Origin of the sequence: Streptomyces sp. HUAS 15-9, assembly GCF_025642155.1 — a bacterium.
Lineage (GTDB): Bacteria > Actinomycetota > Actinomycetes > Streptomycetales > Streptomycetaceae > Streptomyces.
The window spans coordinates 731773-788342 of the sequence record NZ_CP106798.1 but is presented as its reverse complement, the minus strand read 5'-3'; the positions used below and the strand labels follow the sequence as shown (position 1 = coordinate 788342).

Below are 56570 nucleotides of genomic sequence, written 5' to 3'. Positions count from 1 at the left end.
GGGCGCGGCGTCTGTCACCGGGCACTTCGTGCGACGTCACGCCAACACCGGATATGCATGCTGGTAGATGGATGCACCTGGCGGAAGGGGTGGCGCGCCCTGGCGTTTCATGCTCGATTTTCGAAAATCAAGCACGGATTCGGGGTGTCGATGGCGAAGTACGGGTTGGACTGGACCTGCCGTACGCCCTCGATCCGCCGGACCACGCCGTGGACGAAGCTCAGCGCAGGTCGGGGGCTAGGACGAGCATCGTCGTGTCGTCCCGGATGGTGCCGCAGTGCCGTACGAGATCCGACCAGACCAGGTCGGTCAGCGCGGCCGAGCGGTCGTGGGCCAGCTCCGCGAGCCGCTCGGGCAGCGGATAGAAGTCGCCGGAGTCGTCCCGTGCCTCCCACACTCCGTCGGACGCCAGGAACAGCCGGTCGCCCGGTGCGAGCGCCACCGTGACCTCCTTGGGCGGATCGACACCGACGAGGCCGAGCCCCAGAGGAGTGCCCGACTCGACGCCGACCTCGCGGACCCGCCCGTCGTGCAGCAGCAGCGGAGGCGGATGCCCGCAGGCCACGATCCGTACCGAGCGGGCGTCGCCGGAGAACTCCAGCAGCATCGCGGTGGCGAACAGCTCGGTGTGCCGCACCCCCGCCGAGTCCACCGTCAGTCTGCGGTCCATGCGGGCCGCCACCGACTCCAGGTCGGGCTGGTCGAGCACCGCCTCCCGGAAGGCGCCGAGCAGTGACACCACCGTCGCCACGGCCGACAGCCCGTGGCCCTGCACATCGCCCATCACCGCCCGGACACCGTACCGCCCGTCACGCACGTCGAAGAAGTCCCCGCCGACCAGCGTCCCGTGCTGGGCGGCCCGGTACAGCCCCGTGCACCTGATCCTCCCGACCCGCTCCGGAAGCGGCGGCGCGACGGCACGCTGCACCACCTCGGCGACCGTCCGCTCCGTGACCAGCTGGGCGTCCCGGTGACTTCGCACATAGGACACGAACACACTCAGTACGGCGACGAAGCTGATGGTGAGCAGATCGGCGTCGCCCGGCCGGTTCAGATGGGTGGCCGGTATGTGCAGCACCACGATGACCATGGCCCCGAGCAGCGCGGTGGCCAGCGGACCGTACGACAGGACGGCCAGCGGCGGGATCGCGCCCAGCAGGAACCCCAGGTCGAGGTAGTCGTGACTGCTGACAGTGATCACGACGACGGCCACGAGCAGGACGACGGGCAGCACCCGCACCCACCGCGGCGGCGGAGCGCCCCGCAGCCAGCTGCGCTCGTCCCGGTACTGGCGCGACCAGCGCCCGCCCACCGTCCTCACAAGCCCAAGTTACGCCCCCACCCGGTCCCGGGCCCGCCCGCGAGAAAGCGATGGACGCATGCGTACGCGCCCGCTTACCGTGTGGCACCACGCCCGACGACCGGACGGAAGGAGGCGAGTGCCATGAGCTCCACGACCATCCAGCGCTCCCTTCCCGTCACCCGGGTGTGCCACATCTGACCTGACCGGGAGCGCTCCACGCCCTGTGCGTCCCGGAGGAATCCATGACCCGTCCGGTCATCCGCGCGCTCGACGAGAGCACCGCCCATGTCTTCGACACCATGCCCGACCCGCTGCGCACGCGTGAGGCGTACCGGTCGGCCCGGCACCGCCCCGACTGGAAGCGCGTCGCCCTGCGCGACGGCACGGTGGTGGCGCGGGGCGCCTGGTGGGGCGGCCCCGACGACCCCGAGCCGCTCACCGTCGACTTCTTCGACGTGACCGAGGGCGAGGAGGACGCGGGGGCCGAGCTGCTGCGTACCGCGCCCTGGCGGGTCGACGGCCTGGAGCTGAACCTGCCGAGCGGCCGGCGCGCCGATCCCCTGCTGCGTGCCGCCGCCGAGACGCGCTTCACCGCCGCGCGGAAGGCGGGATACGAGCTCCTCGCGGAGCGCTTCGTGTACCGGTGGACACCGGAGTGCGGCCTCCCCGAGCGGCCCGGCCGGCTGGTCTTCGGCCCGGAGCCCGACGACATGGTGTTCTTCGACGCGCTGCGCCGCATCCACTCCGTCACTCTGGACGCCCACGCCCGCAGGGCCGTCGAGGAAGGGGGAGTGGACCGGGCCGCCCGGCAGGAGCTCGACTTCTTCCGGCGGTGCCCCTCACCGCGCCAGTGGTGGCAGGTCGCCCGCACGCCTCAGGGAGAACCGGTCGGCATCCATGTCCCCGCGCACAATCCTTCGGGGCCGTGCGTCGGTTTCATCGGCGTCCTGCCGGAACAACGCGGTCACGGCTACGCCTACGACCTCCTCGCGGAGTGCTCCCACTTCCTGGTCGAGCGGGGAGCCGAGTGCATCGCCGCCGCCACCGACCAGACCAACTTCCCGATGTCCGCGCATTTCACCAGGGCCGGGTACCCGGTCGTCCGGGAGCTCGCCACGTTCCGGTCGGCTTCGAGATCCTGATCGACGACATGGACTTCGCCTGGCTGTCGGGGAGGTTCGCCCCCGGCCCCACAAACGGACGCGGCCTAGGTGGTCCCGCCGTTGAGGCGGGCCTCGGCTGTCGCGAGTATCTCGGTGACCCGCAGGCCGAACGTCGCGTCGCAGGAGTGCGGGCGGCCCGTGCGGGCGGCCGTGAGGAGGGCGTCGGCGGCTCGGGTGAGGGCCGGGACCGCGCCTTCCGAGCTGCGCGGCAGAAGGGTCGCTCCCGCCTCGCCCCGGAGTTCGACCGCCGCCCCGGCCGCCGCGGGCGGGGAGGTGAGGCTCAGGGTCAGGGTGCTCGACGTGCCGGTGACATGGTCGAGGACGAGATGGACGGTGTCCCCGGGACCGTTGGCCGCGGCCGTCACCTCGCGGACGTCGCCGAGGACCGGCAGGAGCACGGACAGCGCGTGCGGGCCCACGTCCCACAGCGCGCCCTTCGCGTGGCGCCAGGGCGAGGCGGCGAACGGGCTGTCGCTGGTGAACACCGCGCCGAGCCATTCCGCCCGGGCGGTGAACCAGCCCGCGACGGCGGCCTGTTCGTCGATCCAGGTCTGCGGCTCCCGCTGGAACCGTGTGGTGAAGAAGACCACGGAGGCGACACCGGCCCGCTCGGCCGCCTCGACCACCGCCCGCCCGTCGGCGACCTCCAGGGCGAGCGGTTTGTCCAGCAGCAGATGACAGCGCGCCCGGGCCGCGCGCACCGCCAGGTCCGCCTGCACGGTCGGCGGCAGCGCCACGGCCACCGCGTCCACCTCGTCGAGCAGGGCGTCCACGTCGTCGTACGCACGCGTGCCGTACTGCTCGGCCAACGCCGAGGCGGCCTCGGGACGGCGGCCCCACACCCCGGCGAAGTCCAGTTCACCGTGCCCGCTCAGCGCGGGGGCGTACGCCGCCTGCGCCCACGGTCCGGTCCCGAGCAGCCCCACGCGCATGCGGTGGCCCCTTCCTGATGTCGTCGCCGGTGCCGTCAAGGGGCCGTTGTCCTGCCGCCGTTGACGTACGACCGTACCGGTTCGGTGTCCTGCGCGAGCCACTGCGCGATGGAGCGGGCGATCGGCTGACCGGTGTCCATCTCCACGAAGCCGAACTGGCCGGACTGGTTGCACTCCAGGAACCACCAGATCCCGTCGGCGTCCTCCGCGAAGTCGAAGGCCCCGTAGGCGATCTCGGCCCGCTTCATATAGGTGCGGACGGCCTCCGCGGTACGTGGGGGCACGTCCACGGGGACCCAGGGGGAGGCGGACGGGGCGAAGCGCACGTCCACGTCGTCGGGGTCGGCGTCCGGGGCCACCGGCTTACGGGCTGCGAGCAGCCGGTCGCCGACGACGGTGAGCCGTATGTCGGCGCGCTTCGTGACCCGTCGCTGCAGCAGGGTCGGCCCGAAGGCGACGGCCGAGAAGTCGGTGTCCGGCGCTACCCGGCTGGTCGGCACCGCCCGGGGCGGCTCCTGCGGATGCGCGCCGGAGACAGGCTTGACCACCAGGTCCGGGAAGCGCTCCGCGAACTCCCGGGCCGCCTGCGGAAAGGTCGTGATCAGGGTCGCGGGCACCGGCAGTCCGCTGCGCTGGGCCAGCTTCAGCTGCCAGGGCTTGTGCCGGGCCCGGCGGGCGGCGTCGGGGTGGTTCATCCAGCGGGCGTCGGTGGAGCGCAGCATGCCGTACAGCGCCTGGGAGGACTCCTCGGTCAGCCAGGCGGTCGGATGCGCGGCCCGGGCGGCCGCGACCCCCGGCCTGCGCACCCAGATGGAGCGCAGACCGTTCATGCTCACCAGCCGGCCCGCGATGGACAGGTGTCCACGGCTGACGCCCTGCACATACTCGCCCGAGAGGGCGACCCGGCTGGTGAGATCGGCGGGATCGAGTCGGACCACGGGCACACCGGCCTCGTTGAGCCGGAGGACCACCATGTCCGCCGTCACGTCCTCGTCGGAAGTCAGGATGAGCACGGTCATCGTGGGGATCCGCGGTCAGTCGTCGAAGTGCGTCTTGGAACCGGCCGTGGAGGTCGTGGTCCCCAGCGCTCTTAGCGTTGCGTGATCGGTGGCAGCGATCCGGCCATCGGGGAACACGTTCAACTGCAGTCCGGAGTCGTACGCGTACGGAGCGGTGACTTCCAACTGCACTGCGGGGCGCGCGTAGTTGAGCGTGAACGGTTGCATGGTCTCTCCCTGTTTTAAAGCTTCCATGCACTTATACGAATCGAACGCCTGGTTGGTTTCCTTACTCTGAGTAATCTCAGTCCGATTTAAGGTCCCATTAAGAAATCAACGGAACGTTGTTTCGTTGGATGGCTGAGATAGCATGCCCGCATGGCACATGACGCCCAGGACGACGAGGCCCGCCGACGGCTGTCCGCCCTGGGGGACCATCCCGTCGACGACGGTGCTCCGGCACACCGGCTCGCCCGGGACGCGGCACTGCTCGGACGACTGCTGAGGGCCGCCGACGCCCCGGTGCCGGAGGTGACGGCGGACGACGTCGGCGCGGCGCTGAGCCTCTTCGACGATCTGCGCCACCAACTGGACCGGCTGGAGAGCCAGGTGGTCATGGAGGCGCGGCGCCGCGGCATGGACTGGCGGCAGATCGCCGGATACCAGGGCCTGAACTCCTCCCAGGCCGCCTCGCAGCGCCATCAGCGGCTGACGACCCGGCTCGAAGAGATCCGCCAGGGCGTCAGGTAGAAAGACGGATGTGGAAATGACGGACCAGCCCGATGAGCTGTTCGCGGCTGTCGACTCACTGCTCGCCGCCGTCGACGGCGGCACCGTGCTTCCCGCTCCCGCGGAGCGGGTGCGGCTGCGCGAGACGGCCGGGCTGACACAGGCCGCCGTGGCCCAGGCGCTCGGGGTACGGGTGCCGAGCGTCCAGGCCTGGGAGGCGGGCCGCGCCGAACCCAGGGGCGAACGCCTACAGGCCTACCGCAGACTCCTCGACGGCCTGGCCCACCGCTATCCGGCCGCGCCGCCCCCTGCCTCGGCGACAGGCACGGATCCCGGACTCCCGCACACGCACGGAACGCAGTCACGCGACGCGGACGACGCCGGAGAGGTGGCCGTCGGGCATCAGGCGCCCGGGGGCGCTGAGCAGCCGTCCGCCGGGCGGAGCGCGGCCGGTGGCGCGAGCGCAGGGCAGCGGCCCGCCGGGGACGATGCCGAAGCGGGCCCGTCCGGCGGCGAGTCGGCCGACGGGCAGTCGACCGGCGGGCAGTCGGCCGACGGTGAGCCGGTCCGTGGGCGGTTGGCTGACGGGCAGTCGGCCGGCGCGCGCCCGGCGTCGGGAGCGGCTGGGCGCGGACCGGCTTCGGTATCGCGTCGTCCGGCCGCGAGGAAGGGGGCGGCCGAAGTCCCCAGGAATGCCCCTCGGAGTGTCTCCCGGAACGCCCCCAGGTCCGCCCCCGCCGACGCCGCCGACCCCCGCTTCGTGCACGGCCCCCTTGCCGTGGTCGACGTGGCCGAAGGTGAGGTCAACGCGTACTGCGTCGGCGGGCTGGTCCTGGACGTGCCCGCGAAGTCGCTCCCGGCGCTGGTGGAGTGGACGCTGGCCGAGGCGATGCTCGGGCAGCCGCGGCTGCATCGCTCGGGCAAGGACGCGGACCCCCTCGTCGTACTGACCGCGGCGGCCTGCGAGCGCTACGGGCTGCCCGCCGAACTGAGCGACGAGGAGCGCCTGGCGGGCCGTATCCCGGAGTCCCACAAGGTGGTACGGCAGCTGAAGAAGGCCGACTGGCAGCTCACCAAGCGCGGATTCGGACCCTGGGCCCGTATCTACCGGCCCGCACAGGGCGGCCGGCGCAACTGCGTCCAGCTCTGCCTCCCCTCCTGGCACGCCCTGGACGCCCGGCACTGGGGCGACGCCGCCGAACTGCCGCCCGTCGAACTCGCCCGTGTTCTCGGCACGTACGCCGCCCGGGTCCTCACCCCGCGCGGCTCCACCGCCGTCACCGGCCTGGAGCTGATGACCGCGCTGCACCCACCCACCCGCGCGGTGAAGGACGACCACGACCAGTGGGTGTCCGCCCCGAACCCGGGCGCGCTGACCCAGGTGGTGGACTGCGCCCCGTGCGAGGCCCCCGACGGCCATCCGCTCCTCGACCGTCTGCCGCGCTTCCACCAGCGCACCCCGGCCGAGATGCTGCGCGAGGAGGCCTACGACTGGGCCCGGCCGCTGACCGACGAGGAGTGCATGCGGCCGTACCTCGTCGGGATCGACGTCAACATGGCCTTCGCGGCGGCCGCCAACCGTACCGTCGTCGGCCTCGGCGCGCCGGTCCACGCGCACAACCCCGCCTTCGACCCGTCGCTGCCCGGCTCCTGGCTGGTCGACCTCTCCCACATCCGGCTCGACCCGCGCCTGCCCAGCCCGTTCACCCCGGACGGCGACGCGCCGCTCGGCCCGGCCTGGTACGCGACGCCGACGGTGGCGTACGCGCGGGAACTCGGCTACGAGGTCGACCCGTTGGAGGCGTACGTACGTCCCGAGCACGGCCCGTACCTGGACGCCTGGTACACCCGTCTGCGGGACGCGTACGTCGCGACCATGGCCGACCTCGGCGTGACCACCGGCATGACGCCCGAGGAGTTCCTGGCCGCGATGGACGGCCACAAGGACCGGGATCCGCAGCTGGCCCTGGTGCTGGCGGCGATCAAGGCCACGGTCAAGGGCGGCATCGGCAAGCTGCGTGAGCGGGCCCGCACCGGATGGCGTCCGGGGGAGCGCTGGCCGGCGCTGGAACGGCCCACGTGGCGCCCGGACATCCGTGCCGCCGTCATCTCCAAGGCCCGGATCAACATGCACCGCAAGATGCTCACCACCGCCCGGACGACCGGGCAGTACCCGGTGGCGGTGCTGTCCGACTGCGCGGTGTACGCCTCCGACGGGCCCGGACCGCTCGACTTCCTGCCCTACAAGGACGGCAGGCCCGTGCCCGGTGGCTTCCGGATCGGGGTGAGCCCGGGCATGGTCAAGCATGAAGGCACCCAGAGCGTGCTGTGGGCGGAGGGGCTGCGCGAGGAGCACGGCGACCACCTCAATCTGGCCCGCTACATCAAGTCCGGCCGGATCCAGCTCCCGGACGCGGGGGAGTAGTGGGCCGGCGGTCCCCTCGGTCCGGTCAGGCCGCGGCGGCCCGTCGGGCGACGGCGAGGGCCTGTTCCGCGTATCCCCGGCCGAACAGCACCGCGTGCACCAGTAGCGGGAACAGCTGGTGCACGCCGATGCGCTCCTCCCAGCCCCCGGCCAGGGGTGCGGCCTGCCGGTAGCCCTCCAGGACGCGGTCCAGGTGGGGGCAGCCGAAGAGGTGGAGCATCGCCAGGTCGGTCTCGCGGTGTCCGCCGTGCGCGGCCGGGTCGATGAGCCAGACATGACCGTCGGCTCCCCACAGCACATTGCCGTTCCACAGGTCGCCGTGCAGCCGGGCGGGCGGCTCGGCGGGTCCGGCGAGCTCCGGCAACCGCTCGCAGACGCGCTCGACGACGGTGGCCTCACCCGGGCGGATCGTGCCCTTGTCGACGGCGTCGCGCAGATACGGCAGCACGCGGTGGTCGGCGTACCAGCGCGGCCAGTCGGTGCCGGGGACGTTGCGCATGGGGGCGAGGCCGATGTACGCCGCCACGGGGCCGTCGGGCGGCGGGGCCCCGAACGCCGGTGCCCCGGCGGTGTGCAGGGCGGCCAGCTCATGGCCGAAACGCAGCGCCGCCTCGGCGCCGGGCCGTGTGTCCGGGACGCGGTCGATCACCATCCACCGCTCGTCGTGACCGAGCACCTGCGCCACGCGGACCGCCCCGGCGGCGGCCAGCCAGCGCAGCCCGGCCACCTCGGCCCGTACGGCGCCCGGGCCGTGATCGCCGCGCTTGGCGATCACGGCCCGGCCGTCATCGAGCATCACCTCGGCAAGGTTCGCCGACAACGCCCGCACACTGGTGACCGGACGACCGGTGAGCCGGGACACCGCGGTGCCCGACCCCTCGCCCGTTGTTCCGTCGCGCTCGACCACGGCCACCAGCGTACGGTCCGGGGGGTCAGCTGCCCCAGGTCCCCTGGTTCGGGGCGCAGTTCCAGCCCGTGCCCTTCAGGGTGAACTTCACCTTGTAGGAGTGGGTGTTGAGCAGGTGCGTCGGCACCTTGATGCCGAGGCTGGCCTTCTTCTTCAGCGTCACGGTGTACACCGACACGACCTTGGTCGTGTTCTTGGTGATCTTGCCGCCCGTGGGCTTGGCCTTGCCGAAGCGGATGTTCTTCACGTCGGTGACCGTGAAGGTGACCTTCGAGAAGCTCTTGGTCGTGCTCTTGTTCTTGAGCCCGAAGTACAGGCCGCCGTTGGTGACCCAGCCGTGCGAGTCGACGTAGAAGCGGCTCGGGTAGACGAGGTCGATCGGGCAGCCGGAACTCGTCGCCGAGGGCTGCGCGGACGCGGCTCCCGCGAGGCCGAGCTGAGCGGCGGTGACGATTCCGGCCGTGGCCAGGATCGTGGCGGACGTGCGCATGCGATTCACTGTGGTGTTTCCTCCCCCTGTGGCCCGGATGGGCCCGGACGGAACAATCTCATCTCCGGCATTCCGAAGACGACTGAATTACACGGCACTTCGACGGTTACTACGACTGTTTTTCGCCAAACCCTGTCAGTGACCCCCTGTGTCGACCCGGTGCGGCCGGCGTACGCCGACCGGGTTGCCGGAGGGCAGCACCCCGGAGTCCCAGACGGTCCGGGCCAGCGGTTCGAGGAGGGCGGCGAGGCGCTCGGTGCGGTCCGCGCCCAGAGCGGCCCACGGTCGCTCGGCGACGGCGTCGGTCTGTGCCTCGACGGCCGCGCGCCCGGCCGCGCCGGCCGGGGTCAGGGCCCCGTCCTCCCCGAGCCACCCGCGTGCGCGCAGCGCACTCTCGGCGGCCTGCCATGCCGAGGCCTCCCACTTGCGGGTGTCCCGCAGTATCTCCCGGTCCCCTTCACGGGCGGCCGCCTTCAGCACCATCGCCTCGACCGGTCCGAGCCCCTGACCGACCAGAACCGCGAAGTGCCCGTCGCCCCGGTGTTCCCGGAGCGTGGTCAGGGCCTGCCAGAGCCGTACATGCGATGGCTCGGGACGGTCCAGGGCCTGGTTGGCGGCGGCGAGCACGCGGCCCGCCGTGTCCGCGGCGGCGGCCGCCTCCCAGGCCAGATCGGCGGCCTCGGCCATCTCCGGCGAGCCCACGACGTCCGCGCCGAACAGCCGGGTCATCGCGACGTCCATCGCCCACTGCCGTGCCGCGAGGGCGTCGGCCGGGCCGGCGTATGCCCATGCGTCGGGCAGCGCCCGCGCCACGCGGTCGGGATGGAAGACATAGAAGGATCCGGTCACGACGGAGGCGGGCACCGCACCCAGCGGCGCCGCGCGCAGCGCGAAGTACCCCATCCAGAAGCCGCGCATCCCGAGCCCGTCCGCGGCCTCACGCGCCTCCGGAGCGAAGTAGACGAGGTCGTGCACCGGCTCGTACCGCTCCCACATCGCCCGCGACATCCCGTCGCCCATGGCTTCCTCCCCGTTCTTCGGCCCGTACTGTTCGGTCCGCACGATCATGACTTGTGCCCGGAACAGGGTGCGTCATGACCGCGGCCGCAACAAGTCCCGGCCCGGATGCCCGCGTTCGGCCTCCCTCACTGCGGTCTCCCGGGTGTCATTGACATCAGGAGTCAGTCCTCTACCGTAGAGCTCTGGTCGGTATGTCGCACAGCATTCGGTATTTCGAACAATAGTCAGTGGGGCGGGGACCGGGACTCCCCGCCCCACGTCATCGACATGCGGAGGACTTCGTGATCCCACCTCTTGGCAGACGGACCTTCCTCACCGCCGCCGGTACGGCCGCGGCCCTGAGTCTGACGGGCGGCCCCGTGGCCCAGGCGGCACCACACCCCGCCGCCGCGCGCCCGGTGAACGCCCCACGGGTGCGGCCCTTCCCTCTCGGCGCGGCCTCCCTGCCGACCGGGCCGTTCAAGGACAACCAGAGCCGCAACACCGCCTGTCTGCGCATGGGCGGGTGGGGTGGCCTCAGCCGGAATCCGGACGCGCGCCGGAGCCGTGGCCGAACGCGTCGGCATGGATCCGTCGGCCGTGATGCCGGTGGTGGACGGCCGCGGTGCGGTGGAGGGCGATGAGGGCCGCGTCGTCGTCGAGGCGTCCGCCGCAGTGGCTCAGCAGGTCGCGCCGGATGTGGTGCATGAGGGCCTCCGGGCTGGCCTCGGTCCACTGTGCGACGCGCTCCGCGAGCGGGTAGAAGCGGCCGTCCGCGTCGCGGGCCTCGATGACGCCGTCGGTGTACAGCAGCAGGGTGTCGCCGGGCTCGAAGGAGAACACGTCCAGCGTGTAGTCCCCGGGCTTCGACGTGTGGACCCCCAACGGGGGTGCCGGATGCAGGCTCGGGACGGAGACCGCGTGACCGGGGCTGAGCAGTAGCGGCGGAGGGTGTCCGCAACTGGTCATCCGGGTGACCGCGTCGTCCTCGGGGATCTCCACCAGCAGGGCGGTGGCGAATCGCTCGCCGGCCTCCTCGGGCGGTTCGAAGTCGGCCGTGTAGCGGGTCACGCTCTGCTCCAGCGTGACGGCGAGGTCCGGCAGGGTCATGTGCCGGTGGGCGCCCTCGCGGAAGGCACCGAGCAGCAGCGCGGCCTCACCGATGGCGGACAGACCCTTGCCGCGCACATCCCCGATCAGCACGCGGACGGTGTTGTCGACCCGGGTGGTCGCATACAGGTCCCCGCCGATCTGGGCCTCGTCCTCGGCGGCCAGGTACAGCGAGGCGATCCGCAGATGGCCGATCTGTTCCGGCAGCGGCCACATCAGCACGTGCTGGGCGGCCTCGGCCACCGACCGGACCTGGGCCAGCTGGGCACGGTGCCGGTCGCGGATCGCGCAGTAGAGCACGATGAGCGCCGAGAGTACGGCCAGGGTGATGATCTGCACGATGTGGTTCGTGCTGGCCAGCCCGCCGTGGAAGACGGCGATGAGGGTCTGGGCCGCGACCGCGAGCGCCCCCACCAGCGCGGTCGCCCAGGGCCCGGCGAAGGACGGGGTCAGTGCCGGTGCGATGACCAGTGTGGGTCCCAGATGGACGTCCTCGGGTGAGCGGATGTCCACCACGGTGATGACCACGATGAGCGCGATCGGAAGCAGCAGCAGCGCGTGACTCGATTGCCAGGACTGCCGCAGACCCGTCAGGCTCTGCCGCGCACCCACCACTCCAGCGTGCCCCACGCCCGGTGGACTGGCCATCTCATGGCCGCCGCCCGCCTGCCGCCAAGGACCTGGTCGCCTGCTTCCTCGCCCGGATGGACGCCGTCGGCGTGCTCCGGTGCCCGCACGCTGACGGAATGGGGTGGACAGCTACGCACCGGCCGGAGGCCCCATGAGCGATGCGCACGACCCCGGCTCGTCTCCCGGTCAAGGCCCGGAAGGCACCCCGCCGGCCCCGGGCGGTGCGGGGCCGGCCCAGGGATCCGCGGCCGGCCGGGTGGCCCGCAAGGTCGCCTCGGCCGTGCTCATCGTGCTCACCTGCATCCTGGTCCCCGTCGCCCTGCTGACGACCTGGGTGCACGACATCGTGCTCGACAACGACCGGTACGTCTCCACCGTCGCCCCCCTCGCCTCCGAACCGGCCGTCCAGGACGCGGCGGTGCAGCGGATCACCGAGGCCGTGGCCGTGCATGTGAACGGGCAGCAGGTCGCCGCGGACGTCGCCACCTGGCTGGAGTCCCAGGGACTGCCGCCCCGCGCCGCCGACGCCCTGAAGGGCCTGGGGCCGCAGCTGAACTCCGCGGTCGACCAGGCCGTGTCCAAGGTGGCCACCCGGGTGGTGCAGAGCGACGTCTTCGCCAAGGTGTGGACGGACGCCAACAGGGCCGCCCACAACGCCGTCGTGCACGCGCTCACCGGCAAGGGGCGCGGCTCGGTCGGCGTCTCCGGCGGCACCGTCACCCTCGACGTGGGCGAGGCCGTCGAACAGGTCAAGAAGCAGCTGGTCGACGCGGGACTCTCCCCGGCGAAGTACATCCCCGCGGTCAACGAGCAGCTGGTGCTCTTCCACTCCGACGAGCTCGCCAAGGCCCGCAAGGCAGCCCGGCTGCTGGACGCGCTCGGCAACTGGCTTCCCGTCATCGTCGTACTCATCGGCGTCGGCGGAGTGCTGCTGGCCCGCGGGCGACGGCGGGCCCTGGCCCGCACCGCACTGGGAGCGGCCTTCGCCTGTCTGGTCGTGGCCATCGCGCTGGTCGTCGCCCGCGACTACTACCTGGACCACCTCCCGCCCGAGGTGCAGTCGAAGGCGGCGGCCTCCGCGGTCTTCGACACGCTCGTGCGCTTTCTGCGCGTCAGCCTGCGCACGGCGATCGTCCTGGGCGTCGTCATCGCGCTCGGCACCTACCTCATCGGCCCGGGACGGCTGCCCGTCCTCGTCCGCAGCAGGTCCGAGAGCACCGCTGACGCCACGGCCCGGTGGGCGGCCGACCGCAACATCCGTACGGGCCGGGCGGGGGAGTGGGCGCAGTCGTACCGCCGGGCGATCACACTCGCCGCGCTGCTGATCGTGGCGCTGGTCTTCGCCCTGTGGAACCATCCGACGGTTCTGACGGTCCTGCTCCTGGTGCTCGTGCTGCTCGCCGTGCTGGCGCTGCTGGCCCTGCTGGCCGCGAGCGGCCGGGTGGAGGCCGAGGGGCAGCCGGCGGCACCGGGCCCACCGGGACAAGGTCCACCAGGCCGGGAAAGAACCTGATCAAAAGCCCGATCAGCGGGGATCCTTGCGCGGCGCGAAGGACTGTTCCGTCCAGATCGTCTTGCCGTCGTCCGCGTACCGCGTGCCCCACGCGTGGGCCAGCTGCGAGGCGATGAACAGACCCCGTCCGCCCTCGTCGACCGTGCGGGCGTGCCGCAGATGCGGCGCCGCGGCACCGCCGTCGCGGACCTCGCACGTCAGGCTGCGGTCATGGATCAGCCGCAGCTCCAGGGGCGGATCCCCGTACCGGATGGCGTTCGTGACCAGTTCGCTGACGATGAGCTCGGTGTTGAAGGCGGTCTCGTCGTCCACCCTCCAGGCGGTGAGCTGCGCGCGGACGCGGCGCCTGGCCTCGGCCACCGCGGCGGGATCGGCGTCCAGGTACCAGGAGGCGACACGGTCGGCGGGCAGGGCGCGGACCCGCGCGACGATCACCGCGGCATCACCGGCCCCGAGGCCCGACGGGAGCGCGTACACGACCGCGTCGCACAGCTCCTGCAGCGGGCGGTCGAGGTACTCGGGCGACGAGCGCAGGGGTCCCGGGGAGTCCGCGAGGTACGAGGTCAGCAGGGGGTCACTGGCGAAGACCAGGATGCTTCCCTCCGGTGCCTCGAACTCGACGGACGTGAACGGCGCGTCCGCGTCCGTGCCCAGCCGGGGTCCGGACGGCGGGTCCGGGATGCCGACGGTGCCGTCGGGCCGTACCAGGAGCGGAGCCAGCCGGCCCGCTCCCGCGATCTCAAAGGTGCCGGTCAGGGGATTGTGGATCGCGTACACACAGTCCGCGGCGAGGGTCTCGCGGCGCAGCGGATCGCCCAACGGCAGATTCGCGCGCTCCGCGGCCAGCTGGGTCGTCGTGTCGTGCAGCCGGGCCAGGAGCTCGTCGGGGGCGATGTCGAACGCGGACAGCGAGCGGATGACCGTGCGCAACTGGCCCATGGTCGCGGCCGCGTTGAGGCCGTGCCCGGACACGCTTCCCACCACGAGCGCGGTCCGGGCACCGGACAGGGCGATGGTGTCGTACCAGGCCCCGGGATCGGCACCGGTGACGGACAGATAGGCGGTCTCCAGGGACGTGTGGCTCTCCGGTGTACGGGGCAGCAACTGACGCTGGATCGTCGCCGCGACGGTGTGCTCCCGGACGAAGCGCCGGGCGTTGTCGACGCACAGGGCCGTGTGGGCGGCCAGCTCGACCGCGAGTCGTCTGTCGCCCTCGTCGAAGGGGGGTGTCTGCCCCGCGCGGTAGAGGCTCACCAGGCCCACGACCGTGTCGCGCAGCGTGAGCGGCACCACCAGCAGGGTATGGGCCCGCGACGCGTGGACGGCCTCGGCGCGCGCGGGGTCGACGTCGAACCACGGGGCGTCGGGCTCCAGGGAGACCACCCGCGGGCGCAGGTCGGCCAGCGCCTGGGAGAAGGGGGTGGGGGCCGGCAGCCGGCGTACGTCACCCACCGGGTGCGCCTTCGGCGGGTGCGCACTCGTGGCGCGGAACGCGGTGCGCATCAGCGGCGTGCCCCGGGGCAGCGGGGCGAGCGGCGGATCGTCGCCGCGGATGACGGCGTCCACCACTTCGACGACGGCGGCGTCGGCGAACGCAGGCACCAGGGCTCCGACGAGTTCCTCACCGGTCACCGCCGCGTCCAGCGTGCGCCCCACCGACCGGCGCACCGCGTCGAGGACCTCGGAGCGGGCCCGGTTCCGCTCGCGTTCGGTGACGTCGACCGCGGTGACGGCCAGGCCGAGCACCGCGCCGGACGTGCTCTCCAGCCGCAGTATGGTGATCTCGAAGTGGCCCACCCGCGGCGAAGTCCCCTTGAAGCGCGCCCGTACGACACGGTCCCGCATCGGGATCCCGGTGTCCAGGACGCCGAGCGCGGCGGCCTCGAGTTCCTCCTGGTCGTCGACGATGTCGTACACCTCGTGGAGCGGGCGCCCGGCCACCTGGTCCATGGGGACGTCCCGCATGACCGGTGTGGCGGTGTTGACGCGTACGACGTGCAGCTCCGTGTCCAGCAGATGGAGCCCGACCGGTGACTGCGTGAACAGCGCCTCCACCATCGAGGCAGCCCTCTCGTCCACCTCCCGGCCGCGACGGCTGAACGCCACAGGAACCACCTCCGGGGCTCTCGCGCATCTCCCAGCGTGCCCCGTGCCGGAAGCCGCCGCATGCGGGGCCGGAAGGCGCTGGTCGGGCGCCGTGCGCGGCCCGGTGCGCCGCCCTGCCGCGGTACCCCGCGGCCCGTCGTTTCACCTCTGCCGGGTGAGGCCGGGCGGCGCGTCACGGCGGAGGATCGCCAGGAAGCCAGAGTTCGCCTGCGCCACACTCCACCCGCGGGGAGAGCAGCTCATGCGGTACGAGATCCGCATCGACGGACACCTGTCCAAGACGCTCGTCGAAGCCTTTCCCGAGCTCGACCATGTCGTCGTGTCGGATCAGACGCTGCTGTTCGGCCCGGTCGTGGACGAGGCGCACCTCTACGGGCTGCTGGCCAGATGCCAGTCGCTGGGGCTGCACGTCCTGGAGATGCGCCAGCTGCCGGAGTGAGCGGACGGGGCCCGTACCCGGTCCGCGCCGATCAGGAGTGAGGAGGAGCCATGACCGCACCGTCGCATTCGGGTCCTGGTCCCGGACCGGAACAGGACCCCTACGGCACGGCCTTCGGGTCGCAGGGGGATCCCCTGGAGGTGATGGCCGCCCTGGGCGCCTCCTGGGGCTGGGCGCTGGCCTCGGCGCTCGTCACCCTGATTCCGGGCATCGTGATCCTGGTGTGGCCGCATGGGACGCTGCATGTCGTGGCGGTCGTCATCGGCCTGTATCTGCTGGTGAGCGGTGTGCTCAGATTCGTCGCGGCATTCGCCCGGGAGGCTCAGGGCGAGCGGTTCGCACGGGTCCTGCTCGCGACGCTGTTCGTCGTGGCCGGTGTGCTGTGTCTGCGTCACCCCCTGCAGACCATCGCCGCGCTGTCCCTGATCGTCGGTGTCGCCTGGCTCGTGTCCGGCATGCTCACCCTCTACACCGCCGTCGCCGTCAGGGACCTGCCGCACCGGGGCGTCCTCGCGGGCGTGGGTGCGCTGGGTGTCGTCGCGGGGATCGTGGTCCTCGCGCTGCCGACCGAGTCCGCGGTCGTCCTGACCCGGCTGCTGGGGCTGTGGCTGGTCCTGCTCGGACTGGCGGATCTGGTGATGGCGTTCGCCCTGCGGGCCGCCATCCGCAGGGCGGAGAAGGACACGGTGTGAGCCCCGGACCGCCGATCACCCTCCTCGGGTGAGGCGCACGGCCGGCGCGGCGGACACGCTGAGGTGGGCACGGACCGCCACCAGGGGGTCCACCCCGAACGGAGGAGGAGACAAGTGGCTGTACACACGTACCTCGCCTACGACTATCCGCTCCTGAGCGCGTTCTGGACGATGCTCTGGTTCTTCGTGTGGGTCATGTGGTTCATCCTGCTCTTCAAGGTCATCCTCGACATCTTCCGCGACGACTCGCTCGGCGGCTGGGGCAAGGCGGGCTGGCTGGCCTTCGTCATCGTCCTCCCCTTCCTCGGCGTCTTCGTCTACGTCATCGCGCGGGGCAGGAGCATGAGCAGCCGCGAACTCGCTTCCGCGCGTGCGCAGAAGGAGCAGTTCGACACCTACATCCGGCAGACCGCCGGCGGCACCTCCGAGCCGAGCAGCGTCGACCAGCTCGCCAAGCTGTCCGAGATCCGCGCGAGGGGCGACATCACGGAGGAGGAGTTCCAGCGGGCGAAGGCGAAGGTCCTGAGCTGACCGCCGCACGCCGTACACCGACCACCGCCGTACACCGACCACCGCCGTACACCGACCACCGCCGTACGACGACCGGCGTCGGACGACGATCACAGCCGTACGACGGTCACAGCCCGACGACGATCACAGCCGGACCAGACGAAACGAGGCGGAGCGATGACCACCACCCCCCGCACGCAGACCGGAACGAAGCAGGCATGGGCCGCGGGTCTGATGATGTTCGCCGCCGTCATGCTGATGATCACCGGAGTGCTCGGCATCTGCCGCGGCATCATGGCGATCCTCAAGGACGACGTCTTCCTCGTCACGCCCAGCTATGTCTTCCGGTACGACATGACCGGCTGGGGCTGGATCCATCTCTTCCTCGGCGCGATCGCCGTCGTGATCGGCCTCGGGCTGTTCCAGGCGACCTTCTGGGCACGGATGGGTGGCATCGCCATCGCCGCGCTGATCGTCATCGCGAACTTCCTGTCCCTGCCGTACTACCCCGTCTGGTCGATCCTGATGATCGCCATCTCGGGGTTCATCATCTGGGCCCTGTGCGTGGCGAAGACCGAGGAGCCCGCCTGAACGCCGAGTGCGCCTACGCAAGCAGGGTGGGGGTCCCGAACCGGACGGTGACCCCGGGGGAGTGGAGCACACTGACCGGAGGGTCTGTCAGGGGCGGCAGCCCGGCGGCCGTGACCAGGTCGTCGTCGAGGTCGAGCAGCCGGGCCCGGTGCAGTGGCCACGGTGCGTGCTCGTTGGGCAGGTGCAGCGTGCGGCCGTGCCATGACACATGCAGACCCCACCGTGCGGTCAGGAACCGTTCCAGCGGCGTGGGTTCGGCGATCGGTTCGCCGACCCGCACGACGGCCCGGCTCGCCCCGCCCCGGCCTCCCGCGCGCCCGCGGCGGCAGCTGTAGGTGATCACGTCTCCCTTGCGGCGCAGGCGCATGGTGGACCACACGTACGGCAGCCGGACGCCGAGCCGGCCCACCAGCACCGGTATGAGCCGGGCCGCGTCCAGCGACCGGAAGACGACACCGCGCCGGCCGTGCTCGTCCACCGAGTACAGGCGTACGTTCGTCTCGCAGAACGTGCCCAGGTACGGCAGGCCCGGCCCCGGTCCCAGGCCCACGCCGCGCATCAGGAAGGGGACCAGGCCGACGTAGGTGACCCCGTCCAGAGTGTCGGGACGGGTGCCCGGCGGCAGCAGACCCGCCACCCGCTCCGGCTCCACCGCCCAGTGCAGGAAGGCCAGTTCGTGCCAGCCCTGGACGAGCGTCGGCCGCCGCACCGGCCGCGGAGTGGACAGGGTGATCGGCTCGGTCTCCATGACGAAGCGTTCTAGCACGAAGACCGAGCCGGTCCGTCAGTGGTCCGGCGACTGGAGCATGGCCAGGGTCAGCACATGGCCTCCGATGCCCCAGCCTCCGTCGGTCACCTCCTCCACCAGGACCAGGGTGGTGGCGCGGGCACGCTCACCGTAGATCTCGACGCAGAGCTCGGTGGCGCGGGTGACGATCAGCTCCTTCTGCTTGTCGTCGAGGCTTCCCGCGGGGACCTTGAAGTTCGCGAACGGCATGGTGGGGTCTCTCCTTGTGTGGTGATGCTGTCGGTCGGGTTGGTGCCGTCGTCGGTCAGACGATGCCGCCGTTGGCGCGTACGACCTGGCCGTTGACCCAGTGGCCGGCCGGCGACGCGAGGAAGGCCACCCCCTCGGCGATGTCCGAGGGGGTGCCGAGCCGTTCCAGCGGGGGCTGGGCGGCCAGCCGGGCGACGGTCTCCTCGTCCTTGCCCTCCAGGAAGAGGTCGGTGGCGGTGGGACCGGGGGCGACGGCGTTGACGGTGACGTCCCGGCCGCGCAGCTCCCGCGCGAGGACCATGGTCAGCGCCTCGACCGCGCCCTTGCTCGCGCCGTACGGGCCGTACCCGGGGAAGGCCAGGCCCACCACGGAGGTGGAGAAGGTGATGAACGCCCCGCCGGCGCGCAGCGTACGGGCGGCCTGCTGGGCGACCACGAACGTGCCGCGGATGTTGGTGCGGTGCATCGCGTCGAGCTCGGCCGGATCCAGCTCGGCGACCGGGGCCAGATACATCCGGCCGGCCGCGTGGACGACCACGTCGACCCCGCCGAACTCGGACCCGGCGGTGGCGAACAGCGCGGCCACCCGCTCCTCGTCGGGGCGGCCCCCGGCCTCGGCTCCCCACACTTGACGGTCCGCGCGCTCTGCCGTTCGGGCGTCTCCCGGTGGCGAGGCTCTCGGAGAGGAGGCTTGCTGGTGGCGGGGACCGCCGGAACCTCCGGAGAGGAAGCGAGCCGCGCATGCAGGACATCGGGCCGGGAGAGCAGGCACTGCAGACCCCGCGGGCGGCCGGGCTCGCGGGGATCGTCTTCGCGCTGCTGCTCGCGGCCGCCATCGTCCTGATCCGGCTCGCCATTCCCCAAGGCGCCGACGCGGTCACCGCCCGGGCGTTCACCGACTCGGCCCGACGCGGTGCGGTGCGCGCGGCCCTGGATCTCGTGCCGTTCGCCGGCATCTTCTTCCTGTGGTTCGTCGGCGCCGTACGGGCCCATGTCGGCAACGCCGAGGACAAGTTCCTCGCCACCGTCTTCCTCGGCAGCGGCCTGGTCTTCACCGCCACCATGTTCGGCGCGGCCGCGGCGGCCTGGGCCGTTATCGCCACCCAGCAGCCCTCCGGCAGCGCCCCCGGGCTGTCCACCTGGAACTTCGGCCGCCACTTCGCGTACACGCTGATGACCGGGTACGCGATGCGGATGGCCGCCGTCTTCGCGGGCTCCCTGTCGGTGCTCGGGCACCGCCTCGGAGTCCTGCCCAGGTGGCTCACCGTGCTGGGCTTCCTCACCTCACTGACGCTGCTCTTCGTCGTACCGAACATCCCGTGGTCCGAGCTGGTGTTCCCGGCATGGTCGTTGCTGCTGAGCGCCTACATCCTCGTGGTGAACGACCGTCGGCGGCAGGCCGTCACCGTCGGCTGAGGACGGCGGCGCGGGAGGTCACCCGATCGGCATGTCCCGGCGCGCGCGGCCACATCCCGGCTTCCATGCTGGCGTGCGGGAGATGACCGCAGTCCCGAGACGACCGCCCGCCGAGTGGGTGGAGCGAGGACGGACCTGGCCGCCGAAAGGGCGGAGCGTCGATGAGGCTTGTCGTCGATCTCAACAAATGCCAGGGGTACGCGCAGTGCGCGTTCCTCGCACCGGATGTCTTCGCCATGCACGGTGAGGAGTCGCTCGTCTACAACCCGCGGGCCGAGGAGGAGCAACGCGAGAGGCTCGCGCGCGCGGTCGCCGCCTGCCCCGTGCAGGCGATCACGGCCGACGGGCTGGACGGCGTGGGTGCGGCGCCCTCGCAACCCGCTGGGGAGTCGTCCGATGGCAGCTGACTACCTGGACCGGCTCCGGCGCGAGGGCCGGATCGTCATCGTGGGCGCCTCGCTCGCCGGACTGCGGGCCGCCGAGACGCTGCGCGACGAGGGCTTCGCCGGTTCGCTCACCCTGATCGGCGACGAGCCGTACGAGCCGTACGACCGGCCGCCGCTGTCCAAGGCGGTTCTGCTGGGCAAGGCGGACCCGCGCCACACCGAGCTGCCCCGGCGCCGTGAGATCGACGCCAAGTGGCGCCTCGGTGTCCCCGCGACCGCCCTCGACATGACGGCCAAGCGGGTCCGGCTGGCCGACGGTGACGAGGTCGAGTACGACCGCCTGCTGATCGCGACCGGCGTACGGGCCCGGCCCTGGCCCAAGGAGCCGGAGGCCCAGCTGGACGGCGTCTTCGTGCTGCGGACCCGGGACGACGCGGTCGGACTGCACCGGCGGATGAAGGCCGGTCCGCGCCGGGTGTTCGTCATCGGCGCCGGGTTCACCGGTTCGGAGATCGCCTCCGCCTGCCGGGACCAGGGCATCCCGGTCACCGTCGCGGAGCGTGCGGGCGCGCCCCTGGCGGGTGCCCTGGGCGGGGTGATCGGCGCGGTCGCCGCGGACATGCACCGGGAGAACGGCGTGGACCTGCGCACCGGTGTGATGGTCACCGCGCTGGAGGGCGACACGGTCGGCCGGGTGCGTGCCGTGCATCTGTCCGACGGGAGCGTCGTGGAGGCGGACGTCGTGGTCGTCTCGCTCGGCGCCACCCGCAACACCGAGTGGCTGACCGGATCCGGGCTCGGCGCGGGCCCCCGGGGCATCGCCTGTGACGCGGGCTGCCGTGCCTTCGACTTCCGGGGCATCGTCACCGACGACATCTTCGTCGCGGGCGACGTCGCACGCTCCCCGCACGCGCTGTTCGGCTACCAGTTCCTCTCCCTCGAACACTGGGGCAACGCGATCGCGCAGGCCGAGACCGCCGCGCACAACATGATCAGCCCCAGCAGCGATCGCCGCCCGCATCTGTGGGTGCCCGCCTTCTGGTCGTCGCAGTTCGGTGTGAACATCAAGTCGGTGGGCGTACCGCCCATGGGCGAGGAACTCATGATCACGCAGGGCTCGCTGGCCGAGCGCCGATTCGTCGGGGTGTACGGCTACCAGGGCCGGATCATCGCCGCCGTGAGCTTTGACAACACACGGTGGCTGGAGTTCTACGAGCGGATGATCGAGACGGGCGCGCCGTTCCCGGTGGAGTTCCCCACGGTGGACCGCCGTCCCGAGGGCCGCACACCCGTCTCGGCCGACTTCCCCGACCCGTCGCTGCCGACCCATGGCCCGACCGTGACCCTCAGCGGCTACTCACCGGCCGACCGACAACTGGTCTTCACCCCGGCCCGGCACTGACCGACGGCCGGCCCCGCTCGACGTCCGCCCGGACCTGCACGCCCAAGGACCCCACATGACGCAAGCCTCGATCCTGCGGCAGATCACCGACTACTCCAACCGCGCCAACCCGTATCCGCTGTACAAGGAGCTGCTCAAGACGCCGGTGCTGCAGGACGAGGAGGGCGGTCCCTACGTCGTCAGCTCGTACTGGGACATCAAGGGCCTGCTCCACGACCCGCGGATCAGCTCCGACGCCGCCAACCTCGCCGCCGCGGGCGACGACCAGGCGGGGATCGAGGAGACGGGGCTGCCGCCGAGCTTCATCCGGCTCGACCCGCCGGAGCACGACCGGCTGCGGCGCATGGCCAACAGCGCCTTCGGTCCGCCGCACCAGCCCCGCCGGATCGATTCCATGCGCGGTGAACTCGCCCAGATCGTCTCCGACCTGATCGACGGCCTCGGGGACCAGCGGCAGATCGACCTGGTCGACCAGTTCGCCTACCCCTTCCCGGTGACCGTGATCTGCCGACTGCTCGGGGTGCCGCGCGAGGACGAGCCACGCTTCCGCGCCTGGGTCGACCCGCTCGTCGCCTCCCTGGATCCGGACACCCGTGAGAGCGCCACCGCCGAGTTCCGCAAGTCCGCGCAGGAAGCACGGATGCAGCTGGGCATGTATCTGGCCGGGCTGGTCGAGGAGCGCACCAAGAATCCTCGCGACGACATGCTGACCGACCTGGCGACCAGCCGTGGCCCGGACGGTGCCATGACGATGATGGAAGTGCTCAGCACGGCGGTGCTGCTGCTCATCGCGGGCCATGAGACCACCGTCAACCTGATCACCAACGGCATGCTCACCCTGCTGCGCCACCCGGACGTCCTGCGGCGCCTGCGCGAGGACCCCGCACTGTCCGTCAACATCGTTGAGGAACTGCTGCGTTACGAGCCACCGGTACAGCTCGTGCCGCAGCGCACCTGCATCGCCGACATCGAGCTGCGCGGGGTCACCATCCCGAAGGGCTCCCGCATCTGGCTCGTCCTCGCGGCGGGCAACCGGGACCCGGAGCGCTTCCAGGACCCCGACCGCTTCGACCCGGACCGCGGGGACATCCAGCACCTCGGCTTCGGCAGCGGCATCCACAGCTGCTTCGGCGCCCCGCTGGCTCGCCTCGAGACCCAGATCGCGCTGACGGAACTGGCCCGTCGGCTCGGCAACCCCCGACTGATCGAGGACCCGCCGGAGTACCGCCCGAACGCGGTGCTGCGCGGCCCGCGCCATCTGACCATCGCCTTCGACGACCTGCTTCCCTAGGGTCTGGATCATCCCGGCGTCGCGGCCCTGGACCTACTCCTTGGCCCGGCGGTGCGGGATCTGATCCCGTGCGGACTGCCAGCGTGAGCGTGCCAGCGCGACCACACTGTCCCACTGGCGGCGGACCTCCCTCTCCGAGGGACGCTGCCCCCGCCGGATCCGGCCGAGTTCGTCCCGTACCTCACGCCCGAGGGCAGAGCACCCGACGAGGACGAGCATGAAGCCGAAGAGGCCGGAGATCATCGCGAACACGGCTCCGACGGAGCCGTACCGGGAGGCGTAGGAGTTGAACAGCCGCGGCATGTAGACCGTCGCGCCCACCTGATAGACCCCGGCCAGCAGGGACGCGGTCATGGCGAACGGGAACAGGTCGACCCAGCCGATCCGGCTCGCGGACAGCAGCCGGCCGCTCCACAGGAGGAATACCGCGGTCACCGGCACGTCGCACAGCGCGGCGGGCAGACCCAGCTTGCCCTGCGGCAGGACCGCGTTCAGCCAGCCGGTGACCGCCAGAAAGACACCCAGGGTGAGAATCCACCCCAGGCCCTTTCGGGTGTTGCGCACACTGAGCGGCTTGAGCTCCCAGGTCTGTTCGAACAGCCGCTGCGCGGCCCGTGCGAAGCTCAGCGCGGAGATGGTCAGGAACACCACCCCGAACACGCCCACGCTCGAACTCCCCTCCCCGGCGGGCGTGAAGAGGGAGGTGACCGCCTCGGCGCCGCCCCCGGTGAGGTGGTAGCGGGTGATGATGCGGTTCGCGATGTCGTTGCCGTTCGCGATGTTGTCGAAGACGACACCGAGGACGATCGCGAGCGGGATCAGTGCGGTGAGCGCGCTGGACGCCAGAGCCATCGAGCGGTCGAAACCCACGATCTTCTGGAACCGGTTGATGACGCGCAACGCGAAGTCAGGGCGCAGCCAGAACGTCAGCGTTCTGACGAGGCGTTCGCGGTTGATCGTTACCAGGCCTGTCCTCCGGGAAGATCGGGACCGGTGGGGCGGCGCCAGCCTAACGGGCGATCATGCGCACGGCGGGGGGACTCGCGTCCGCTCCCGACCGTCACCCACCCGGCCCATCGACGCGGGCCGCGTCGCCGAGGATCATGTCGCTCGCCTTCTCACTGATCGTGTAGATGGGGGTGGTGAGGAAGAAGCCGGGAAGGGACCACCAGATGGCCGGGGTGGCCGCGTTGCACCTCCTGGACGCGCTCGCGCACGGCGCTGCGCCGTCCGTCCGCCGTGCAGAGCGGGATGTGCCACAGGCCCTGTGGTGCGTGGGTCTGCGCCCGCCAGTCGTTGGGGTCGACGAAGGAGCCGAGCCCCTCCAGCGGGGAGAGCGGCCGGTCGAGCAGGTCGGCGAGCGTGTCCTGTGCCGCGGAGAGGTTGATTTTCTCCGATTGCTCGTCCTGGACGGCCGGTTCGGGGTCCGCGAGGGTGGTCGGCAGCCAGCCGTCGAAGCCGTGCCGGGCGTCGTTGCGATAGCGGGCGGCCACGAAGGGCATGTGTCTGAGCACCGCGGCCGGCACCGGGTTCTCGGGCGGTTCCTTGGGCCTCGGCCGGTAGGTGCAGCGCTCCAGCCGCTCGAAGTAGCGGCGCATGGCGGCGCTGTGCCAGGTCGGGTCACCGGTCCTGGCCGCGACGGCGTCCCAGTCGTGGTTGTACGGATACACGGTGATGAGCGCGGTGGTGCGCGGTGCATCCGCCGACCGTCCCGGCGCGCGGGCACAGGATGCCCTTGCCCGGGACGACCTTGCTGTCGCGCCGCTGCCGCTGCTCGTCGGCGTAGTGCCGTACGAAGTAGTTCCAGCACTGCGCCGGATCCCCGGAGGCGTCCGCGTGGAAGGCGGGCACCAGGTGGTTGTCGTTCTCCTCGGCGTCACCCGCGTCGAGCAGCAGGGTGCGCATGCCCGCGGCCGCGAGGTTGGCCGCGAGCGGCCCGCCGCCCGCGCCGGCCCCGATGACGACGTAGTCGAAACCCGTCTCGGCGGCCGGAGCGGCACCGGGCTCCATGGTCATCCGCGGTTCCACTTCACGGGGTTGGTGAGCGAGGTGGCGGCCAGTACGGTGTTGGCGGCCGAGACGAGCGTGGTCAGCACCGCGGTGCGGGGCGGGATCTGGCCGCTGACGCCGAGCATCGCCGCGGTCGCGGTGTCGCTGCCGTGGATGAGCACGCCCTCGGACAGATCCTGCCGCAGCTGCTCGTCGTCGTGGGCCAGCAGCGCGAGGCCGAGCAGGATCGTACGGATCCCGAAGAGCCGGAAGGCGTAGAGGGCCGCCGGGCTGGGCGGCTCGCGGCCGGGGTCGAGGCGACGGATGAGCAGATCCGGTGCCAGAAGTCCCGCGGCACCGTTGACCAGGCGTATGGCGGCGAGTGCGTAGACCGCGGCAGGGCGGGGGACGGCGAGATCCGTGGCCATGTTGTCTCCAGGGGGTGCGGTGATTCCTGCGGCGACTCGATCTGCCGCCGAACCTCGCGACGCGGGAGAGCAGGACCCTGGAACGCTCCAACCACCACGTTATGGGACCGATGGGCCGCCTGCACCTTGAGGACATGACAGTCCTGACGGGACATGAGTCAACCCGATGGATGATCCACACGTCTATACGGTGGCGGGAGGCGACGGCGACCGGTGGACAGCCCCTGCCAGGGGGAGTTCATGAGTGCTGGAGCGGGTGGTCAGTCGGCTTCCGCGGTCTCACGGGTCGTGTCGTGGGCCTGGCGTGTGCTGCGGGACGAGTGGCGGGGCATCGTCGCCGAGCCCTTACGCCAGCTGCTGCGACGCAGGCTGTCCGGGCTCTGCCTGGCGTTCGTGGCGGCGTTCGGGGTCATCTTCTTCCATGACATCGCCCAGCACCCGGCCGGGGCGAGAGTGGTGCGGCTGCTCGGGGGCGTCACCGCCGACCTGCCGCTGTGGCTGTCCCTGCTGCGCACCCCGGTGTCGCTGTATGTGCCCGCGCTCGATCTGCCGGTGTGGGCGGGCATCACCCAGCTGTTCCTGGCCTTCGCCCTGGCCGAACTCTCGCTGGGCCGGGCCAGGACCCTGTTCGTCGCGTACGCCACCACACTGGCCGGCACGCTCACCGCCCGGGTGATGATCGCGATCGGTCCCGGCTGGTGGGGTCTCGGGCTGCCGGCCGAGTGCGGGAAGGTGCTCGACACCGGGCCGTCCGCGGCGGTGGTGGGCCTGTTCACCTACATCGCGGTGATCCGGCGCGCGCCCGTCGTCTTCGCCCTGACCGGCGGGTCGATGGTGTGGGAGTCGGTCGCGGTGCCCAATCTGGCCGGCCGCGAGCATCTGATCGCGGTGGGCACGGCGATGGTCCTGGGGCTGTTCCACGGACGCCTGGAGCGGCTGCTGGGGACCGCACCGAACATCCTGGCGAGGCCGGCCCTCGGTGGCGCGTCGAAGACGTAGTGATCTCCTCCTGAGTGCGGGCACGGCTCGCCCCGCTGCCCGTTGTCAGTGGTGCCTGCGACCCTGCACACCATGGATGAGCAGGAGTTCATGCGCGGCAGGGTGTACGGGGCCGATCACGACGACGCGGGCCCCCGGCCAGGCCGCACCTATGCGCAGCTGGTCGGGGGCCCGCTGGACGGGCTGTTGCTGGACATGACGGACCGGTCCGACGGGCCGTCGGGGGAGCAGGTGGCGCTGGTGACCGAGATGGGCCGCTACGGCCCCGGCGGCCGGGCCCTGTACGCGCCCCGTCCGAGCGACGGCCGCCGCTACGACTGGCGCGGTGACGTGCCCTGACGGCCGGGCCGTCTGGGCAGCCGCCTCAGCAGGCGCCCTCGTCCTGCCAGGGGCCCCACTCGGCGGCGCCGGGCACCTCGTTCTGGGTCCACCACTTGGCCTTCCAGTTGTGCTTGTCGTACGAGACCTCGTTGCCGTTCGTGTAGACCGTGGTGGCGCTCCAGGCCGGCTTGCACGAGGTGCCCGGCGGCGTCGGCGTCGGTGTGGGGGTGGGGGTGGGGGGTGAGGTGGGTGGGGTGGCTCCGGCGAACTTCACCGCGTACTTGGCGAAGTCCCAGGAGTTCTGGGCCACGCTGGAGCAGGTGCCGGAGGTGCGGCCGCCGTTGTCGGCAGGCGTGCACTGGCGGTCGCGGTTGAGGGACCAGAAGGTGAAGCGGTCCATGTTGTGGCTCGTGGCGTAGTCCAGGACGGTCTGGAAGTCGGCCTGCGAGAAGTACTCGCCGGTGTCGCTGCGGCCGTTCATCCCGGAGAAGCCCTCATGGGCGTAGGCGGTCGCCTGGTCCCAGCCGAAGGTGGACCGCAGGACGGAGTTGAAGTTGGTCAGGGCGCCGGTCTGGGCGGCCGCCCCGTTGAACCCGCCGTCGAACGGCATGATGGAGAAGTTGTTCGGGGTGAACGCCTGCGACTTCGCCTCCAGCAGCATCTGCTTGCCGAACCAGCCCGTGCCGTCCGCCGTGCCCGCCGTGGTGACGGAGACGTAGAGGCCGGGGTTGTTCTGCTGCAGGATCTTGGCGGCGCCGATCTCGTTCCTGATCGCCGCCGTGTTCTCGTACTCCGGCTCCTCCAGGTCGAAGTCGATGGCGTGCAGCCCGTACTTGGTGATGACCTGCTGGTAGGCCGCCGCCGTGGCGGCCGCGTCCGAACACACCTGGCCCAGCTTGGTGCCGCCGTATCCGCCGATGGAGACGGAGACGTCGCCGCCCTTGGCGCGGATCGTGTCGACGACCGAATGGACGGCCGTGTCCGAGGAGACGGGCGCCGTGCCGCCCCAGGTGGGGGAGCAGCCGCCGCCGTCGGGGGCGAGGACGAAGGCGAGCTGGAACGCCTTGAGACCGGTGGCGTCCATGATGGCCGCCGGGTCCGGGGGATCGTTGTCCAGGGGCATCAGATACGGGGCGGCGGCGTACCACCGGTTGCTCAGTGCGGTGGTCGCGCCCGAGGCGTTGCCCGCGACGAGCGCGGTCGTGCCCGCCGCGGCGAGCCCGACGGCGGCCGCCGCACCCAGACATGCGCGAAGACGTCTCACTGCCTGCCTCCAGAGGGGTGGGGGGAGAGTTGCCCCAGCCTCCGGGAGCTGTTGCGACCACGTCAATAGGTTGGTCTAGTCCAAAACTTGCTTTGGACTAGACCAAACTCTTTCCTTACCGTCGCCCGCACAGCCGGAGCCGCTCGGTGCGGGCACAGATCAGTGCTGCTCCCTCAGTTCCCGGGTCAGCGTGGTGAGTTTGTCGCGTTCGCCGCCCGGCGGCACATAGGAGAACCGGGGGCACAGGGTGCGGCCGGGGTGCGCCGGGTCCGGGGTGCGCATCAGCGCGACGGCCCTGCTCTTCAGCTCGTACATGCCGTGGACGGCCAGCTGCAGCGCGGGCGCGGGCACCCTGACGCTCTTGTCGTAGACCTTCTCGACGCCCGCGAAGGCCTGATAGAGGTCGTCCACGAGCCGCGAGTACGTCAGGTCGAACTGGTTCAGCGCGATCGCCTCGGGCCCGCCCGCGTTGCCGTTGCGCCGGGTGTACAGCGCCGGGTGGACGGCGCTGTAGTCCACCAGCAGCAGCGCACCCTCGGGGACCTGGTTGGCCAGCTGATGGGTGCGGAAGCGGCGGCCGGTCTGCAGTTCGCGGAAGCGGGCGTAGTGCGAGTACATCTGCCACCCCGAGTGCAGCCGGTCCTCGTCGGTGACCTTCTTGGCCTCCTGCCGCAGACACTTCTCGGGCAGCCCCTCGCCCTCGTCGACGATCTTCTGGATCGCCTTGCGGGCGGAGGCGCGGTCCGTCACCTCGATGACATGACCGGCGCCGCCGTAGTACTGGCTGTCCGGGATCTGGGCGGAGCTCTTGGCGAAGTCCGAGTCCTTGCAGATCTTCTTGTCGCTCAGGGCGGTGAGGATCGCCTCGTAGAACTCGCCGATGGTGCGGTAGCTGCACCCGGCGAGGTCGATGTCGGCCAGATTGGCCGCACCGTGCAGCGGGTGTTCGATCTCGACGAAGCTCGCCACGGCCTGCGGGCTCAGCGGCAGCAGCTCCAGCGTGCCGATGCCGGAGATCAGCGGGCTGTTGAAGGGGTAGTCGGGGATCGGGCTCAGATTTCTGCGGCCCTGGAACTCGACCGGTTCGGGACTCGGGATCTGTCCCAGGGCGTTGAGGATGTTGGCCGCGAGCGTCATATGGAGCATCTCCTCCATTACCACGCTGCGGATCGTCTGGGCCGCGTCGGTGTTGTATCCGTCCTTGATGGAGTAGAGCGCCGTCAGATAGACCGGGATGGTGCTGAGCTCCAGGCCGACGGCCAGCTGGAGGGCCCCCTTCAGATCCTTCGGGTTCGAGATCGGCTGCGTCACTTGCTCTTCCCCTTCAGCTCCGCGGCGATCTGTTCGCCGGTGCGGATGGCCAGCGCGGTCATGGTGAGCGTCGGGTTGGAGGTGCCCAGGGTCGGCAGGCTGCCGCAGCCGACGATGTAGAGGTTGGGCAGGTCGTGGCTGCGCTGGTGGCTGTCGACGACCGAGGCCGTCGCGTCACTGCCCATCCGGTGGGTGCCCACGACATGCCCCGCGCCGCGCACCCAGTAGGTCTGGCCGTTGTACGTCACCTCGGCCGCGTCGCCCGGTTCGTAGTGCGTGTAGTCGCCGGGTGCGTACGTGGGACGTCTCACCTTCTTGGAGATCTGGAGCGCGCCGAACAGCTGTCTGCTGGCCTCGGCCGCCCAGGGCAGCGAAGCGCGCACATACTCGGACAGGTCGTACTCGATGACCGGACGGTGCTTGCCCAGCCCGTCCTTGTACCGGTCGTTGACGGTGACCCGGTTGGTCTCCACGGGGTCCTGCTCCAGCTCCCAGGCGATCCGGAACTGGCGGGGCAGGATCTCGCCGAGCCGCTTGCGCAGCGGCTTGCCGTAGAGCTGCGCCTTTCCGGCCTCGCCGCCGCCGACCAGGTCGTGGACCGTGTCGTACGGCGCGTTCTCCGGGAAGTTCCAGCCCCAGTTGCCGATCTCGACCCGGAAGCCGGTGCGCTCCGCCCGGAAGGAGCCGTCCCGGAAGGCGGGGATGCCGGACGTGGAACCGGGGCCGCGGAACGCGCCGGCGTTCTCCTTGAGCAGACCCCAGGTGAGCAGCAGCGGGTGGTCCATCAGATTGCGGCCGACCTGGTCGCTGTTGTTGGCGGCCGGTTTGGAGGCGAGCAGCAGGGTGGCGTTCTCGATGGCGTTGGCGGCCAGCACGTACATGTCGGCGGTCACGGTCCGCTCCACCGGCGCGCTGCCGTCCTCGTGGTACGTCTTGTACGTCAGCCCCGTGACCTTCCCCTTCTTGCCCTTCTTCTGGTCGTGGTTCACCCGCATGACGACGGACTGGCTGCGCACGGTGACCCTGGCCCGGGCCTCGCCGGCCTCGGAGTCCTTGTCGGGGTACTTGATGATCAGCTCGTACAGGGTCTTGAGCGCGTTGTACTTGGCCTGCGCGGGGCAGATCGGGATGCAGCTGGAGTTGCCCTCGCACCGCTGGCCCTGGTCGGCGTTCCCGACGGCGCCGATGACCTGGTACCCCTCGTGCGGGGTGGAATTACGGGCGGCGGGGGTGTTGCTGATCATGACGGGGAACTCGTGCTTCTTTTTCTTCCCGTCGGTCAGCTTGATCACCAGGCCGTCGGTCATCTTGGCGATGTAGTCGTCGAGATAGCTGCTGGGGATCCGCTGCATGGGGAAGCGGTACTCCCCCTTCGGGAACCTCTTCTTGTCGGCGGACTTGAAGAACTTCCTGGGGTCGCCCTTCTCGATGCCGGGGTAGCACTGGTCGTCCACGTCGCCCGACACGCCGATGATGTCCCACTCGGCCCGCTCGTAGTACGGCTTCAGCTCGTCGTAGGTCAGCGGCCAGTCGACGCCCCGCTTGTAGACCGACTTCATTTTGAAGTCGTTGGGGAGCATCCGCAGACAGGTGCCGAGCCAGTGCAGCGTGGTGCCGCCCAGCGAGCGGGCGTAGTCGCTGCCGAAGGGCATCGGGCCCATCTGGACGAAGTATCCGCTGTCGGCGGGCCGGCCCGGCTCCGGCCGCCGGATGTCCAGCACGTTCGGCTGCGGGGCCGAACCGCTCGCCGGGTAGGGCGAGTTGGGGACCTTGATCAGGGCCTCTCGATAGGCGTCCACATAGGTGTCGTACTTGTCGGCGCTCATCGCCGTGGCCCGCCCGGCCTCCAGGATCAGGATGCGGGGGTGCCTCGGCGGATTCATCCCGGCGGCCTTCTCGATGACCGTCTTGGCGACGGTCGCCCCGGCGATGCCGCCGCCGACGATGACCAGGTCGTACTCGTTGCTCATGGTGCTTCCTCGGGTTGTCTCGGGCTTCCTGGGCTTTGTGGGGCTCAGAGGATCGGGGGCAGATAGGGCGGTTCGGCCCAGGACCCGAAGCCCGGGGGTTTGGCGCCCATCGGGTGGGCTCCGGCGGCGGCCCAGACCAGGCCCTCGCGATAGGCCTGGGGGGAGACGACGTGCTCGACGTCCTCCGCGGTCGAGCCGTTGATGTCGCGGTAGCTCCCGGAGAGCGGGTACCAGCTGCCGAGGTACCAGAGCTTGATCAGGCTGACGGCGACCGGACCGAAGCGCGGGCTGTCGATCACGTTCTCCTCGAGGGCCTTGCCGTCCTTGTTCTGCCGGTCGGTCGCCAGGGCGTCGGCCGCCGCGTGCAGCAGCTGTCCGGCCTCGCGCTCGCCGATGATGCGCAGGACGGTGCTGTAGTAGGTGTCGAGCAGGCCGGTGCCGGCCAGCTCCGCGCGGTCGAAGCCGGTGAGGGCGACGGACAGGTCGGTGAAGATTTCCTGGGGGTCGGGGGCGTTGTGGGGCATGCGGGTGCTCCCGGGCATGGTCGGGGCGGGGTCAGCGAATGATTCGCCCGGAACGCGGTTGACGTAACGGCACTGGCGGGCATCCCATTGGCATATGCAAAGGTCGAGACGGGTCGCGAAGTGCGCCTTTGTACGAGAAGCGGGGGTTGGTGTCCAACGTGCCGAATTCACCCGACCGGGCCTGCCGGGTTGCCCCCTCCTCACCCCGGCCCCGATGTCAATGTGATGTTTCCCGCCTTCAGCGAGCCACGGGCACACCCCTAACGTGGCCGCGTGGCACGGCAGGGGGATGGCCGACACCATGGTGTTCGACGCCGGCAGGCTGAAGGGATCCAGGGATGTTCCGCAAGGTGCTGGTCGCCAACCGTGGCGAGATCGCGATTCGCGCGTTCCGCGCAGGCTATGAGCTGGGGGCGCGGACGGTTGCCGTCTTCCCCTATGAGGACCGCAATTCGCTGCACCGGCTGAAGGCCGACGAGGCCTATGAGATCGGGGAACCGGGCCATCCCGTGCGGGCGTACCTCTCCGTCGAGGAGATCGTCGCCGCTGCCCGCCGGGCGGGAGCGGACGCCGTCTACCCGGGCTACGGCTTCCTGTCCGAGAACCCCGAACTGGCCCGCGCCTGCGAGGAGGCGGGCATCACGTTCGTCGGGCCGAGCGCGCAGACCCTGGAGCTCACCGGGAACAAGGCGCGCGCGGTGGCCGCCGCCCGCGCGGCCGGTGTGCCGGTGCTCGGCTCCTGTGCCCCCTCCAACGACGTCGACGAACTGGTGCGCGCCGCCGAGGACATCGGCTTCCCGGTGTTCGTCAAGGCGGTCGCCGGCGGCGGCGGACGCGGTATGCGCCGCGTCGAGGACCCCGCCCAGCTGCGCGAGTCCATCGAGGCGGCGTCGCGCGAGGCGGCATCCGCGTTCGGCGACCCGACCGTCTTCCTGGAGAAGGCCGTCGTGGAGCCCCGCCACATCGAGGTGCAGATCCTCGCCGACGGGGACGGCAACGTCATCCACCTGTTCGAGCGGGACTGCTCGGTGCAGCGCCGGCACCAGAAGGTGATCGAGCTCGCCCCCGCGCCCAACCTCGACCCGGAGCTGCGCGACCGGATCTGCGCCGACGCGGTGCGCTTTGCCCGCGAGATCGGCTACCGCAACGCGGGCACCGTGGAGTTCCTGCTCGACCGGGAAGGCAACCATGTCTTCATCGAGATGAACCCGCGCATCCAGGTCGAGCACACGGTGACCGAGGAGGTCACCGATGTCGACCTCGTGCAGGCCCAGTTGCGCATCGCGTCCGGCGAGACGCTGGCCGGCCTCGGTCTTTCGCAGGAGACCGTGACCCTGCGCGGAGCCGCGCTGCAGTGCCGTATCACCACCGAGGACCCGGCCAACGGCTTCCGCCCGGACACCGGCCGCATCAGCGCGTACCGCTCGCCGGGCGGCTCGGGCATCCGCCTCGACGGCGGCACCACGCACGCGGGTACGGAGATCAGCGCGCACTTCGACTCGATGCTGGTGAAACTCACCTGCCGGGGCCGGGACCTGCGGGCCGCGATCGGCCGGGCCCGGCGTGCCGTCGCCGAGTTCCGCATCCGCGGTGTGGCCACGAACATCCCGTTCCTGCAGGCCGTCCTCGACGACCCGGACTTCCAGGCCGGGCGGGTCACCACGTCGTTCATCGAACAGCGGCCGCACCTGCTCACCGCCCGCTCCTCCGCCGACCGCGGCACCAAGCTGCTCACCTACCTCGCCGACGTCACGGTGAACAAGCCGCACGGCGAACGCCCCGAGCTGCTCGACCCGCTCACCAAGCTGCCGCCGCTGCCCGCGGGCGAGCCGCCCGCCGGCTCACGGCAGCGCCTCGTCGACCTCGGCCCCGAGGGCTTCGCCCGCTGGCTGCGCAAGTCGCCGACCATCGGAGTCACCGACACCACCTTCCGCGACGCCCACCAGTCGCTGCTCGCCACCCGGGTGCGCACCAAGGACCTGCTCGCCGTCGCCCCGGTCGTCGCGCGGACCCTGCCCGAGCTGCTGTCCCTGGAGTGCTGGGGCGGCGCCACCTACGACGTCGCCCTGCGCTTCCTCGCCGAGGACCCCTGGGAGCGGCTGGCCGCGCTGCGCGAGGCCGTCCCCAACATCTGTCTTCAGATGCTGCTGCGCGGCCGCAACACCGTCGGCTACACGCCCTACCCGACGGAGGTGACCGACGCCTTCGTGCAGGAGGCCGCCGCCACCGGCATCGACATCTTCCGGATTTTCGACGCCCTCAACGACGTCGGTCAGATGCGGCCCGCCATCGAGGCCGTACGGGAGACGGGCACGGCCGTCGCCGAGGTCGCCCTGTGCTACACCTCCGACCTGTCCGACCCGAACGAGCGCCTGTACACCCTGGACTACTACCTCCGCCTGGCCGAGCAGATCGTGGCGGCGGGCGCCCACGTGCTGGCCGTCAAGGACATGGCCGGACTGCTGCGCGCCCCGGCCGCGGCCAAGCTCGTCTCGGCACTGCGCCGGGAGTTCGACCTGCCGGTGCATCTGCACACCCACGACACCGCGGGCGGCCAGCTCGCCACCTACCTCGCCGCCGTCCAGGCGGGCGCGGACGCGGTGGACGGCGCGGTGGCCTCGATGGCCGGGACGACCTCGCAGCCGTCGCTGTCGGCGCTCGTGGCGGCGACCGACCACTCCGAGCGCCCCACCGGCCTGGACCTCCAGGCCGTCGGCGACCTGGAGCCGTACTGGGAGAGCGTGCGCCGTATCTACGCGCCGTTCGAGGCGGGCCTCGCCTCCCCGACCGGACGCGTCTACCACCACGAGATCCCCGGCGGCCAGCTGTCCAACCTGCGCACCCAGGCGGTCGCCCTGGGCCTCGGCGACCGCTTCGAGGACATCGAGGCGATGTACGCCGCCGCCGACCGGATCCTGGGCCGCCTGGTGAAGGTCACCCCGTCGTCGAAGGTCGTCGGTGACCTCGCGCTGCACCTGGTCGGCGCGGGAGTGAAGCCCGAGGACTTCGAGGAGACACCCGACAAGTACGACATCCCCGACTCCGTGATCGGCTTCCTGCGCGGAGAACTGGGCACCCCGCCCGGCGGCTGGCCCGAGCCGTTCCGCACCAAGGCGCTCCAGGGACGCGCCGACGGCAAGCCGGTGCAGGAGCTGGCGGCCGAGGACCACGAGGGCCTGGAGAAGTCGCCGCGCGCAACCCTCAACAGGCTGCTGTTCCCCGGCCCGACGCGCGACTTCGACACCCACCGCCAGGCCTACGGCGACACCAGCGTCCTGGACAGCAAGGACTTCTTCTACGGTCTGCGTCCCGCCAAGGAGTACGCCGTCGACCTGGAGCCCGGCGTACGGCTCCTGATCGAGCTTCAGGCCATCGGCGAGGCCGACGAACGCGGTATGCGCACCGTGATGTCCACCCTCAACGGCCAGCTCCGGCCGATCCAGGTGCGCGACAACGCGGCGGCCTCCGACGTACCGGTCACCGAGAAGGCCGACCGCGCCAACCCCGGCCATGTGGCGGCACCGTTCGCCGGCGTGGTGACCCTCGCGGTCGCCGAGGGCGACGAGGTGCAGGCGGGGGCCACCGTCGCCACCATCGAGGCGATGAAGATGGAGGCCACGATCACCGCCCCGAAGGGCGGCAGGGTGTCGCGGCTGGCCATCAACCGGCTCCAGCAGGTGGAGGGCGGCGACCTCCTGGTCGAGATCTCCTGAATCGCTCGCCCCGGCGGCCGGACCGGCAGGAATCGGTCCGGCCGCCGGTCTGTGCGCTGCTGCTATAGTCAACTCTGCACATAGGTGCTTAGGTGATTAAGGCGTGAGAAGGCGGTCGCCCGATGCCGGTGGGGGAGTATCTGCGGTACGTCGCCCTGGGCGACAGCCAGACCGAGGGCCTCGGTGACGGGGACGACGTCAGTGGTCTGCGGGGGTGGGCCGACCGGCTGGCCGAGCGGATCGTCGGCCAAAGCCCGGAGTTGCTCTACGCCAACCTCGCCGTGCGCGGTCGTGCGGCCGCCGAGGTGCGGACCGAACAGCTCGCCCCGGCGCTCGCGATGCGGCCGGACCTCGCGACCGTGGTCGCCGGAGTCAACGACGTGCTGCGTCCCCGTTTCCACGCCGACGAGGTGGCCGCCCACCTGGAGGCGATGTTCGCCGCGCTGACCGGACAGGGCACCCGCGTGGCGACGCTCACCTTCCCCGACGTCTCCCGCATCACCCCGCTGGCCCGCCCCCTCGCCCACCGGGTGCTCGCCCTCAACCACCGCATCCGGCAGGCCGCCCGGCGCCATGGCGTCGTGCTCGCGGAGACCTCCCACCACGCGGTGGTGACCGACCTCCGGCTGTGGAGCCCCGACCGGCTCCACGCCAGCCCCCTCGGCCACGAACGCATCGCGGCCGCGATGGCCCACGCCCTCGAACTGCCGGGCAGCGACGACAGTTGGACGCGCCCCCTTCCCGACCGGCAGAGGGCATCGCCGCTACAGGCCGCGGGCGCCGAACTCCGCTGGGCCGGCTCCTTCCTGGGACCCTGGCTCGTCCGCCGGATCCGAGGCCGCTCCTCCGGCGACGACCGCCGGGCCAAGCGACCCGCGCTGCTCCCGGTGGCCGCGCTCCCCGAGGAACCCTCCTGACCGCGCTCCGCCCAACTCCCCCCGATCACTGATCAACGAGCTGTTAGGTTGAGTTCATGGCTCTGCGCAATGCGGTGATGGCGGCACTCCTGGAGGGCGAGGCGTCCGGATACGACCTCGCGAAGGGGTTCGAGGCCTCGGTCGCCAACTTCTGGATGGCCACACCGCAGCAGATCTACCGCGAACTCGAGCGCATGGAGAGTGAAGGTCTCGTCTCCGCGCGCCTGGTCCACCAGGAGCGCAGGCCGAACAAACGGCTCTTCTCCCTCACCGCGGCCGGACGTGACGCCGTGCGCGCCTACACAGCCGAAGCCTCCAGCAAACCCATGGCCATCCGGGACGAGTTGATGGTCAAGGTCCAGTGCGTCGACATCGGCGACCTGGCGGCCGTACGGGCCGGGATCACCGAGCGGGTGGAGCGGTCGGCCGCCAAGCTGGCCCGCTTCGAGCGCATGCGGGAACGTCTGCTGGCCGGCCGCACCGAGGAGGAGTTCCTCGCCACGGCCGAGCGCGTCGGCCCGTACCTGACGCTGCTGGGCGGCCTGGCCCTGGAGCGGACGAACGTGACGTGGGGCCGGACGGTCCTGAAGACGCTGGAGCGGCGCGCCTCGACGAGCGTCTAGAGCCGATGTCCGACGAGGCCGCGGGAGCGCGGGACCCTGCGGCCAGGGACGCCCGTGGCCCGCGTCACGGGGCCCGCCAGATGTTGTCGAAGGCCGCGTCCTCGATCTCCCGCCGCTGCCGTACGGCCGTCAGCTCCGTCACCGCGTTGTCGACGGCGGCCAGCACGGTCACGATCGCGTCGTCGGTGAGGCCCTTCAGGTTCTCGGTCGGCTCGTCGTGGATGCCGACGGCGGCCGCGAGGCCGACCAGGACGGGGTCGCCCGAGGCCAGGCGCTCGGTCGCGTGGTGGAGGCCGGGTGAATCCGCCGGAGCCGTGCGGTCGCTCCGCAGCGGGAACCAGCTCCGGTGCTGCCGGGTCAGCTCGCCCTTCGCCTCCAGGGTGGAGACATAGGCCGCCGAAAGGCCACGCCCGCGGCGCCACAGCCAGTCCTCGACGGACTCGTACGGCGCCTCCCGGATGAGCGAGGACACTGCGTCGTCCAGCAGACGGTCACCCGTGTCCAGCGGCGTGCCGGGGACGATGCTGTCGCCGTCGAGGGTGACGGCCCGGGCCTCGACGAGGTCGATCAGTTCGGCTCCGGCGAGGGTCAGTGAGAGGTCGCCCTGCTCGACGGGGCGGTCGGAGGCGACGTCCAGGGCGGTGAGCAACAGGTCCCGTGCTGTGGTCATGGCGGACTCCATGTCAGAGGCGTCGTCGGCAACCGGTCGCGGAGCAGTCTGCCGGAGCCGGGTCGTCGTACCGGTACGGCATGTCCCACCACCACCATGTGGTGCGGGAGGCCGATGCGCAGCACGACGGCACCCGCGGCGGCCGCGGGGCGCGGCCTGAGGGGCGGCGGTCAGGAGGTCACCTTGGTGAGGAACGCGGCGAGGTTCGCCACGGTCCGCTGGATCTTCTCGTCCAGGGTGAGCGACTCGTGGAGCCGGGCTCCGGCGCCCGCGTCCTTCTTGCCCCGGACATACAGCGAGCAGGCGAGGTCGCTGCATATGTAGGCGCCGACCGAGTTGCCCTGCTGCCCGGCCTTCCCCGCCTTCGGCGCGACCATCAGACAGACGCCGCCGGTGTGGGAGGTCAGGCACATCGAGCACATGCTGCGCCTCGTCTGCCCGGCCACCGGGTTGCCCGAGCCGCGCAGCACCAGTGCCTTCGGGCGGCCGTCGAGCTCGGTGACGAGGTAGGCGCGGTCGGGGGCCTGGGGATCTCGCCAGCCGAGGAAGTCGAGGTCGTCCCAGGGGCGCTCGGCCAGGTCGCGCGGGACGGACAGGCGCTTCGCCTCGCCCTTGGTGCAGTTGACGAACGCGGCACGGATCTCTTGCTCGGTCAGTGGTGTCATGAGAGCCACGCTAATTTGCCTAAATGCTGTAGGCAAATGAATAATCCTCTAGGTCTAGCGGGAGGAAGGTTATGGCGCGCGCAGGACTGACCCCGGAACGTCTGACCCGGGCGGGGGCGGAACTGGCCGACGAGGTCGGCTTCGACCAGGTGACCGTCTCGGCGGTCGCCAGACGGTTCGACGTCAAGGTGGCGAGCCTCTACTCGCACCTGAAGAACTCTCAGGACCTCAGGACCAGGATCGCCCTGCTCGCCCTGGAGGAACTCGCCGACCGGGCCGCCGACGCCGTGGCCGGCCGGGCCGGCAAGGACGCCCTGACCGCACTGGCGAACGTCTACCGCGACTACGCCCGCGAGCATCCCGGACGCTACGCCGCGGCCCAGTTCCGGCTCGACCCGCGGGCGGCGGCCGCGAGCGCGGGCGGCCGGCACGCCCAGCTGACCCGCGCCATCCTGCGCGGCTACGACCTCACGGAGCCGGACCAGACCCATGCGGTCCGGCTCCTGGGCAGCGTCTTCCACGGCTACGTCGGCCTGGAGATGGGCGGCGGGTTCAGCCACAGCGCCCCCGACACCCAGGAGACCTGGTCGCGGATCCTCGACGCCTTGGACGCCCTGCTGCGGAACTGGCCCGCGACGCCGGGATGATCCAAACGACACCCCTGGGCCTCACCCCGGTGACGCGGTCCGGTCAGGAAGGCTTCGCCGCCGACACCGCGGTGACGGTGACCTTGTTGTCGCACTCCGCGAACTCGCCGTCGCTCAGGGCGACCTGCTGGGCCCCGGAGCCGGGCAGGCCGACCACCAGGGTCGGATACACGACGGGCTCGGCGCCGGACTTGCAGTAGCCGTCGGCCTCACCCTGGACCTGGACGAAGGTCAGCTTCACCCATGCCTTGGCGCCCGGCGCCACCGTCACCGGCACGGCCGTGCCCGTGGGGGTGACCGCCAGCGGCTTGTTGTGCTCCGGTGAACCGTTGCCGGCCCCGGCCACCGACGGATGTCCCCGCAGCACGCATGCCTGTCCGGAGACGTTGGCGAACTCCACGATCGCCGCTCCGGTTCCCGTGCCGTCGGGGCGGTCGGCGGCCTGGGAGGCGGTCGCCCTCAGCGCGGTCGCCGCGCACGCCTTGGCCGTCGTGCCCGACGAGCCGGATCCGGTGGAAGCGCTCGAGGCGGGGGCCTTCGGCGTGGCGGCGCCGGACGGCTCGGCGGCAGGGGTGCCCGCCGCCGCGTTGCTCGGCGACTGCGACTGCGACGCCGACTGCGACGGCGACTTGGTCGCGGAATCGTCGCCGTCGTTCTGGCACGCGGTCACCACCAGCGCGGCCGAGATCGCCGCCATCGCCATCGCCGTTCTGCGGATACTGCTTTCGTACTGCATGACGCCCCCGAATTCGGATGGTCCGGGCCGCTCGGTCGTCGGCCACTCGCCCGTGTAGACAGGGGTCCTGGACAGCGGGTTTCCGCTGTCGATCACCTGTGACACGGCAGTGACACAGCGGGCCGTCGGTGCCGCCGGACTCGGCGAGCGGGCGCTCAGCCGGCCAGGTGCTTGAGGACCTCCACCGCGACCGGGGCGGACGAGGACGGGTTCTGGCCGGTGACGAGGTTGCGGTCGACGACCACGTTCGGGGCCCATGGCTCACCCGCGCGCACGTGCACGCCGGCCTCGACGAGCCGGGTCTCCAGCAGCCACTTCGCCTTGTCGGCGAAGCCGGCCTGGGTCTCCTCGGCGTTGGTGAACGCGGCCACCTCGTATCCCGCGAACGCGTTGGAGCCGTCCTCGTGGACGGCGGCCAGCAGCGCGGCCGGGGCGTGGCAGACGACGCCGAGCGGCTTGCCCGAGCCGAGGGTGTCGATGAGCAGCCTGCCGGAGGCGGCGTCGACGGCGAGGTCCTCCATCGGGCCGTGACCGCCGGGGTAGAAGACGGCCGCGTACTCGTCGAGGTCGACGGCCTCCAGCGTGATCGGGTGGCGCAGCTCGGTCATCGCCTCGAGCCCGTTCGCGATGTCGTCGGCGCCCTCCTGGCCGCCGTTGACCTCCGGGGCAAGGCTGCTCTTGTCCACGGTGGGCACCACGCCGCCGGGCGTCGCGACGACGATGTCATGGCCGGCGGCCTTGAACGCCCGGTACGGGGCCACGGCCTCCTCGGCCCAGAAGCCCGTGGGGTGCAAGGTGCCGTCGGCGAGCGTCCAGTGGTCGACGCCGGTCATCACGAAGAGGATCTTCGACATGCTGTTTCTCCAGGAGAGCTACGGGCCTTGGGGTGCCTGCCGACACCGCGGACGCGGATCGTCGGCGTGGCGACGTCCTCGACGGTAGATCCGCATGTCATGCGTTTCCAATGAGGAATCACATGTCTGCCATTGTTTTTCCAATGGGTGGGAACGCATCGGGCGGCCGAGGGCGTTGCCGAAGTACGGGAAGGGAGAACGGGCCATGACCACACTCCGCACAGCGGCAACCGTCCGTGCCACCCCCGAAGGCCTTCTGTGGGAACCGAGCGAACGCTGGGTGCGTGGCAACAAGGGTGAGGTCACCGTCGTGGACAGCCGGCACCCCGTCCTGGTCTGGGAGCCCGGCCTCCCCGTGCCGCTGTACGCCTTCCCGCGCGAGGAGGTCCGTACCGACCTGCTCCGCCCGGCGAAGAACCCGCCGTCCGGCACCCACACCGGATCGCGGCTCTTCTACGACCTCGACGTGGACGGCGACCGCATGGAGAACGCGGCCTGGACGTACCCCGCGGCCGACCTGGCCGGCCACATCGCCTTCGAGTGGTCCGAGCGCACCGGCCGCGGCCTCGACCATTGGTACGAGGAGGACGAAGAGATCTTCATCCACCCTCGCGACCCGCACAAACGCGTGGACGCCCTGCCGAGCAGCCGCCATGTCGTGGTGGAGATCGACGGCACGGTCGTGGCGGACACCCGCCGCCCGGTGCTGCTGTTCGAGACGGGCCTGCCCACCCGCTACTACATCCCCCGCGAGGACGTCCGCCTCGATCTGTTCGCCCCCACCGACCACAGCACCGGCTGCCCGTACAAGGGGACGGCCGAGTACTGGTCCTGGCGCGGCGAGGTCGCCGACGTGCCGCCCAACGTCGTGTGGAGCTACCGGGATCCGCTTCCCGCGGTGGCCGTGGTCAGGGGACTCCTCGCCTTCTACAACGAAGTCGTCGACATCGTCGTGGACGGCGAGCGCCTCGAGCGTCCCGCCACGCCCTTCAGTTCCTGACATTCGCCCCGCATTCTCCCTTTGTGGGAGGCACCCTTGACAGCGTGCGTACTGTTTCGCGACGTTTGAGCCTTGCCCCGGCAATGCGGAGTCGCAGTTCCAACGAAGTGGCAGAAAGAAGTGGCAGGACGCGGATATCGCGTCATAGGGGGGAGCGGTCGCCGATGCGATCCAACAGCCATGATCCACACGCCCGGCCGGCCCGTGCCGCCGCGGTCGCGTCCGACGCGGATGCCGCGGAAGGGCGGTCGATCTGAGTGGACATCACGATCCACAGGCCGGGCGAGCTGACCGAGTCGCTGCGCCGGGACTGGCACCGGGCGATGGACGAGTCACCGGAATACGCCAACCCTTTCCTGGCACCGGAGTTCGCGATCGGAATAGGCAGGCACCGGGGCGGGGCGAGGGTGGCGGTCCTGCGCGAGGGAGGGGAGCCCGTCGGCTTCTTCCCGTACGAGCGCGACGCGTTGGGTGTCGGCCGGGCGATCGGCCTCGGTCTCTCGGACTGCCAGGCCCTGGTGCACCGCCCCGGGGTCACCTGGGACGCCCAGGACCTGCTGAGGGAATGCGGGCTGTCCATTTTCGAGTTCGACCACCTCGTCGAGGAGCAGAGACCGTTCGCGAGACATGTCACCGGTCGGTTCGCCTCGCCGGTGATCGACGTCAAGCCGGGCGACGGCGGCTATCCGGAGTGGCTGCGCGGGACCTACCCGGGGCTGGCCAAGACGACGTTGAAGAAGGAGCGCCGTCTTGGGCGTGACGTGGGCGAGGTGCGGTTCGTGTTCGACGAACGCGACCCACGGATGCTGCGCACGCTCATGCGGTGGAAGTCCGCCCAGTACCGCAGGACGGGACGGATGGACCGGTTCGCCAGAGGGTGGATCGTCGATGTGGTCGACCATCTGTTCCACGTTCGCGAGGAGCACTTCACGGGTGTGCTGTCCGTGCTGTACGCGGGCGACCGGCCGGTGGCCGCGCACTTCGGACCGCGCTCGAGCACGGTGCTCGCCGCCTGGTTCACCGCGTACGACCCGGAACTGCACTACTACTCGCCCGGCCTGATGATGCATCTGCGCACGGCCGAGGCGGCGGCCCGCAACGGGGTGACGCTCGTCGACCTGGGGCGGGGCGACAAGGAGTACAAGGACTGGCTCAAGACCCGTGAGCTGCGCGTGGGGGAGGGGTTCGCGGCCCGGACCCACCCGGTGGCCGCGGGGTACCGGCTGTGGCGCAGACCGGTACGTGGCCTGCGGAACACGGTGCTGGCCCATCCGCGGCTCCGGGAGCCGGCCGACCGGCTGCTGAAGACGGTCGGCACGCTGCGCACCTCGCGCCGCACCGGCTCCGCGCGGACGTGAGCCGGCCGGGGCGGACGCGTCAGGTGGCCGACGGACCCGCGGTGCCCGACGATGGGAGGGAAATGGATCAGGGCACCGTCGGGGAGCGCATATGGCCGACACCCATGTCCTGGTCGCGGGCGCGGGACCGGTGGGTCTGACCGCGGCGCTGGAACTGGCGCGGCGAGGCGTGGACTGCCGTCTGATCGACCGCCTGCCGAAGCGCCTGCCCCATGCCAAGGCGGTGGGCGTACAGCCGAGAACCCTGGAGATCTGGGAGCGGTCCGGTGTCGTACGAGCGGCGCTCGACGCCGCCGTGCCGCTGCGCGGGCAGCTCGTGTACGTCGACGGGGCCGAGCAGGCACGGGTCGAGCTGGCGCTGCCGCCGCAGGTGCCGTACGGCTTCGCCGCGCTGCCGCAGTACGAGACCGAGCGCGTCCTCGAGGAGCGGCTGGCCCGCCACGGCACGCGCATCGAGCGGGAGACCGAACTGGTGTCCTTCGCCCAGGACGCGGACGGGGTCACCAGCAGGCTGACCACCGCGGCCGGAGCGGACCTGGAGGTGCGCTCGCGGTTCCTGGTGGGCTGCGACGGAGCGCACAGCGTCGTACGCAAGCAACTGGGGCTGTCCTTCGAGGGCGGCGCGTTCCACGAGGAGTACATGCTGGCGGACGTCGAGCTGGACTGGGACCTGCCGGCCGGCTACACCGTGCGCTCCATGCACCGCGGCGCGGACGGGACCGTCGACGCGCTCCTGGTCTGCATCCCGCTGCCGGGGCGCTCCCGGTACCGGGTGTCGATGCCGGCCGCTCCCGAGGTCTCCGGCGGTGGGCAGCCGCGGTCGGCACCTGCGGTCGGCGTGTCCCACGGCCTGGACAGCGGTCCGCTGCCCCGGATCGAGCACATTCAGGAGGTGCTCGACCGGCTGTCGCCCCGACCGGCCGTCGCCACCGCGATGCGCTGGTCCTCGGTGTTCCGCATCAGTCACCGGATCGTCGACCGGTACGCCGACGGCCGGGTCTTCGTCGCCGGGGACGCGGCGCACATTCATCCGCCGACCGGTGCGCAGGGCATGAACACCGGCATCCAGGACGCCCACAACCTCGCCTGGAAGCTCGCCCTCGCCGTCAAGGGCATCGCGCACCCCGCGCTGCTCGACAGTTACGACGCGGAGCGCAGGCCCGTCGGGGAGGAGGTCGTGGGCCGTACGGTGCGGCACGCGGCCCAGGGCGTCCAGTCGGACCCGGACGACCTCGCCACGGTGCTGATGCGGGAGGCCCAGCTGCTGATCTCCTACCGGGGCAGCCCCCTCGTCGCGGCGGCGGCCGGACACCCCGGACCGGCCCCGGGCGACCGTGCCCCCGACTGCGGGGGACTGCGGGACCCGATCGCCGCCCATCCCCTGCGGCTGTACGACCTGCTGCGCGACCGCGACCATGTGCTGCTGCTCTACGCCGACGCCGCCGACCGGCTCACGGCCTTCGACGAACTGGCCCACGCCGCACGGGACGCGGCCCGGGGCGAGCTGATCTGCTACGGCCTGCTCGCCGCGGACGTCGAGGCGTCCGGACTGCTCCTGCCGGTGATCCACGACGACGCAGCGGACTTCCGCCGCGCCTACCGCACCGAGGGGTCCGCCGCCGTTCTGATCCGTCCGGACGGGTACATCGGGGTCAGGACGGATCCCGTCGGCAGGACCGATGTGCTGTGCGGTCTTGCGCGCGTGTTCGCATGACCCCCCACCTGCTGATTTGCTCTTTATGTTCGACATGGTCGTATGAAGGTAAAATCTAGGGGTTTATCCATACGGGACTGCTGTCTCGAGGGACTAGTGTCTCGCCGGAGTGATCATGCCCCGCAAGCGCGCAATGCCCGACGCGGACGAGCTGCTGGAAAGACTCCGGTGGCTCACCGCGCAGGCGCGCGAGCGCGCGGAGCTGCAGCGCTCCCAGGTCGAGCTGGCCATCGCCCTGCAGCGCGGCATGCTGCCCCGGGACCTGCCCACCGACCCCCGCTTCCACCTGGCCGTCCAGTACGCCCCCGCCTGCTACGGCCTGAACGTGGGCGGCGACTGGTACGACGCCTTCACGTTGCCCGACGGCCGCATCGGGCTGACCATCGGCGACGTCCAGGGCCACAACATCGAGGCGGCCGCCTTCATGGGCCAGGTCCGGGCCGGGCTGCGGGCGCTCGCCTCCGTCACCAGCGAGCCGGGCGAGCTGCTCACCCGCACGAACGACCTGCTCCTGTCCCTGGGCAGCGACCTCTTCGCCACCTGCACCTTCGTGCGGCTCGACCCGTCCACCGGGGTGCTGGAGAGTGCGCGGGCCGGCCACATCCCCTTCGTCTGGGCCACGGCGGACGGCAGGTCCGGGATCGCCGAGGACGACGGCGGACCGCCGCTCGGTATCGAGAAGGGCATGGAATACCGGGTGGCCCGCTTCCGGCTCAGCACGGGCGGAGTCTTCATCCTCCTCACGGACGGCGTCGTGGAGGGGCCCCACCTGAGCGTCGACGAGGGGCTCGACCACGTCGTACGGCTCGCCGGCGGCGCGGCCGTCGCGGGTCTGGACGCGGAGTCACTGGCCGCCGCCGTGATCAAGGGTGCCGAGCTCGTGGGGCACGAGGACGACGCGGCCGTACTCGTCGTGGGCCACGAGGGGCCCGACCTTCAGCCGTAGGACCGGTCACCGCGCTTCTCACCTCGCCGACCACGCGGCATCGGTGTCTGATGGCAGCTGTGGTGGGTACACAGGAGCTGCGCCGGACGGTCGTCTACGTCCTCAAGGTGCTGGCCGTCGCTGTCTGCTACTACGCGGCGGGGCGGCTCGGACTCCTGCGCCAGCTCGTCGTCGAAAGAGCCGTGGTCACCCCCATCTGGCCACCGACCGGCCTCGCGGTGGCCGCCCTGCTGCTCCTCGGGGTGGGCATCTGGCCCGGTATCGCGCTCGGCGCCTTCCTCGTCATCGCCTCCATCAGCCCGCCGGGCCCCGACGCGGTCGGCATCGTCGCGGGAAACACCGCCGCACCCCTGTGCGCGTACCTCATGCTGCGCCACGTCGGCTTCCGGACCGAGCTCAACCGGTTGCGGGACGGCCTCGCGCTGGTGTTCCTCGGCGCACTGGCCGCCATGCTGCTCAGCGCGACCGTCGGCGTCGGTCTCCTCGTCCTCGTGGGCAAGCTCCCCCTGCACGACTCCGGGCTCATCTGGCTCGCGTGGTGGGTGGGCGACGCGATGGGCGTCCTGATCGTCACCCCGATCCTGCTGATGCTGCACCGGATGACCTGGCCGCTGAGGATGTCGCGGTGGAAGGAGGCCCTGGTCGTCACGCTGGTCGCCGTCGGTCTCATCCCCCTGGCCACGCGCAGCTCCGTCAGCCTGCTGTTCCTGGTCTATCCGCTCCTCGTCTGGGCGGCGCTGCGCTTCAGGCTCGCGGGCAGCATCCTGTGCGCCCTCCTCACCTCGATCCTGGCCACCATCGCGGCGACGGAGCACATCGGGCCGTTCGCGCGGCTGACCCCCGTCGAAGTGATGATGAAGCTCCAGGCCTTCAACGGGACCATGGCCCTGACCGCCCTGCTCCTGTCGGCCGTGATCACCGAGCAGCGCAACACCAGACTGTCCGTGGAACAGGCCTGCCAGGAACTCGTCGAGGTGCTCGAGCATCTGACCGCGGGCGACACCCCGCCGAGCCGCGCGCCGACGGACGAAGACACAGGGGAGGCCGACACCGAGCGCCCCGAACGCCGGGAACCCCCGCCCTGACGGATCGGATCGGAGCGGGGGTCTTGCCTTTCGGCGTGCGCGGGCCGTCGCTCACGCCGTCGGCGCGGTGATCTCCCGCTTGAGGATCTTGCCGCTGGGGCCCGTCGGCAGCGTGTCCACGAGCCAGACCGATCGCGGGTACTTGTACGCCGCCACCCGGTCCTTGACGAACTCGCGCAGCTCGTCGGGCGTCGCCGCGGCGCCCTTGCGCAGGACGACCGCGGCCGCGACCTCCTCGCCGAGACGCTCGTGCGCCAGGCCCACCACGGCCGCCAGCGCGACGGCCGGGTGCTCGTGCAGGATCTCCTCTATCTCCCGCGGGTAGATGTTGTAGCCACCGCGGATGATCATGTCCTTCTTGCGGTCGACGATGTACAGATAGCCGTCCTCGTCCCGCCGGGCGAGATCGCCGCTGCGCAGCCAGCCGTCCGGGATCGCCGTCGCCGTCTCCTCGGGCAGGTTCCAGTAGCCCTTCATCAGGTTCGGTCCGCGCACGGCCAGTTCACCGACCTCGCCGGGGCCCACGTCCTGGCCCTTCTCGTCCAGCAGCCGGACCTCCACATCCAGGATCGGAGTGCCGACCGACCCCGGCTTGCGCGGCCGGTCGGGGTGGTTGAAGGAGACCACCGGGCTGGTCTCGGACATGCCGAAGCCCTCGAGCACCATGCAGCCGAAGCGCCGCTCGAAGCCGTGCAGCACCTCCACGGGCAGCGAGGCTCCGCCGGACACGCACATCCGCAGCGTCGACACGTCCGCCTCCGACGGATGCTGCAGCAGCGCCGCGTACATCGTCGGCACGCCCTCGAAGACCGTGGCCCGGTCGCGGGCGATCGCGTCCAGCACGGCCTGCGGGTCGAAGCGCGGGATCAGAGTGAGCGAGGCGCCGCTGCGCACGGCGACGCTCATCGTGCAGATCTGGCCGAAGATGTGGAACAGCGGCAGACAGCCGACGACCACGTCGTCAGATGTGATGCGCTGCACATGAACGGCGTTGACCTCGGTGTTGTGCCGCAGGCTCCCATGGGTGAGGGCGGCGCCCTTGGGGCGTCCCGTGGTGCCGGAGGTGTAGAGGAGCACGGCCACGTCGTCGGCAGCCGTCTCCGTCACCTCGGCCAGCGGCTCCTGACCGGCCAGCAGTCCGGCGAAGCGGGAGGGCTCGACGGCGATGTGCCGCACCCCGGCGGCTGCCGCGCCCTGGGCGCCCTCACCGGGTGCCTGGTGCCACTCGAACAGCAGCGCCGCCCCGGAGTCGTTCAGGTGGTACTCGGTCTCCCGGGTCTTCAGCAGCGGGTTCATCGGCACGACGATCGCCCCGGCGCGCAGCGCGCCGTAGTACAGCACGACGAACTCGGGGACGTTCGGCAGCATCAGAGCCACCCGGTCACCCGGCCGTACGCCCTCGGCCCGCAGCAGTGCCGCGGCCCGGGCGCTGCGCTCCTCCAGTTCGGCGTAGGTGATGACCTGCGTTCCCAGACGCAGCGCGGGACGCTCCGGCTGCCGCTCCGCCGTCCGTACCAAGAACTCCGCCAGATTGGGCATGCCCCGCCTCCACGAATGTCACCGTCGAAATCCGCCGTTCACGTTGACGACATGGTGCTGCCGCTGAAGGCGACGACCTATGGGAGCAGCGACAGCTTCCCTTTTGCCGCGTTGTTCCTGGGAACAAAAGCAGGGCGCTACACTGCGCCGATGGACTTCTCGGGTGTCGCCGCGGCGATTCACGCACGGCTTCCGGAACTTGGCGAGCGGCTGGCGGAGCGCATACGTTCCGACATCGACGCATACAGGGACGAATCACTCATCCCCTTCGAGTCACTGCGCCGTTCGTGCACGGCCAACGCCGACCTGGTCCTCAGGCACTTCCACCGCGCGGGCGCCCCGGACCCCGACCCCGCGCGGGAGACCGGCCGCATCCGCGCCGAGCAGGGCATGCCCCTCGCCGACACCCTGCACGCCTACCGGGTCGGCTTCGAGTTCCTGTGGTCGGAGATCGTCAAGGAGGCCGGCACCCATCCGGAGGTCCCGGACGCCGAACTGGTGGCCCGCTCCGCCGAGATCTGGTCGCTGTTCGGCCTGTACGCCGAGGCCGTGGCGGAGGCCCACCGGGAGACCACCGCCGAACTGACCCTGCAACGCGAAGCCCGCCGCTCCGCACTGGTGGAAGCGCTGTTCACCGGCGCCATCGCCGACCGCACCACCCTGTGGGAGGCCGCCCACGAACTGGGCCTGCCCGAGCGCGGACCCTACGCCGTGGTCGCCGCCGAGTCCACGGCGCCGGGTACGGAGCCGCTGGCCGGCATCGAGACCGCGCTGCGCCAGGCCCAGCTTCCGTCCGCCTGGCGGCTGTTGCCCGACCAGCAGATCGGTCTGGTCGCCCTGGCCACGCCGACGGCGGAGAGCACGGGTCTGCGCATCCTGCGCCGTACACACGCCCGCGTGGGCATCAGTCCCGGCTTCCACTCGCTGAGCGATACCCCGCAGGCCCTGCGCTTCGCCCGGTTGGCCCTGGCCGGCCTCCCGGGCACCGGGCCGGGTGTCGCGCGCTTCGACGACAACCCCCTGGCCATGGTCGTCGCGGCCGCCCCGGTGGAAGCCGCTCACCTGGTGACGGTCACCCTCGGACCCGTCCTCGACCTTCCGGCGCCGGAACGCGCCCGTCTGCTGGAGACCCTGGAGCACTGGTTCGCCGCGGCCGGTTCCGCCGCCGACGCGGCCCGGAGCCTGTTCGTCCATCCCAACACCGTCCGCTACCGGCTGCGCCGTATCGAGGAACTGACCGGCCGTTCCCTCTCGGACCCGCGAACGGCGGCGGACCTGGGCGCGGCGCTCCTCGCGGTCCGCGGCGCCACGCGGAGCGGCACGGGAGGGGAACGCGTGCCGCGGCCCAGGCAGGCGGATCCCGCCGCGTGCACGGTCAGAGCCCGAGACCAGGAGCGGTCCGCCTCCTCGGGCACGCACCCCGCACGATGAGCGACGGCCGGACACGGTCGTGCCTCCACGCGGGATCGAGCAGGTCGTGGCCCACTCGCGTTCCCCGGTCGTGACGGGGAATGATGAGACGTCGAGCGACGGATCAACCGATGCGGAGGAGCGGACCCATGCCGCACGAGCGAGCGGGCAAGCCGGCCGGTCCCGAGGACCTTGTCGACGTGGCCCGGCTGGTCACGGCGTACTACGCACTGCACCCCGACCCGGCAGAGCCCGGACAGCGAGTGGCGTTCGGCACCTCAGGACACCGCGGATCATCGCTGGCCACCGCGTTCAACGAGGACCACATCGCCGCCACCAGCCAGGCCATCTGCGAGTACCGCGACGGCCAGGGCGTCGACGGCCCCCTCTTCCTCGGAGCCGACACGCATGCGCTGTCGGAGCCCGCGAAGGTCACCGCCCTCGAGGTGTTCGCCGCGGGCGGCGTGACCGTGCTCATCGACAGCGAGGACGGCTACACCCCCACCCCGGCGGTCTCGCACGCCATCCTCACCCACAACCGGGGCCGTGACACCGGCCTCGCGGACGGCGTCGTGGTCACCCCCTCGCACAACCCGCCCGCCGACGGCGGCTTCAAGTACAACCCGCCGAACGGCGGCCCGGCAGCCTCCGAGGCGACCTCCTGGATCCAGGACCGGGCCAACCAGATCATCGCCGGCGGTCTCAAGGACGTGCGCCGCATCAGCTACCCGCGCGCGCTCGCCGCCCCCACGACCGAGCGGTACGACTTCCTCGGCGGCTATGTCTCCGACCTGCCGAGCGTGCTGGACATCGACGCGATCCGCACGGCGGGCGTGCGCATCGGCGCCGACCCGCTGGGCGGGGCGTCCGTCGCCTACTGGGGCCGTATCGCCGAACAGCACGGCCTGGATCTGACGGTGGTCAACCCGCACACCGATCCCACCTGGCGGTTCATGACGCTGGACTGGGACGGCCAGATCCGCATGGACTGCTCGTCGCCGTACGCTATGGCCTCGCTCATCGAGCGGCGCGACCGCTTCCGCATCGCCACGGGCAACGACGCCGACGCCGACCGCCATGGCATCGTCACACCGGACGCGGGTCTCATGAACCCCAACCACTATCTCGCCGTCGCGATCGCCTACCTCTACGAGCACCGCGAGCAGTGGCCCGCCGGCACGGGGATCGGCAAGACACTGGTGTCGTCCTCGATGATCGACCGTGTCGCCGCCGACCTCGGCCGTGAACTGGTCGAAGTACCCGTGGGATTCAAGTGGTTCGTCGACGGGCTGCTCGACGGGGCGCTCGGCTTCGGCGGCGAGGAGTCGGCCGGGGCGTCCTTCCTGCGCCGCGACGGCTCGGTGTGGACGACGGACAAGGACGGCATCCTCCTCGCGCTCCTCGCGTCCGAGATCACCGCCGTCACCGACCGCACGCCCTCCGAGCACTACGCCGGACTCACCGCCCGCTTCGGCCGGCCCGCGTACGCGCGCATCGACGCACCGGCCTCCCGCGAGGAGAAGGCCCTCCTCGCGAAGCTCTCCCCGGCCCAGGTCACCGCGCGGAGCCTGGCGGGGGAAGAGGTCACCGCCGTCCTCACCGAGGCTCCCGGCAACGGCGCCCCGATCGGCGGCATCAAGGTGACCACCGCCAACGCCTGGTTCGCGGCACGGCCTTCGGGCACCGAGGACGTCTACAAGATCTACGGCGAGTCCTTCCTCGGACCCGACCATCTCGCCCGGGTGCAGGAGGAGGCCAAGTCGGTGGTGCTGACGGCACTCGGCGGCTGACGCTCACCCGCCGTCCCGAGGGAACGGTTCCGTCGGCGCGCGCGTCCTCCTTGATCCGGGCACGGGAGCCGTGCTCTCACCGGCGACGGGAGGCCGCGTGCGTACGGGCGGACATGCCGACTGGACCAGGCGATTCGAGGAGGAGAGCGAACGCAGACGGGCACAGGGCGACCCGGACTGGGCGCGGGGAGCGACGCTGCACCACGCCGTGTGGGCGGGAATCCAGCGCTTCCAGGTCGGCGAGGACGGTGACGGCACCAACCTCATCGCCAAGGCCGAGGCGGCCGGGAACCCCGAATACACCGGTGCGGTACGGCTGTTCGTCGCCGAAGAACAGAACCACGCCCGTCTGCTGGCCGGCCTGCTGGCCGCCGGTGGCATGCCGACGCTCGCGGGCCACTGGAGCGACAAGGTCTTCGTACGGTTCCGGCGGCTGCTGGGGCTGCGCACGGAACTGCTGGTGCTGATGATCGCGGAGGTCGTGGCGCTGCGCTACTACCGGGCCCTGCGCGACGGCGCGGACGACGCGCTCGCCTCCGACGTGGCGGGCCGCATCCTGGCCGACGAGGAGCGCCACGTTCCCTTCCACTGCGCGCGGCTGCACGCCTCCTTCCTGGAACTGCCCCGGCCAGCGCGACGCCCCGTGACGGCCCTGTGGCAACTGCTGCTGCTCGCGGTGGCGCTCGTGGTGGCCGCCGACCACGGCGCCGGTCTGCGTCGGCTCGGCGTCGGGCGGCTGCGTTTCGTGGCCGACGTCATGGCGTCGTCGAAGGGCGTCGTCAAGGCGGTGCTGACGGCCGCGCCGCGTCCCGCGCCCGTGCCACGCTGAGAAGACGGGGCCTCTGTCGAGCACCCACCGCTGGCCGTACACTGCCAACTCACAGACATATGGGTTGTGTTGACGGGGGGAGCCCTCATGTCCGGTGATCCGTACGGCCCCAGCCATGGGTTCGTCGTGCCGCCCATGCCGTCGAGCCCGCCGCCGGCACCACCGGACGGCCTGCGGGCGGCGGCGGTCGCCCTGCTCAACCTCAGCGGCCTCGGCCTGGGCTATGCCCTTGTCCGTCGCTGGGTGCTGACGGCCGTGTGCTGCGCGGCGACGGCCGCCCTGCTGCTCGTCGCCCTGCCCGCGGATGCCGACGGCGTCCCGGGACTCGCACTCTCCGTCTACCTCGTGTTCCTCGTGCTGGCCGCCGTGCACGGCGCGTACGCCGGACTGCGCACCCGACTGGCCTGGCCCGGAAGATCGCCCCTCGCGCTGCTGCTGGGGGTGCTTCTCCTCGCCGCACCGGTCGGCGGGACGGTGCTGTACGACGACGCCCGCGACGAAGCGGTCCAGCAGCAGCTCCTCGACCGGCTCGACAAGGCGGACCGGCTGGTGGCGCAGAGCGGCCGGCGGTCCTTCGAGAGCGCGCAGTCCGACTACGGCACGGCCCTGGACGTCTACCAGGACCTCGTGGCCCACCATTCCGGCTCCCGCGCGGCCGACCGTGTCCCCGACAGCCTGAAGACCTACTACGCGACGGTCGGCGCGCCCTACGGCCACCAGCGCTACTGCGAGGCGATCGCGCCGCTGAAGTACCTGCGTACGGTGCCGCGCACGATGCCGAACGAGGAGCTCGGCGCGCTGGCCCGGTGGCCCGACGACCGGCTGGCCACCGCTCTGTACGAGTGCGGATCGAGCAGCCTGTCCTCCGGTGAGGGGGACTGGGTCACCCACTTCGGTGAGCTGCTGAGCACGTTCCCCCGGTCCGAGCAGACGACGAAGATCGCGCCAGCCGTCGACTCCGCGGTGTCCGGCACGGCGAAGAACGTGCGCGGCTCCGACCCCTGTGCCGCCGTCGAGGAGCTGCGCGGCCTGAACACCCGGATCACCGACCTCTCGGGGAGCGCGGGCGACGCCGCCGACGATCTGACGAAGAGTGCCGACCGGGCGGGCCGGAGCGCCGACTCGGGGGAGTACGCCTGCGGAGTCGACCAGTACAAGGACGGCGACTTCGAGGCGGCGCAGAAGACCATGGACGAGTTCGTCGCCGACCACAAGAACGACAAGAACCGGGAGCGCGCGAAGAAGATCTCCATCGCCGCCGAGGTCGCCCAGACGCTGCCGGCCGCCGGGAAGCGGCTGCCCACCACCGCCTCCGGCGGCAGCATCTCCGTCACGGTCAAGAACGACAGCCCCGACCCCATCACCGTCTACTACACCGGCCCGGTCACCGGCAGCTTCTCGCTCAAGGCCTGCGGCAGCTGCAAGGCCTACTCCTTCGCCAGCTCGCTCACGATCGGATTCAAGCCCTGCAGCGACAGCGGCAAGCACTACCCACAGCGCACGATCAGCCTGCCGCCCGGCACCACGTACTTCGTGCACAAGCCGCAGGGCACCAGCACGGCGACCCCCGCCTCCGACACCGCCAAGCTCCGCTCCGGCTACCTCTACACGGAGTGCGCCTACACGAAGCAGACCCTCGGCGGCAGCTACTGATCCCTGGACCGCGGATCCGGCTACGGGCAGGCGGCCGGCCGCGCCGGTGGCCCCGGCGGCCTCGATCACGGCGGCGCCGGCCCTTCGGCGCCGTACCGGCCGCGCGCTCACCTGGGGCTGAGTGGCTCCGGCACAAGAGGACCATCGGACCTCTTGCGGGCCATCCGGCCGCTGTCCGCACCTCTGCGCGCCACAGAAGCATGGCTGACGGGCCGACCCCTCCATAACGGTCCGCACAAGGAGCACAGCCATGGCCAGTACCACGCGCAGAGGAGACCGAGCGGCGCCCACAACCGCCCTCGGTCTGCCGGCCGCGTCCGCGCTCGTGATCGGCAGCATCATCGGTACCGGAGTGTTCGCCCTCCCCTCCGCCCTCGCCCCTTATGGCCCCATTTCCCTCGTCGCCTTCGTCGTCGTGACCCTCGGCGCCCTCGCGCTGGCACACACCTTCGGAGCCCTGTCGAAGCGCGTCCCGGCGAGCGGCGGACCGTACGTCTATGCCCGCGAGGCCTTCGGTGAGTTCGCCGGGTTCCTCAACGCCTGGTCCTACTGGATCACGGCATGGGCCGGGAACGCGGCGATCGTGGTGGCCTGGGTCGGCTATGTCGAGGTGTTCGTCAACACCAGCCATAAAACCGGCATATCGGTACTCATCGCGCTGGTCGGGCTGTGGATCCCGGCCGCGATCAACCTCACCGGTGTGCGCAACATCGGCGCCTTCCAGGTGATCACGACCGTGCTGAAGTTCGTCCCGCTGGTCTTCATGGCGACCGTCGGGCTGATCTTCATCGACGCCGGCAACTTCGGCGCCTTCAACGCCAGCGGCCAGTCGGCGCTCGGCGCGATCTCCGCGGCCGGGGCCATCGCCCTGTTCAGCTACCTCGGCCTGGAAGCGGCCTCGGTGGTTGCCGGGCGGGTCCGTGAGCCGGGACGCAATGTGCCGCGCGCCACCGTGTACGGCACGCTCGCCTGCGCCGTCATCTACATCCTCGGCACCCTCGCGGTGTTCGGCACCGTCTCGCACGCCGACCTGGGCTCCTCCACCGCGCCCTTCACCGACGCCGCGAACAACATCTTCGGCGGCACCTGGGCCGGTGACATCGTCGCCGCGGCCGCCATCGTCTCCGGCATCGGCGCCCTGAACGGCTGGACCATGCTGTGCGCGGAGATGCCGTACGCCGCCGCCCGCGACGGCCTCTTCCCCGGCGTCTTCGCCAGGCTGCGCGGTGAGAGCGGGGTCCCGGCCTTCGGCATCATCGCCTCCACCGTGCTGGCCTCGCTGATCACCGTGTTCAGCTACACGCGCTTCGAGGACGTCTTCACGAAGATCGTGCTGCTGAGCGTGCTCACCGCCGTGATCCCCTACCTGTTCTCCGCCGCCGCCCAGCTGTACTGGCTGCTCGTGCGCGGCCGCGACAGCCTCAGCCCCCGCCGGCTGGCCCGCGACATCACCGTCGCCTCGCTCGCCCTCGCCTTCTCGTACTGGTCGATCCAGGGCAGCGGCTACCAGACCGTCTACTACGGCCTGTTCGTCCTGCTGCTCGGAATCCCGGTCTACGTCTGGCTCAAGCGGGGCCAGGGCAGCTACGGCGAGCCGACGGCCCCCCAGGCCGTGGCGATCCCGGCCCAGGAAACCCAGGAGGACCGGGCACCCGAGACGCCCCTGCCCACCCAGCGGATCGCCCGCGGGCTCCGGACGAACCGTACCGCCGGCACCCGCAGGCGCAACGGCCTCGGCCACCACGACTGACCGACCCACAGCACAGAACCACAGCACGAAGGAACTCCTACATGAACACCTTCCACGTCGACTCCGAGGTCGGTCCCCTGCGCCAGGTGATCCTGCACCGTCCCGGCCTCGAACTCTCGCGCCTCACCCCGCGCAACGTCGACGCCCTGCTCTTCGACGACATCCTGTGGGCCAGACGCGCCCGCGAAGAGCACGACGCCTTCGCCCAGGTCCTCAGGGACTACGGCGCACGCGTCCACTACTTCTCCGACCTGCTGGCCCAGACCCTCGACATCCCCGAGGCCCGCGACTGGCTCCTCGACCGGGCCATCACCACGGCCACCGTCGGCCCGGCGCTGATCGACGCGGTGCGCGGGCTGTGCGCCGACCTCGACGGGGAGACCCTGGCCGGCTATCTCATCGGCGGGCTCCTCATGAGCGATCTGCCGATCGCCGCCCCGCACAGCCTCGTCTGGAACGCCCTCGACGCGGACGACTTCGCGCTCACCCCGCTGCCCAACCATCTCTTCTCGCGCGACAACTCGTGCTGGATGTACGACCGTCTGTCGGTCAACCCGATGGCCAAGAGCGCCCGCCGACGCGAGAGCCTGCACGCCGAGGCCATCTACCGCTTCCACCCCAGGTTCGCCGGCAACATCAAGGAACCGATCCTCAACGGCACGGTGGGCACCCTCGAGGGCGGTGACGTCCACGTCCTCGGCAACGGGGCCGTCATGGTCGGCATGAGCGAGCGCACCACCGCCCAGGCGGTGGAGAACCTGGCCACACGGCTCTTCGCCACCGGCACGGCCAGACGGCTGATCGCCGTCCAACTGCCCTCCGCACGCGCGTACATG

54 protein-coding genes (1 of these 54 running past the window's edge) are annotated in these 56570 nt (G+C 71.2%); 29 read left to right on the top strand and 25 right to left on the bottom strand.

What is annotated here, in order from left to right; genetic code table 11:
- Window positions 1–220 precede the first annotated feature (220 nt).
- The gene (locus tag N8I87_RS03535) at window positions 221–1321 is read right to left on the bottom strand and encodes a PP2C family protein-serine/threonine phosphatase (protein ID WP_263205323.1); all 1101 of its coding nucleotides are present in this window, start codon (window positions 1319–1321) and stop codon (window positions 221–223) included.
- Window positions 1322–1545: 224 nt separating this feature from the next.
- On the opposite strand from N8I87_RS03535, the gene N8I87_RS03530 reads away from it, so the two are divergent.
- Window positions 1546–2445: a GNAT family N-acetyltransferase gene (locus N8I87_RS03530; RefSeq protein ID WP_263205321.1), complete on the top strand. Its 900-nt coding sequence runs from the start codon at window positions 1546–1548 to the stop codon at window positions 2443–2445.
- Between the two features lie 65 nt (window positions 2446–2510).
- Here N8I87_RS03530 and N8I87_RS03525 read toward each other — a convergent pair whose 3' ends face one another.
- The 3 genes from N8I87_RS03525 to tgmA are packed head-to-tail and all read right to left on the bottom strand — an operon-like array spanning window position 2511 to window position 4624.
- Complete coding sequence (locus N8I87_RS03525) at window positions 2511–3398, bottom strand: Gfo/Idh/MocA family protein (protein WP_263205320.1); 888 nt, start codon at window positions 3396–3398, stop codon at window positions 2511–2513.
- A 35-nt stretch (window positions 3399–3433) separates the two neighbouring features.
- Window positions 3434–4417: an ATP-grasp ribosomal peptide maturase gene (tgmB, locus tag N8I87_RS03520; RefSeq protein ID WP_263205318.1), complete on the bottom strand. Its 984-nt coding sequence runs from the start codon at window positions 4415–4417 to the stop codon at window positions 3434–3436.
- 15 nt (window positions 4418–4432) lie between these two features.
- The gene (tgmA, locus tag N8I87_RS03515; RefSeq protein ID WP_263205316.1) at window positions 4433–4624 is read right to left on the bottom strand and encodes a putative ATP-grasp-modified RiPP; all 192 of its coding nucleotides are present in this window, start codon (window positions 4622–4624) and stop codon (window positions 4433–4435) included.
- A gap of 150 nt (window positions 4625–4774) precedes the next feature.
- Between tgmA and N8I87_RS03510 the strand changes: the two genes are divergently transcribed.
- Both N8I87_RS03510 and tap read left to right on the top strand, forming a co-directional pair.
- Window positions 4775–5146, top strand: coding sequence for a hypothetical protein (locus N8I87_RS03510; RefSeq protein WP_263205314.1), 372 nt, complete (start codon window positions 4775–4777; stop codon window positions 5144–5146).
- A gap of 16 nt (window positions 5147–5162) precedes the next feature.
- Window positions 5163–7550, top strand: a complete 2388-nt coding sequence (gene tap / locus N8I87_RS03505; RefSeq protein ID WP_263205311.1) for a telomere-associated protein Tap — start codon at window positions 5163–5165, stop codon at window positions 7548–7550.
- Between the two features lie 25 nt (window positions 7551–7575).
- Here tap and N8I87_RS03500 read toward each other — a convergent pair whose 3' ends face one another.
- The 4 genes from N8I87_RS03500 to N8I87_RS03485 all read right to left on the bottom strand — a co-directional run bounded on the left by N8I87_RS03500 (window position 7576) and on the right by N8I87_RS03485 (window position 11668).
- Window positions 7576–8457 carry a fructosamine kinase family protein gene (locus N8I87_RS03500; RefSeq protein WP_263205309.1) on the bottom strand — a complete coding sequence of 294 codons (882 nt, stop codon included), beginning with the start codon at window positions 8455–8457 and terminating at the stop codon, window positions 7576–7578.
- 25 nt (window positions 8458–8482) lie between these two features.
- Window positions 8483–8947, bottom strand: a complete 465-nt coding sequence (locus tag N8I87_RS03495; RefSeq protein WP_263205307.1) for a hypothetical protein — start codon at window positions 8945–8947, stop codon at window positions 8483–8485.
- A 135-nt stretch (window positions 8948–9082) separates the two neighbouring features.
- Entirely contained in the window at window positions 9083–10009 is a 927-nt protein-coding gene (locus N8I87_RS03490; RefSeq protein ID WP_263205304.1) for an SCO6745 family protein, read from the bottom strand.
- 474 nt (window positions 10010–10483) lie between these two features.
- The gene (locus N8I87_RS03485; protein WP_263205302.1) at window positions 10484–11668 is read right to left on the bottom strand and encodes a PP2C family protein-serine/threonine phosphatase; all 1185 of its coding nucleotides are present in this window, start codon (window positions 11666–11668) and stop codon (window positions 10484–10486) included.
- A gap of 169 nt (window positions 11669–11837) precedes the next feature.
- On the opposite strand from N8I87_RS03485, the gene N8I87_RS03480 reads away from it, so the two are divergent.
- Entirely contained in the window at window positions 11838–13199 is a 1362-nt protein-coding gene (locus N8I87_RS03480) for a hypothetical protein (RefSeq protein WP_263205300.1), read from the top strand.
- Between the two features lie 12 nt (window positions 13200–13211).
- On the opposite strand, the gene N8I87_RS03475 is transcribed toward N8I87_RS03480, so the two are convergent.
- Entirely contained in the window at window positions 13212–15305 is a 2094-nt protein-coding gene (locus tag N8I87_RS03475; protein WP_263205298.1) for a SpoIIE family protein phosphatase, read from the bottom strand.
- Between the two features lie 241 nt (window positions 15306–15546).
- Here N8I87_RS03475 and N8I87_RS03470 point away from each other — a divergent pair, with 241 nt between their 5' ends.
- The 4 genes from N8I87_RS03470 (at window position 15547) to N8I87_RS03455 (ending at window position 17537) form a co-directional block, all read left to right on the top strand.
- On the top strand, window positions 15547–15744 hold the full coding sequence (locus tag N8I87_RS03470; RefSeq protein WP_263205296.1) for a DUF8691 family protein: 198 nt from the start codon (window positions 15547–15549) through the stop codon (window positions 15742–15744).
- Window positions 15745–15794: 50 nt separating this feature from the next.
- Window positions 15795–16436: an HdeD family acid-resistance protein gene (locus N8I87_RS03465; RefSeq protein ID WP_263205293.1), complete on the top strand. Its 642-nt coding sequence runs from the start codon at window positions 15795–15797 to the stop codon at window positions 16434–16436.
- Window positions 16437–16550: 114 nt separating this feature from the next.
- On the top strand, window positions 16551–16967 hold the full coding sequence (locus tag N8I87_RS03460) for an SHOCT domain-containing protein (RefSeq protein WP_263205290.1): 417 nt from the start codon (window positions 16551–16553) through the stop codon (window positions 16965–16967).
- A gap of 156 nt (window positions 16968–17123) precedes the next feature.
- On the top strand, window positions 17124–17537 hold the full coding sequence (locus tag N8I87_RS03455; RefSeq protein WP_263205288.1) for a DUF7144 family membrane protein: 414 nt from the start codon (window positions 17124–17126) through the stop codon (window positions 17535–17537).
- A gap of 13 nt (window positions 17538–17550) precedes the next feature.
- Here N8I87_RS03455 and N8I87_RS03450 read toward each other — a convergent pair whose 3' ends face one another.
- Genes N8I87_RS03450 through N8I87_RS03440 form a run of 3 tightly spaced genes read right to left on the bottom strand, consistent with a single transcriptional unit; the run spans window position 17551 to window position 19306 of the window.
- A complete protein-coding gene (locus tag N8I87_RS03450) occupies window positions 17551–18285 on the bottom strand; it encodes a YqjF family protein (RefSeq protein WP_263205286.1) in 735 nt (244 codons plus the stop codon).
- A 36-nt stretch (window positions 18286–18321) separates the two neighbouring features.
- Window positions 18322–18534, bottom strand: a complete 213-nt coding sequence (locus tag N8I87_RS03445) for a tautomerase family protein (RefSeq protein ID WP_263205285.1) — start codon at window positions 18532–18534, stop codon at window positions 18322–18324.
- A 55-nt stretch (window positions 18535–18589) separates the two neighbouring features.
- Window positions 18590–19306: an SDR family oxidoreductase gene (locus tag N8I87_RS03440; protein WP_411577191.1), complete on the bottom strand. Its 717-nt coding sequence runs from the start codon at window positions 19304–19306 to the stop codon at window positions 18590–18592.
- Here N8I87_RS03440 and N8I87_RS03435 point away from each other — a divergent pair.
- The 4 genes from N8I87_RS03435 to N8I87_RS03420 all read left to right on the top strand — a co-directional run bounded on the left by N8I87_RS03435 (window position 19276) and on the right by N8I87_RS03420 (window position 23029).
- Window positions 19276–19950, top strand: a complete 675-nt coding sequence (locus tag N8I87_RS03435; protein WP_263205283.1) for a hypothetical protein — start codon at window positions 19276–19278, stop codon at window positions 19948–19950. The genes N8I87_RS03440 and N8I87_RS03435 overlap by 31 nt on opposite strands.
- Before the next feature lie 161 nt (window positions 19951–20111).
- Complete coding sequence (locus N8I87_RS03430) at window positions 20112–20357, top strand: ferredoxin (RefSeq protein ID WP_263205281.1); 246 nt, start codon at window positions 20112–20114, stop codon at window positions 20355–20357.
- Entirely contained in the window at window positions 20347–21738 is a 1392-nt protein-coding gene (locus N8I87_RS03425; RefSeq protein WP_263205280.1) for an NAD(P)/FAD-dependent oxidoreductase, read from the top strand. Before N8I87_RS03430 ends, N8I87_RS03425 begins: the two co-directional genes overlap by 11 nt.
- 55 nt (window positions 21739–21793) lie before the next feature.
- Window positions 21794–23029, top strand: coding sequence for a cytochrome P450 (locus N8I87_RS03420; protein ID WP_263205278.1), 1236 nt, complete (start codon window positions 21794–21796; stop codon window positions 23027–23029).
- A gap of 33 nt (window positions 23030–23062) precedes the next feature.
- Here N8I87_RS03420 and N8I87_RS03415 read toward each other — a convergent pair whose 3' ends face one another.
- The 4 genes from N8I87_RS03415 to N8I87_RS03400 form a co-directional block, all read right to left on the bottom strand.
- Window positions 23063–23929, bottom strand: coding sequence for a YihY/virulence factor BrkB family protein (locus N8I87_RS03415; RefSeq protein ID WP_263205277.1), 867 nt, complete (start codon window positions 23927–23929; stop codon window positions 23063–23065).
- 218 nt (window positions 23930–24147) lie between these two features.
- Window positions 24148–24699, bottom strand: coding sequence for a hypothetical protein (locus N8I87_RS03410; protein ID WP_263205275.1), 552 nt, complete (start codon window positions 24697–24699; stop codon window positions 24148–24150).
- On the bottom strand, window positions 24650–25045 hold the full coding sequence (locus N8I87_RS03405) for a hypothetical protein (RefSeq protein ID WP_263205273.1): 396 nt from the start codon (window positions 25043–25045) through the stop codon (window positions 24650–24652). Before N8I87_RS03405 ends, N8I87_RS03410 begins: the two co-directional genes overlap by 50 nt.
- Complete coding sequence (locus tag N8I87_RS03400; RefSeq protein ID WP_263205271.1) at window positions 25042–25446, bottom strand: hypothetical protein; 405 nt, start codon at window positions 25444–25446, stop codon at window positions 25042–25044. The genes N8I87_RS03405 and N8I87_RS03400 overlap by 4 nt, the downstream gene beginning before the upstream one ends.
- 240 nt (window positions 25447–25686) lie before the next feature.
- Here N8I87_RS03400 and N8I87_RS03395 point away from each other — a divergent pair, with 240 nt between their 5' ends.
- Together N8I87_RS03395 and N8I87_RS03390 are read left to right on the top strand one after the other, a co-directional pair.
- Complete coding sequence (locus tag N8I87_RS03395; protein ID WP_263205269.1) at window positions 25687–26445, top strand: hypothetical protein; 759 nt, start codon at window positions 25687–25689, stop codon at window positions 26443–26445.
- A 72-nt stretch (window positions 26446–26517) separates the two neighbouring features.
- On the top strand, window positions 26518–26784 hold the full coding sequence (locus N8I87_RS03390; RefSeq protein WP_263205268.1) for a hypothetical protein: 267 nt from the start codon (window positions 26518–26520) through the stop codon (window positions 26782–26784).
- 25 nt (window positions 26785–26809) lie between these two features.
- Here the strand turns inward: N8I87_RS03390 and N8I87_RS03385 are convergent, their stop codons facing one another.
- The 4 genes from N8I87_RS03385 to N8I87_RS03370 form a co-directional block, all read right to left on the bottom strand.
- Window positions 26810–28030 carry a carbohydrate-binding protein gene (locus tag N8I87_RS03385; protein ID WP_263205266.1) on the bottom strand — a complete coding sequence of 407 codons (1221 nt, stop codon included), beginning with the start codon at window positions 28028–28030 and terminating at the stop codon, window positions 26810–26812.
- Between the two features lie 159 nt (window positions 28031–28189).
- A complete protein-coding gene (locus N8I87_RS03380) occupies window positions 28190–29341 on the bottom strand; it encodes a ferritin-like domain-containing protein (RefSeq protein WP_263205264.1) in 1152 nt (383 codons plus the stop codon).
- Window positions 29338–31311 carry a GMC family oxidoreductase gene (locus tag N8I87_RS03375; RefSeq protein ID WP_263205263.1) on the bottom strand — a complete coding sequence of 658 codons (1974 nt, stop codon included), beginning with the start codon at window positions 31309–31311 and terminating at the stop codon, window positions 29338–29340. The genes N8I87_RS03380 and N8I87_RS03375 overlap by 4 nt, the downstream gene beginning before the upstream one ends.
- Before the next feature lie 44 nt (window positions 31312–31355).
- On the bottom strand, window positions 31356–31835 hold the full coding sequence (locus tag N8I87_RS03370; RefSeq protein ID WP_263205261.1) for a hypothetical protein: 480 nt from the start codon (window positions 31833–31835) through the stop codon (window positions 31356–31358).
- Between the two features lie 338 nt (window positions 31836–32173).
- Between N8I87_RS03370 and N8I87_RS03365 the strand changes: the two genes are divergently transcribed.
- The 3 genes from N8I87_RS03365 to N8I87_RS03355 all read left to right on the top strand — a co-directional run bounded on the left by N8I87_RS03365 (window position 32174) and on the right by N8I87_RS03355 (window position 37088).
- Complete coding sequence (locus N8I87_RS03365; protein ID WP_263205259.1) at window positions 32174–35548, top strand: pyruvate carboxylase; 3375 nt, start codon at window positions 32174–32176, stop codon at window positions 35546–35548.
- 122 nt (window positions 35549–35670) lie between these two features.
- Window positions 35671–36465, top strand: a complete 795-nt coding sequence (locus tag N8I87_RS03360; RefSeq protein WP_263205258.1) for an SGNH/GDSL hydrolase family protein — start codon at window positions 35671–35673, stop codon at window positions 36463–36465.
- A 56-nt stretch (window positions 36466–36521) separates the two neighbouring features.
- Window positions 36522–37088 carry a PadR family transcriptional regulator gene (locus N8I87_RS03355; RefSeq protein ID WP_263205255.1) on the top strand — a complete coding sequence of 189 codons (567 nt, stop codon included), beginning with the start codon at window positions 36522–36524 and terminating at the stop codon, window positions 37086–37088.
- A 64-nt stretch (window positions 37089–37152) separates the two neighbouring features.
- Here N8I87_RS03355 and N8I87_RS03350 read toward each other — a convergent pair whose 3' ends face one another.
- Both N8I87_RS03350 and N8I87_RS03345 read right to left on the bottom strand, forming a co-directional pair.
- Window positions 37153–37758, bottom strand: a complete 606-nt coding sequence (locus N8I87_RS03350) for a GOLPH3/VPS74 family protein (RefSeq protein WP_263205253.1) — start codon at window positions 37756–37758, stop codon at window positions 37153–37155.
- A gap of 170 nt (window positions 37759–37928) precedes the next feature.
- Window positions 37929–38423, bottom strand: a complete 495-nt coding sequence (locus N8I87_RS03345) for an FBP domain-containing protein (protein ID WP_263205251.1) — start codon at window positions 38421–38423, stop codon at window positions 37929–37931.
- A 71-nt stretch (window positions 38424–38494) separates the two neighbouring features.
- Between N8I87_RS03345 and N8I87_RS03340 the strand changes: the two genes are divergently transcribed.
- Entirely contained in the window at window positions 38495–39070 is a 576-nt protein-coding gene (locus N8I87_RS03340) for a TetR/AcrR family transcriptional regulator (RefSeq protein WP_263205249.1), read from the top strand.
- Window positions 39071–39113: 43 nt separating this feature from the next.
- Here N8I87_RS03340 and N8I87_RS03335 read toward each other — a convergent pair whose 3' ends face one another.
- Complete coding sequence (locus tag N8I87_RS03335; protein WP_411577190.1) at window positions 39114–39902, bottom strand: DUF4232 domain-containing protein; 789 nt, start codon at window positions 39900–39902, stop codon at window positions 39114–39116.
- A 59-nt stretch (window positions 39903–39961) separates the two neighbouring features.
- Window positions 39962–40660 carry a type 1 glutamine amidotransferase domain-containing protein gene (locus N8I87_RS03330; protein ID WP_263205247.1) on the bottom strand — a complete coding sequence of 233 codons (699 nt, stop codon included), beginning with the start codon at window positions 40658–40660 and terminating at the stop codon, window positions 39962–39964.
- Between the two features lie 205 nt (window positions 40661–40865).
- On the opposite strand from N8I87_RS03330, the gene N8I87_RS03325 reads away from it, so the two are divergent.
- The 5 genes from N8I87_RS03325 to N8I87_RS03305 all read left to right on the top strand — a co-directional run bounded on the left by N8I87_RS03325 (window position 40866) and on the right by N8I87_RS03305 (window position 46763).
- On the top strand, window positions 40866–41660 hold the full coding sequence (locus tag N8I87_RS03325) for a DUF427 domain-containing protein (protein ID WP_263205245.1): 795 nt from the start codon (window positions 40866–40868) through the stop codon (window positions 41658–41660).
- A gap of 257 nt (window positions 41661–41917) precedes the next feature.
- A complete protein-coding gene (locus N8I87_RS03320) occupies window positions 41918–43018 on the top strand; it encodes a GNAT family N-acetyltransferase (protein WP_263205242.1) in 1101 nt (366 codons plus the stop codon).
- Between the two features lie 91 nt (window positions 43019–43109).
- A complete protein-coding gene (locus tag N8I87_RS03315; protein ID WP_263205241.1) occupies window positions 43110–44732 on the top strand; it encodes an FAD-dependent monooxygenase in 1623 nt (540 codons plus the stop codon).
- A gap of 115 nt (window positions 44733–44847) precedes the next feature.
- Complete coding sequence (locus N8I87_RS03310; RefSeq protein WP_263205239.1) at window positions 44848–45678, top strand: PP2C family protein-serine/threonine phosphatase; 831 nt, start codon at window positions 44848–44850, stop codon at window positions 45676–45678.
- Between the two features lie 50 nt (window positions 45679–45728).
- Window positions 45729–46763 carry an MASE1 domain-containing protein gene (locus tag N8I87_RS03305; protein WP_263205237.1) on the top strand — a complete coding sequence of 345 codons (1035 nt, stop codon included), beginning with the start codon at window positions 45729–45731 and terminating at the stop codon, window positions 46761–46763.
- Window positions 46764–46814: 51 nt separating this feature from the next.
- On the opposite strand, the gene N8I87_RS03300 is transcribed toward N8I87_RS03305, so the two are convergent.
- Window positions 46815–48302, bottom strand: a complete 1488-nt coding sequence (locus N8I87_RS03300; RefSeq protein ID WP_263205235.1) for a long-chain-fatty-acid--CoA ligase — start codon at window positions 48300–48302, stop codon at window positions 46815–46817.
- A 150-nt stretch (window positions 48303–48452) separates the two neighbouring features.
- Here N8I87_RS03300 and N8I87_RS03295 point away from each other — a divergent pair, with 150 nt between their 5' ends.
- The 6 genes from N8I87_RS03295 to N8I87_RS03270 all read left to right on the top strand — a co-directional run.
- Complete coding sequence (locus N8I87_RS03295) at window positions 48453–49733, top strand: PucR family transcriptional regulator (protein WP_263205233.1); 1281 nt, start codon at window positions 48453–48455, stop codon at window positions 49731–49733.
- A gap of 128 nt (window positions 49734–49861) precedes the next feature.
- The gene (gene pgm / locus N8I87_RS03290) at window positions 49862–51502 is read left to right on the top strand and encodes a phosphoglucomutase (alpha-D-glucose-1,6-bisphosphate-dependent) (RefSeq protein WP_263205232.1); all 1641 of its coding nucleotides are present in this window, start codon (window positions 49862–49864) and stop codon (window positions 51500–51502) included.
- 97 nt (window positions 51503–51599) lie between these two features.
- A complete protein-coding gene (locus N8I87_RS03285; protein WP_263205231.1) occupies window positions 51600–52331 on the top strand; it encodes a ferritin-like domain-containing protein in 732 nt (243 codons plus the stop codon).
- 87 nt (window positions 52332–52418) lie between these two features.
- Window positions 52419–53984 carry a hypothetical protein gene (locus N8I87_RS03280; protein WP_263205228.1) on the top strand — a complete coding sequence of 522 codons (1566 nt, stop codon included), beginning with the start codon at window positions 52419–52421 and terminating at the stop codon, window positions 53982–53984.
- Between the two features lie 325 nt (window positions 53985–54309).
- Window positions 54310–55734, top strand: coding sequence for an APC family permease (locus tag N8I87_RS03275; protein ID WP_411577363.1), 1425 nt, complete (start codon window positions 54310–54312; stop codon window positions 55732–55734).
- Window positions 55735–55775: 41 nt separating this feature from the next.
- Window positions 55776–56570: the 5' portion of an arginine deiminase gene (locus N8I87_RS03270; protein WP_263205224.1), read on the top strand. Its footprint extends 420 nt past the window's final position; the window shows 795 of its 1215 coding nt (coding positions 1–795); its start codon is at window positions 55776–55778; the stop codon falls past the right edge of the window.

Bases quoted from the DNA above. Each gene is read 5' to 3' on its own strand.
- N8I87_RS03340 (WP_263205249.1), top strand. From the start codon at position 38,495: ATGGCGCGCGCAGGACTGACCCCGGAACGTCTGACCCGGGCGGGGGCG.
- N8I87_RS03360 (WP_263205258.1), top strand. From the start codon at position 35,671: ATGCCGGTGGGGGAGTATCTGCGGTACGTCGCCCTGGGCGACAGCCAG.
- N8I87_RS03390 (WP_263205268.1), top strand. From the start codon at position 26,518: ATGGATGAGCAGGAGTTCATGCGCGGCAGGGTGTACGGGGCCGATCAC.
- N8I87_RS03480 (WP_263205300.1), top strand. From the start codon at position 11,838: ATGAGCGATGCGCACGACCCCGGCTCGTCTCCCGGTCAAGGCCCGGAA.
- N8I87_RS03400 (WP_263205271.1), bottom strand. From the start codon at position 25,446: ATGGCCACGGATCTCGCCGTCCCCCGCCCTGCCGCGGTCTACGCACTC.
- tap (WP_263205311.1), top strand. From the start codon at position 5,163: ATGACGGACCAGCCCGATGAGCTGTTCGCGGCTGTCGACTCACTGCTC.
- N8I87_RS03420 (WP_263205278.1), top strand. From the start codon at position 21,794: ATGACGCAAGCCTCGATCCTGCGGCAGATCACCGACTACTCCAACCGC.
- N8I87_RS03495 (WP_263205307.1), bottom strand. From the start codon at position 8,947: ATGCGCACGTCCGCCACGATCCTGGCCACGGCCGGAATCGTCACCGCC.
- N8I87_RS03310 (WP_263205239.1), top strand. From the start codon at position 44,848: ATGCCCCGCAAGCGCGCAATGCCCGACGCGGACGAGCTGCTGGAAAGA.
- N8I87_RS03510 (WP_263205314.1), top strand. From the start codon at position 4,775: ATGGCACATGACGCCCAGGACGACGAGGCCCGCCGACGGCTGTCCGCC.
- N8I87_RS03525 (WP_263205320.1), bottom strand. From the start codon at position 3,398: ATGCGCGTGGGGCTGCTCGGGACCGGACCGTGGGCGCAGGCGGCGTAC.
- N8I87_RS03450 (WP_263205286.1), bottom strand. From the start codon at position 18,285: ATGGAGACCGAGCCGATCACCCTGTCCACTCCGCGGCCGGTGCGGCGG.
- N8I87_RS03465 (WP_263205293.1), top strand. From the start codon at position 15,795: ATGACCGCACCGTCGCATTCGGGTCCTGGTCCCGGACCGGAACAGGAC.
- N8I87_RS03305 (WP_263205237.1), top strand. From the start codon at position 45,729: ATGGCAGCTGTGGTGGGTACACAGGAGCTGCGCCGGACGGTCGTCTAC.
- N8I87_RS03445 (WP_263205285.1), bottom strand. From the start codon at position 18,534: ATGCCGTTCGCGAACTTCAAGGTCCCCGCGGGAAGCCTCGACGACAAG.
- N8I87_RS03430 (WP_263205281.1), top strand. From the start codon at position 20,112: ATGAGGCTTGTCGTCGATCTCAACAAATGCCAGGGGTACGCGCAGTGC.
- pgm (WP_263205232.1), top strand. From the start codon at position 49,862: ATGCCGCACGAGCGAGCGGGCAAGCCGGCCGGTCCCGAGGACCTTGTC.
- N8I87_RS03375 (WP_263205263.1), bottom strand. From the start codon at position 31,311: ATGAGCAACGAGTACGACCTGGTCATCGTCGGCGGCGGCATCGCCGGG.
- N8I87_RS03355 (WP_263205255.1), top strand. From the start codon at position 36,522: ATGGCTCTGCGCAATGCGGTGATGGCGGCACTCCTGGAGGGCGAGGCG.
- N8I87_RS03405 (WP_263205273.1), bottom strand. From the start codon at position 25,045: ATGACCATGGAGCCCGGTGCCGCTCCGGCCGCCGAGACGGGTTTCGAC.
- N8I87_RS03365 (WP_263205259.1), top strand. From the start codon at position 32,174: ATGTTCCGCAAGGTGCTGGTCGCCAACCGTGGCGAGATCGCGATTCGC.
- N8I87_RS03425 (WP_263205280.1), top strand. From the start codon at position 20,347: ATGGCAGCTGACTACCTGGACCGGCTCCGGCGCGAGGGCCGGATCGTC.
- N8I87_RS03370 (WP_263205261.1), bottom strand. From the start codon at position 31,835: ATGCCCCACAACGCCCCCGACCCCCAGGAAATCTTCACCGACCTGTCC.
- N8I87_RS03280 (WP_263205228.1), top strand. From the start codon at position 52,419: ATGTCCGGTGATCCGTACGGCCCCAGCCATGGGTTCGTCGTGCCGCCC.
- N8I87_RS03315 (WP_263205241.1), top strand. From the start codon at position 43,110: ATGGCCGACACCCATGTCCTGGTCGCGGGCGCGGGACCGGTGGGTCTG.
- N8I87_RS03455 (WP_263205288.1), top strand. From the start codon at position 17,124: ATGACCACCACCCCCCGCACGCAGACCGGAACGAAGCAGGCATGGGCC.
- N8I87_RS03345 (WP_263205251.1), bottom strand. From the start codon at position 38,423: ATGACACCACTGACCGAGCAAGAGATCCGTGCCGCGTTCGTCAACTGC.
- N8I87_RS03530 (WP_263205321.1), top strand. From the start codon at position 1,546: ATGACCCGTCCGGTCATCCGCGCGCTCGACGAGAGCACCGCCCATGTC.
- N8I87_RS03435 (WP_263205283.1), top strand. From the start codon at position 19,276: ATGCAGGACATCGGGCCGGGAGAGCAGGCACTGCAGACCCCGCGGGCG.
- N8I87_RS03350 (WP_263205253.1), bottom strand. From the start codon at position 37,758: ATGACCACAGCACGGGACCTGTTGCTCACCGCCCTGGACGTCGCCTCC.
- N8I87_RS03395 (WP_263205269.1), top strand. From the start codon at position 25,687: ATGAGTGCTGGAGCGGGTGGTCAGTCGGCTTCCGCGGTCTCACGGGTC.
- N8I87_RS03325 (WP_263205245.1), top strand. From the start codon at position 40,866: ATGACCACACTCCGCACAGCGGCAACCGTCCGTGCCACCCCCGAAGGC.
- N8I87_RS03470 (WP_263205296.1), top strand. From the start codon at position 15,547: ATGCGGTACGAGATCCGCATCGACGGACACCTGTCCAAGACGCTCGTC.
- N8I87_RS03295 (WP_263205233.1), top strand. From the start codon at position 48,453: ATGGACTTCTCGGGTGTCGCCGCGGCGATTCACGCACGGCTTCCGGAA.
- tgmB (WP_263205318.1), bottom strand. From the start codon at position 4,417: ATGACCGTGCTCATCCTGACTTCCGACGAGGACGTGACGGCGGACATG.
- N8I87_RS03300 (WP_263205235.1), bottom strand. From the start codon at position 48,302: ATGCCCAATCTGGCGGAGTTCTTGGTACGGACGGCGGAGCGGCAGCCG.
- tgmA (WP_263205316.1), bottom strand. From the start codon at position 4,624: ATGCAACCGTTCACGCTCAACTACGCGCGCCCCGCAGTGCAGTTGGAA.
- N8I87_RS03330 (WP_263205247.1), bottom strand. From the start codon at position 40,660: ATGTCGAAGATCCTCTTCGTGATGACCGGCGTCGACCACTGGACGCTC.